Consider the following 57,671-nt stretch of genomic DNA (forward strand, 5'->3'; position numbering starts at 1 on the left):
CTGTGCCACCTGCGAGTTCGATCAGATGCAGGAAGACCGAGTGCTTACAGGCGAGATCGGAAGGCCGGCAGTTCGGAATGTGGCCGGTTTTTATCTGGCGGACCAGACCTATTATCACCGGCGCCACACATGGGCCCGGTTGGAGCACGGTGGGTTGGTGCGATTAGGTGTTGATGATTTCGCCATGCGCCTGCTAGGATACTTCAACCAGGTTCGTCTTCCCCGCCTGGGGGCCCATGTGGAGCAGAATCGACCGGCCTGGAGCTTGCGTCGGGAAGACAAGATCGCTCTTTTGGTTTCCCCCATGGACGGGGTGGTGGTGGCCCGAAACCACGAGGCCATGGAGGCGCCCGATCGGGCCAAGCGGGATCCTTACGGAAACGGCTGGCTGCTGGTCATTCAACCGACGCATCTCAAGCGCGACCTCCAAGAGCTCTATTCCGGCGACGCGGCGCAAAACTGGCTCCTCGCGGAAACCCATCGGCTGGAATCGCTCGTTGCCCCGGACACGGATCTGCCCCTGGCGGCCACCGGTGGTGAGATGATCGAGGATATCTATGGCAATGTGCCTCACCTTAGCTGGGATCGTCTGGTGGAGGAGTTCCTGCGGCCGTGATCATGGAGGCAATACCGGATACAAATGGGGTTTGTCGGGAGCAGGGCCACGGCCCGCTCTCGATTTTTTTGTTTGAAGGGAGGTACCCTATGGAGGACGGTTTGAACGAGGCTCGCCTTGGCGTGAATTATGACATGGCTCAAGAGGTTTTCGAAAAGAGCGGGATCCAACCTACCGTCTGTTACCAGTGTCGAAAGTGCACCAGCGGCTGCCCCCTGACCTTTGCCATGGATTATACTCCGGACCAGATCGTGCGGTTTCTCATTTTGGGCTTGGAAGAGCGAGTCCTTGCAAGCCGCACCATCTGGGTCTGTTCTTCGTGCGAAACGTGCACGACGCGCTGTCCCAATGACATCGACATCGCGGGCCTCATGGATCATCTCAAGGAGGAAGCACACGCCCGCGGGATCGTGCCCCCCGAGTGCAGGACGGTGCGCGCCTTCCATCAGGCCTTCCTGGACGATGTGGCCCGCCGGGGCCGGGTGTTCGAAGCGGGACTGCTCCAACGCTACATGCTCACAAGCGGAGCCTGGAAGGACCGTCTGGCCGATGGAACCCTGTGGAGCGACGTCCGTATGGGTTGGGCGCTTCTCCGAAGGGGCCGCCTGCCCCTAAAGCCCCAAGGGGTTCGGGCCCGTGAAGAGATCCGGCGGATTTTCCAAAACGCCGGCAAACCGCAGCCCGTCTCCCAACCCTCGGAGGCCCCATCTCCATCGAACCAGTCCGCTTCCGAGAATCCAGAGGCGCCCAACTGACCCCCGGGCCTTTCCCCCTTGGCGGCGGCCATGTGGGATTCGGCGCTTGAGATAGGGAGCACAAGGAGACACCATGGAGACTGTTGGCTACTACCCCGGCTGTTCCCTGGAAGGAACGGCACGCGATTACGCCGCCTCTATCCAGGGCGTGTGTGAAATGCTCCACGTGGAACTTCGCGAACTGGACGACTGGAACTGCTGCGGGGCCACGGCCGCCCACAGCCTCAACCGCCGGCTGGCCGTGGAGCTCCCGGGTCGCAACCTGGTCCTGGCCGAAAAGCAGGGCCTGTCGGAGCTGGTGGTTCCTTGCGCCCTGTGCTTCAACCGCTTGAAAACGGCGGAAAAGGCGCTCCTGGGACCCCAAGCCCACCGGTTTTCGCTCTCCTATGAGGGTTCCGTGCACGTGGTGGACCTGCTCGATTTTCTCGCCCGGCCCAAACGGATCCGATGGATGAAAACCCACCGGGTGCGTTCCTTGGAAGGACTCCGAGCCGTCTGCTACTACGGCTGCATGGTGAATCGACCTCCCAAGGTGACGAACGCTCCCTCCTGGGAAAACCCCACCAACATGGACGACCTCTTGTCCGCTCTGGGCGTCCAGGTATTGGACTGGCCCTTCAAAACGGACTGCTGCGGCGCCAGCCACTCGGTCGGCCGCCCGGACTTGGTAACCACCCTCACCGGAAGGCTCTTTTCCCGGGCCCTGGCCCAGGGCGCCAACTGCATCGTGGTCTCCTGCCAGATGTGTCAGGCCAATCTGGACATGTTCCAGGAACGGGTCGCGCGGGAACGGAAAGAGGCTTTCCACCTTCCCGTCTTCTACTTCACCGATTTGATGGCTTTGGCCCTGGGAGACCCCCGTGCCGCCGGCTGGGCGCGCCGGCACCTGGTGGACCCGATGCCGCTCCTGGAGGCCTTGGGCCTGGCCGTGTAGGCGGCCGTCACGAAGGCCCGCCACAACGAGGAATCAAAGCCGTGACGAACGATGCCCGCCGGGAGAAAAGGTCCCAGCGAAGGCCTGAGGCTGGGGGTGGCCCCCCAGAGGAGACCCGGATCCCGCCCCCACAGGGCCGAGGCCCAACACTCGTTTCGGATCACGCACGACGACTTTCACCTGACCAACCGACTGGAATGGAGACCTTTCACAACCACCGTGGAAGACGGAAAACGGAGGCATCATGAGTTCACACGATTCGGAACGTGGAAAAGTCATCGGATCCGTTATGGTGGTGAGCGGAGGCATCGCCGGCATGCAGGCGAGCCTGGATCTTGCCAACAGCGGATACCAAGTGGTCTTGGTGGAGAGGGACATCAGCATCGGCGGCAACATGGCCAAACTGGACAAGACCTTTCCCACCAACGACTGTTCCACGTGCATGATCTCTCCCAAGCTCATCGAAGTGGCCAGCCATCCCAACATCCACATCCTGACGCGCACCCGCGTGCTGGGCTTGGAAGGTGAACCAGGCCGTTTCCGGGTCACCGTTGAGCGGCAACCCCGCTACGTGCTGGAAGACCGCTGCACCGCCTGCGGCGAGTGCATGCGGGTCTGCCCGGTGGAGATCCCGGCGGACTTCAACCATGGACTCAACAAGCGCAAAGCCATCTACCGCCACTTTCCCCAGGCCATCCCATCCAGCTTCGCCATCGACAAGAAAGGAACGGCCCCGTGCAAAGCCGCCTGCCCCGCAGGCATCAGCGTCCAAGGTTACGTGGCCCTGATCTCCCAAGGCAAATACCGCGAAGCCTTGAAGCTCATCCGAAAAGACAATCCCCTTCCCGCCGTCTGCGGTCGGGTGTGCCATCACCCCTGCGAGACCGCCTGCAGCCGGGGCCAGGTGGACGAGCCGGTGGCCATCGACTTTCTCAAGCGCTTTGTCTGCGACTGGGAAGCGGCCCAGGGTATTGAGGAACGGCCGGAAAGAAAGGAGCCCACCGGCAAGAAGGTGGCCGTGATCGGCGCCGGCCCGGCGGGTCTCACCGCCGCCTACTACCTGGCGCTGAAAGGCCATGAAGTCACCGTCTTTGAGGCCATGCCCGAACCCGGCGGATGGCTGCGCTACGGCATTCCCGAGTACCGCTTGCCCCGACAGGTGCTCAAGGCCGAAATCGACTTCATCCGAGCCTGCGGGGTGCAGATTCGAACAAGCATGCGGCTGGGTCGGGACTTCCAACTGGAGGACCTTCGAAAGCAAGGCTACCAGGCCCTTTTCCTGGCGATCGGCACGCAGCGGGATCTCCGGCTCAACGTGCCCGGAGAAAATCTGCTCGAAGTCTACACGGGAACCGATTTCTTGAAGAAGCTCAACAGCGGAGAAAAGCCGCCCCTCGGCAAGCGGGTGGCGGTCATCGGAGGCGGTAACTGCGCCATGGATGTGGCCCGTTCGTGCCTCAGGCTGGGAGCCGATGAGGTGCACATCATCTACCGGCGCAGCCGTGACGAGATGCCGGCCAATCCCGAAGAAGTGGAAGAGGCGCTGGAAGAGGGGGTGCAGATCCATTTCCTGGCCGCTCCCATCGCCATCGAGGGAAGCGAGGACGGACATGTATCAGGGCTCCAGTGCATCCGCATGGAGCTGGGAGCCCCTGATGAAAGCGGCAGGCGACGCCCCATACCCGTGGAGGGATCGGAGTACCACATGGACGTGGACAGCGTCATCGCAGCCATCGGGCTCATGACCGACCTGGATGATCTGGAGGCCATGGACCCTTCCAGTCGGCCTCGGGTGAGCCGCTGGGGCACGCTGATGGTGGATCCGCTGACCTATGCAACGAACATCCCGGACGTCTTTGCCGGAGGCGACGTGGCCACGGGCCCCGCCACGGTGGTCCAGGCCATTGCGGCGGGAAAGGAAGTGGCTGTTTCCATCGATCGTTACCTGCGCGGCCAGGACCTGAAAGCCGGGCGCCGGCCCAACGTTCAGGCGGCCCCGGCGCCGGATCTTCGGGTTCCCAGAGTGCCACGGACGCCCATGCCCCGCCTGGATCCCGCCGAACGGGCCCGCACCTTCCAGGAGGTGCAATTGGGATTTGACGAGCAATCCGCCCGGCGTGAAGCCGAAAGGTGCCTCAACTGCGGGGTGTGCAGTGAATGCTACCAGTGCGTGGAGGTCTGCCTGGCCAAGGCGGTGGACCACACCATGGAACCGGTGGAGGAAACCCTGGAGGTGGGGGCAGTGGTGTATGCCTGCGGGTATGCCCCCTTCGACCCGCGGCGGAAGCCGGAATACGGCTATGGACGCTATCCCAACGTGATAACCGCTCTGGAGTACGAGAGGATCCTCGCGGCATCGGGCCCCACCAACGGCCATGTGAGACGCCCCAGCGACGGGGCCGTGCCCAAGAAAATGGCCTGGATCCAGTGCGTGGGGTCCCGGGACGTGACCGTGGGAAAGGATTACTGCTCCAGTGTCTGCTGTATGTACGCCACCAAGCAAGCCGTCGTCACCATGGATCATGAACCGGATGTGGAAACCACCATCTTCTACATCGATCTGCGGGCCATGGGGAAGGGCTTTGAACGCTATTGGGACCGGGCCGCAACCCGCCACGGCGTGCGCTACGTTCGCTGCCAGATCAGTCGCATCATCGAAACCCCGGAAGGAAACAATCTGGAAGTGACCTACGTGGAAGAGGATGGCCGCCTCCGCACGGAGGTCTTCGACATGGTGATTTTGTCGGTGGGTTTGAGCGTACCGGAAAGCGCCATGGAAACCGCCCAGGCCTTTGGGATGAAAACCGATCGATTCGGATTCGTGGAAACCGATCCGCTGGATCCCGTGGTGAGCCGCCCGGGAATCTACACCTGCGGGGTGAGCGGGGAGCCGAAAGACATTCCGGAAACGGTGGTCGAGGCCAGCGCCGCTGCGGCCTCGGTCCAGAGTCTTCTGTTGGAGGCGAGAAACACCCGGACCACCCCCCCGCTTCAGGTGGAAGAACGATCCCTTCCGGGAGACATCCCGCGCATCGGCGTTTTCGTCTGCCACTGCGGCATCAACATCGCCGGGGTGGTGGACGTGGAAGCGGTGGCCGCCTACGCCCGCGGCCTTCCCAATGTGGTCCATGCGGAAAATCTGCTCTTCACCTGCTCCACCGATTCCACCCAAAAGATCAAGGAGATCATCCGTCAAAAGAATCTGAACCGGGTGGTGGTGGCTTCGTGTTCGCCCCGCACCCATGAGCCCCTCTTCCAGGACTGTCTGAAGGAGGCGGGGATCAACAAGTATCTCTTTGAGATGGCCAATATCCGCGACCAGTGTTCCTGGGTGCACGGATCGGATCCCGCCAGGGCCACGGAGAAAGCCAAGGACTTGGTGCGCATGGCCGTTTCCAAATCGCTCTTTTTGGAACCTCTGGAGGAACTGCCCGTTCCCGTCACTCAGCACGCCCTGGTTTTGGGTGGCGGAGCGGCCGGCATGACGGCGGCCAAAAACCTTGCCGATCAAGGCTTTTTCACCTATCTGGTGGAAAAGGAAGACCGTTTGGGCGGTGAGGCGGCCAAGTGGATGCGCCGCCACCCCACGGGACTGGATGTGGCCGGCGCCCTAAGGCAGCTTGTAAACGAGGTGGAACACCACCCCAACATCCACGTCCTGCTGGAAAGCCGGGTGCTGTCCTTCGAAGGGCATACGGGTCATTTCATCAGCCGGGTGTCCACCCCCCAGGGTGCGAAAACGCTGGAATACGGCGCCCTGGTGGTGGCCACGGGCGGAGAAGAATACCGGCCGAAGGACTATGGCTACGGCACTGATCCCCGAATCCTCACCCAACGTGAATTCCACAAGAGGATCGCCGACGAAGACGCAGCGGCCGCCCAGGTCCGGCACGTGGTGATGATCCAGTGCGTGGGGTCCCGGGATGAAGAACGCCCTTATTGCAGTCGGGTCTGCTGCACGGCGGCCGTCTCCAATGCCTTGATGCTCAAGGAAGCCAATCCGGAAGCCCAGATCACCATTCTTTACCGGGACATCCGCACCTTTGGAAAACGGGAGTTGCTCTACCGCAAGGCGAGGGAAGCCGGCGTTCGGTTCTGCCGCTACAGTCCGGAAGCCAAGCCGGAGGTGGTTCCCACGGAGGAGGCCGTGCGGGTTCGGGTCCTGGATCAAGGGCTGGGAGAGGTCTTGGAGCTGGCAGCGGATTGGGTGGTGCTCAGCACCGCCATTGTGCCCCGCATGGACAACCAGGAAGTGGCCGCGCTGTTCAAGCTCAACACCGACCCAGACGGATTCTTCATGGAAGCCCACGCGAAGCTCCGCCCCCTGGATTTCGCCAACCCCGGCCTGTATCTGTGCGGCCTGGCGCACAGCCCCAAGTTCCTGGAAGAATCCGTGACCCAGGCCAAGGGAGCCGCCGCCCGGGCGGCCACCATCCTGAGCAAGGACCGACTGCTGGTGGGAGGCCGGGTGGCTGTGGTGGATCCGGCCCGATGCGCCGTGTGCCTGACCTGCGTGCGCACCTGCCCGTACGAGGTGCCCGTGGTGGCAACGGTCGCCCAGTGGGTGCGCCGGGCGGCCTACATCGACCCGGCCAAGTGCCAGGGCTGTGGGGCCTGCGCCGCCGAATGTCCGTCCAAGGCCATCCAGCTCCAGCACTTCACCGACGTGCAGCTGCTGGAAAAGACCCGAGCCGCCGTCTGTTGAAATGTCCAGGAATCTGGGCTCATGGGCATCGGCCCCTTTTCCACACGCTCCTGGAACCTGCCGGGCCGGGGCCTGGAAGAGGGGACCTGGAAATCCGGAATGAACCTTGACGTTGCTTCTTTTTTCACATACAAAGAGACTGTTTTGTGGATAATCTGCCCAAAGAGACCGGTATGCTAGACTAACCTGGCCAAAACATTTGGAGCCGGCTCGACGCCGAGATATGTGTCGAGACCGGGGTGTCGTGTTTTTTAGGTTGAGTTTTCACCCTTTTTCGGCTGCAAGGCCACAGAGAGTCGAGGGATCCTATGGCGGGTACAAATGAAAAGAAGTTCAAAGGCAATGTGCTTGTGGTGGGCGGTGGCGTTGCCGGCATGAACGCCGCGCTGGACCTGGTCGCCCAGGGCTACCACGTGGATCTGGTGGAAAAGGAAGCGGAACTGGGCGGTACGGTGGCCAAGCTGCACCGGCTCTACCCGCTGTGCAGCTGCTGCAAGGCAGCCAATCGGGCCACGGCGTGCGCCCAACATCCGGATATCAGGGTGTGGACGGAGTCCACTGTGAGCGCCGTGACGGGAAGTGTGGGCGACTTCAAGGTGACGGTTTCCGGTCCCAGCGGCGAAGAGACTCTGGATGCCGGTGCCGTGGTGCTGGCCCTGGGCGTGGAACCCTTCGATCCCTCGGTTTACGACACCTATGCCTACGCTCAGTTCGAAAACGTCATCACCAGCGTGGAATTGGAATGGCTCCAAAAGCCGGTGGGCCCGTTCCAAGGCATCCCCAAGCGGCCTTCCGACGGGGAAGTTCCCAAGAAGGTGGCCTGGCTCCAATGCGTAGGATCCCGTGAAATCAACAAATGCGACGCTCCCTACTGCTCGTCCGTGTGCTGCATGTACGCCCTGAAGGAAGCGGTGCAGCTCAAGGATGCCCTGCCGGAAGCCGAAACCACCATCTTCTACATGGACATGCGCACCCACGGTAAGGGCTACGAACGCTACTTCAACGAGGCCAAGGAAAAGGGTGTTCGGCTGGTGCGCAGCCGAATCCACAGCATCGAGAAGGCGGCGGGAACGGAGAACCTGACCCTGGAATACGTGGACGAAGAGGGCAAGAAACAGGAAGAGGTCTTCGACCTGGTGGTTCTTTCCGTGGGGCTTCGGCCTTCGGCGGAACTGGAAGAACTGGCCGGAAAGCTGGGGGTCCAGCTTTCCGAAGATCATTACGCGGCCACGGACACCTTCAAGCCGGCCGAAACCAACGTTCCCGGCGTCTTTGTGTGCGGCGGTACCACGGGACCCCGGGATGTGCATCAGAGCGTGGTGGAGGCGGCGGCGGCGGCCGCCAAGGCCGCAACGGCCATCAAGGGAACGTCCAGCAACGGAACGTCACCGGAATTTCGGGACGTGAGCGGTGAAGAGCCCGCCATCGGCGTGGTCATCAGCTTGTGCCCATCCAAGGGCCCCGACTTCTCCGGGCTGATGGACCCTCTGGTCTCCTTCGTCCAAGGGCTTTCCGGCGTTGCCTTCGTGGAACGTTTGGACCTGACCGACGGCGAGGCCTTTGCCCGTTTGGGACAGCTTCTTTCGGACAAGAAGGCCAACCGGCTCGTCTACGCCAGCTGCACCCCCATCATGCACCAGGAACTGGTGGAATGGGCCATGAAAGAGGCGGGACTCAACCCCAGCCTTTATGACTTCGTGGATCTGCGGGCTCTCGGCACGGCGCCCGCCGATCTGGAGCGTCTGAAAGATCTTTTCCGAACGGCGGTTCTTCGGGCTCGTCTCCTGGAGCCCATGACCTACACCCAGGTGCCCGTCCACAAGGCGGCGCTGGTGGTGGGCGGCGGCCTGGCCGGCATGGAAACCGCCCTGGCCTTGGCCGATATGGACGTTCCCGTGACACTCATCGAAAAGAAGGACACCCTGGGCGGTCATGCGGTCAAGGTACGCAGCACCTGGAAGGGGGAATCGGTCCAGGAATTTTTGAAGGATCGCATCCAGAAGGTGCAAGACCATCCCAAGATCACCGTGCTCACATCGGCCCAGGTGGTGGGAGCCCGGGGATTTGCCGGAAACTTCATTTCCACCGTGGCGCACAACGGAGATAAGAAAGAAATCGAACACGGCGTGGTGGTGCTGGCCACGGGCGCTCATTCCATCAAGCCCGACGAGTACGGATACGGAACACACCCCGGGATCTATCGGTGGTCCGACTTCACCAAGAAGATGATCGACGATCCGCAAGCCTTCAAGGATGCGCGCTCGGCCGTCTTCATCCAGTGCGTGGGAAGCCGGGAAGCCCAGCGGCCCTACTGCAGCCGCCTGTGCTGCACCTTCGCCGTGCGCTCGGCCATCGACCTCAAGGCCCAGAATCCCGACATGGACGTGTACGTGCTCTACCGGGAACTGCGCACCTTCGGGGAACGCGAGCGCATCTACAAGGAAGCCCGGGAAAAGGGTATTGTCTTCATCCGCTACGACCTGGATTCCAAGCCGCAGGTGAAGGTGGAAGGCGATCGGCTGAAGGTGACGGTGGTCGATCCCATTCTGGATCGCGAGCTGGTGCTCACCCCGGATGTGATCTCGCTTCAAACGGCCATCGTTCCGGCACAAGCGGCGGACCTGGCGGCCTTCTACAAGGTGTCGCTCAACGAGGACGGGTTTTACACGGAATCGCCCGCCAAGATGCGCCCGGTGGACGGCGAAACGGAAGGCGTCTTCTTCGCCGGTCTGGCCCTGGCGCCCAAGGCCGTGGAAGAAAGCCTGGCGGAGGCCTGGGCTGTGGCCGGACGGGCCAAGCGCATCCTGGATCAGGATGTGATGCTGGTGGGCGGTGCGGTGGCCGAGGTGGATCCCGACAAATGCGCCGTCTGTCTGACCTGCGTGCGCACTTGTCCCTTTGGCATTCCTTTCATCGACAGCCTCCAAGGCCACGCTTTCATCGACCCGGCGCTGTGCCAGGGCTGCGGCATGTGTGTGAGCGAATGCCCGGGTAAGGCCATTTCTTTTCGCAGGCTAAGCGACGACCAGATCCTTCAGATGACCCAAAGCCTCATGCAGGGATCATCGGCCCACTAGACAAGACTTCGGAAAGGAATGCATCGATCCACTGGCACAGGACGACAAGATAAGGAGTTGGTCTCATGAGCGACTTTGAACCCCAAATCGTTGCCTTTTGCTGTTCCAATTGCGCGTCCTCGGCGGCGCAGATTTCCGAAAAGATGGCCCTCAGCCTGCCGCCCAACGTGAAGGTAATCCAGTTGCCCTGCACGGGCCGCCTGGATAGCCTGCATCTGCTCAAGGCCTTGGAAGCCGGAGCGGACGGGGTCTATGTGGCCGGCTGCCAGCCGGACAGCTGCCAATACAAACACGGCGTGGAAAAGGCGGAAAAGAAGGTTCGCTACGTCCAGGGAGTCCTCACCGACCTGGGGCTGGAACCCGAGCGGGTGGCTCTCTATCACATGATGGCCGGAAAGGGCCAGCTGTTCGTGGAAGCGGCCGAACAGATGGTTGAAAAGATCAAGGAATTGGGGCCGAACCCGGCCAAGTAGCCTTTCGCTGGACCAAAAGGAGACAAAAAGGAAAGGGGCGTCCTTGGGACGCCCCTTTTTTCATCCATCGAACGAAGGCTGAGAGCCAAGCGGCCTCAGCCCGACAAAATACCTTATTCCTTGATGTTGTTGTGCACCTTACAGGCCCGCACCGTGTTCTTCATGAGCATGGTGATGGTCATGGGGCCCACACCACCGGGAACCGGCGTGATGGCGCTGGCCACTTCCTTGGCCTCATCGAAGGCCACATCGCCCTTCAGGATGCGTTTGCCATCTGCGGTGCGACCCACTTCGTTCACGCCCACGTCGATGACCACCGCACCCGGCTTGATCCAGTCGCCCTTGACGTATTCCGTCACACCGGCGGCCACGATCAGGATGTCCGCGCGCTTAGTGTGGAACTGAACGTCCTTGGTGCGGGTGTGGCAGACGGTCACCGTGGCGTTGGCGCCCGGGCCCTTTTGCATCATCATGACGGCAATGGGCTTGCCCACGATGTTGGATCGGCCGACCACCACCACCTCGGCTCCGGAGGTTTCCGTGCCGGAGCGGATGAGCAGCTCCTGGATGCCCGCCGGGGTGCAGGGCAGGTAGTCGGGCTGACCGATCATGAGCTTACCCACGTTGAAGGGATGAAAGGCATCCACGTCCTTGCCGGGATCGATGGCGTAGAGAACCTTGTTTTCATTGATGTGCTTGGGAAGCGGAAGCTGGATCAAGATGCCGTCGATCTTGGGATCCTTGTTGTACTTGTCGATGAGGGCAAGCAGGGCTTCTTCCGAGATATCGGCCGGTTGGTTGTCCTGCACCGAGTAGAAACCCAGGTCGTGGGCGGCCTTCTGCTTGGCCCGCACATAGCTCTGGGACGCCGGATTTTCCCCCACCAGGATCGTCACCAGGCCGGGTTCCACACCGTATTTTTCCTTGATTCGTTGGACCTCTTCTTTCAGTTCCGCCCGAATCTCCTTGGCCACCTCGGCCCCTTTGATGAGCTTCGCCGACATAATCTCCTCTCCTTTCCTGCAAAAGAAGCGGCGGGGAGGCATGTCCCCGCCGTCCATGTTTTGCCTCGGGCGCTTAGAAGAGCCCCATCACCTTGCCGGTCTTCACGTCCACATCGATGCGGCGGAAGGCTGGGTTGGAGGAGGTGCCGGGCATGAGGCTGATGGCGCCGGCGCAGGGACAGAGGAACTTGGCGCCGGAGTAGATCAACACGTCGCGGATGGGAAGCACCCAGCCCTTGGGCACGCCCTTGAGCGCCGGGTCATGGCTGAGGCTCAGGTGGGTCTTCACCATCATGGTGGCGAAGTCGTCGTACTTGGGATCGGACTCGAACATCTTGGCCTTGGCTTCCGCTTCCGGCGTCCAGGCCACCCCGTCGGCACCGTAGACTTCCTTGGCGATCATTTCCACACGATCACGCAGCTTCATCTCCAGCGGATAGAGGAACTTGAATTCGCTTTCCTCGTTGCAGGCATCCATGACCGCATCGGCCAACTCCAGGGCTCCTTCTCCGCCCTTGAGCCAGTGTTCGGACAAGGCGCAGCGGGCCCCGGCCGCCTCGGCCGCCTTGCGCACCACCTCGATCTCGTCCTTGGTGTCCGTGTGGAACGCGTTGATGCACACCACCGGATTGATACCGGACTTGCGGATCACATTGATCATGTGAACCATGTTGGGCAAGCCCTTTTCCACCAGCTTCACATTTTCCTTGGTGTATTCTTCGGGCAGCGGGAGGCCTGCCACCACCTTGGGGCCGCCGCCATGCATCTTGAGGGCGCGGATGGTGGTGGTGAGCACCGAGACGTGCGGCTTCAGACCGCTGAAGCGGCATTTGACGTTCCAGAACTTCTCGAATCCGATGTCTGCGGCAAAACCCGATTCGGTCACGTGGTAGTCGAAGAGCTTCAGGCCCACGCGGTCGCCGATGATGGACGACTGGCCCACGGCGATGTTGGCGAACGGACCCGCATGAACCATACAGGGTTGGTATTCGGCCGTGCTGCACAGAGTGGGGTTGATGGACTCCACCATGAAGGCCGTCATGGCGCCCGCCACTTCCAGATCGCCCGTGGTGACCGGGTTGCCGCGCTTGTCGAAGGCCACCGTGATGTTGGCCATGCGCTCGCGCAAATCGGCCAGATCCCGCACCACGGCGAGGATGGCCATGATCTCGGAACTTACGGCGATGCCGAACTTGGACTGCATGGTGTAGCCGTCGTAGCGGCCGCCGAGGCCGATCACGATGTTGCGAAGGGCCTGGGCACAGAAGTCGATGATCCAGCCCATCTCCACGCGGGTGGGATCGACGTCCAGGCGGCGCATCTTGGTCAAGCGATCCAACTGTTCATCGGTATAATTGCGTTCATGTTGCATACGCGCCGTCAGGGCCACCATGGCCAGGTTGTGGGCGTTCATGATGTTGTTGATGTCGCCCGTCAGGCCCATGGAGAACTCGGTCATGGGGATGAGCAGCGCGTTGCCGCCGCCGGCCGCCGTTCCCTTGATGTTCATGGTGGGTCCGCCCGAAGGCTGACGCAGGCAGCCGCCCACGCTCACGCCGCGCTTGCCCAAGCCTTCCATCAAGCCCAAAGAGGTGGTGGACTTGCCTTCGCCCAGCGGCGTGGGCGTGATGGCGGTCACCTCGATGTACTTTCCATCGGGCTTGTCTTTGCGGCGCTCCATGATGTTCATGAAGTTGAGCCGGCACAGACGCCCCACCGGAATCACTTCGTCCTTTTCCAGCCCCAAGCGCTCGCGCCACTCATCGGGCGTGGGCATGTTCTTTTCGGCTGCTTCCGAAATCTGCCAGTCGGCCATTTTAGTCGGATCGTAGGGCATGTTTTCCTCCTAACTCTGTGGCAGTTGATGGTTAAGGTTCGAGGAAAAGGCACCAGCGCGTCAAATGAGCGGCCCGGCCCTTTTCGGCTTACCCCCTGCACGGATCCATCCCGGGCCCTCTCGCGGCGGGATCGGTCCCGAATGGATTCGCTGAGCGCTTGAGCACAAAAAGACGCGAAGTCGGCTTCCGGAGCGGCCCAACGGAGGGCACACCCCGATCACGATATATTTTTCACATTCACCGGAAACCTACTTGAGCTTTTTCCCCTTGTCAAGCGGAAAAGGTCATTGGAAATTCATTGTTTAAGGTTAGTTGTGCTTTTTGCATACCTGTCACAACCTCTCGACGGGATGTGCAAAAGGCGGCTGGAGGTGTTCAAAAAGGGTCGATGCCAGTGGAAAGGTTGCTGGACCGGCGGACGAGGTGTCCATTCGGTCCAGGAAAAGAGCACAAGGTGTTCAGGAGTTTATCTTTTAATAGCAATAAGTTGGCAATCCTTTTGACATTTGAACAGCCCTTGACTACGATGACGAACCCTTATGCAAACAAAGAAAAGAAAAAAAAGGTCATCAGCCAGCCCATAACACAGGCGGGAGTGGAACCATGAAATGGGAGATCGACCGGGAAGCTCTCCTATCCGCCCTGACCAAGGTTGTCGGGATCACGGACAAAAAGAGCACCATGCAGGTCTTGAGCCACGTGCTCCTGGAAGCCACCGAAGAACAGCAGCTCTACCTTTCCGCCACGGACCTGGACATCAGCCTGAAGACCCAGGTGGAGGCCCAGGTGAGTCTAGCAGGAAGAACCACTGTTTCCGCCCGAAAGTTTTTGGAGTTGATCAAGGAGCTTCGCAATGAAACCGTTCGATGTGAACTGGGAGACAACGAGCGGTTGCGGGTGGCGGCGGGACGTACCCAATACAAGCTGGCCACCATCCCGGCGGCGGACTTTCCCCACTTTTCCATCGCGGTTTCCAACGAAACCTTTGAGGTGGAGGCAGGGGCCCTGCGCCGGGTACTCACGAGAACCGTTTACCCGGTGCCCATGGAAGAGGATTCCCTGAGCATTCCCGGACTTTATTGGCATCCCGTCGGTGAGGATCTACTGCGTATGGTGGGCTCGGATGGTCACCGATTGGCCTATGACCAGATCCCCTTCCCGGCCCTTCAGTTCATGGGGGACAACAAGGGGATTACGGTGCCCCGAAAGGGCATTCAGGAGATCCTGCGCCTGCTGGAAAAAACGGATCAGATCTCCTTGGGCCTTTACGAAAACCGCCTTTTTGCACAAACCCCCAACGCCCGTCTGTCCATTCAGCTCTTGGAGGAGGATTTTCCCCAGTACGATCTCATCATTCCCCAGGAGGCCTCGGGCTTTTTTGAGATGGACCGGCAGGCCTTGATCGGGGCCCTCAAGCGCATGGCGGTGGTTACGGACCAGACCTGGATTTCCGTGCGTATGACAATCCGCCCCGACCTGTTGATCCTGGAAGCGGGGAATCCAGAGCTGGGAACGGCCCAGGAAGAACTTCCCATCCACTACGACGGGGAAGAATTCACCGTGGCCTACAATATCCGCTACGTGATCGAGGCGCTCCAGAACATGCAGGCGGAAAAGGTTCGGGTCCAGTGGCTGGACGAGTACCACGGCGGATTGTTCTTGGAGCCGGACAATCCGGACCACTTGGCGCTGGTGATGCCCATGATGGTGTAAAAGACGCATTTAAGCTGCTAAAATAACAAATTAAAAACCGACCGCCCCGCCCACTTTTCCGTTGATCCTTTCGCTCAAATGGGATATATAAAACCGTTTGGCATGTGCGCTGTTTGCCTTGCCCAGCGCACATGCGTCGCCCGCTCGAACCGGTTGTTCGATGGCTGTGACGAAAACGAGGATTGAGGTCTTTTTATGGGAAAAACCGATCAGTTGGACATCCGGAAGGGTCCAGAAGAATACACCGCCGAACGGATCACCGTCTTGGAAGGACTGACGGCCGTTCGCAAGCGCCCGTCCATGTACATCGGCAATGTGGCCACCGAAGGCCTGCACCATCTGGTCTATGAGGTGGTGGACAACAGCATCGACGAGGCCTTGGCCGGCCACTGCGACCATATTCAAATCACGATCCACCTGGACGGTAGCGTCACCGTGCAGGACAACGGCCGCGGCATCCCGGTGGACATCCACGAAAAGGAAGGGATCCCGGCGGTCGAAGTGGTCATGACCCGCCTGCACGCAGGGGGCAAGTTCGACAATTCCACCTACAAGGTTTCCGGAGGTCTTCACGGGGTGGGGGTTTCGGTGGTCAACGCCCTCAGTGAGTTTCTGGAGGTGGAGATCCGCCGGGACGGGAAGGTCTATCGCCAGCGCTACGAGCGAGGGAAGACCCGCACGCCCTTGAAACAGACCGGGGAGACGCGGCGCCGGGGAACCAAGGTGACCTTCAAGCCCGATCCACTCATCTTTTCCGATCCCAACCTCAGTTTCGACATCCTGGCCCAGCGCATGCGCGAGTTGGCCTTCCTCAACAAAGGGGTGCGCATTGAGCTCAAGGACGAGCGAACGGCCAAGGAGAAGAGCTTTTACTACGAAGGCGGGCTGATCCAGTTTGTGGAGCACCTGAATCAGAACAAGGAGCCCCTGCACCCGGAGGTGATCTACATCGCCGGAGAGCGTCAGGACGTTTCCATCGAGGTGGCCCTGCAGTACAACCGGACCTACAAGGAGAAGATCTTCACCTTTGCCAACAACATCAACACCAAGGAGGGTGGATCCCATCTGGCCGGGTTCAAGGCGGGCCTCACGCGCAGTATCAAGCAGTATGCCGTCCAGAACAAGGTGGCCAAGGCGGATCTGGAGCGCATGAGTGGTGATGATGTGCGCGAGGGGCTGGCCGCGGTGGTCAGTGTCAAGATCCCTCAGCCGCAGTTCGAGGGCCAGACCAAGACCAAGCTGGGCAACAGCGAAGTCAAGGGACTGGTGGAGACTCTGGTCTATGAAAATCTGAGCACCTTCTTCGAGGAAAACCCCCGCGTCATTCGCGCCATTTTGGACAAGGTGGTGGAGGCCATGCGCGCCCGGGAAGCGGCGCGCAAGGCCCGGGAACTCACTCGTCGCAAGGGGGTTTTGAGCGATCACAGCCTTCCCGGCAAGCTGGCGGACTGTCAGGAGCGGGATCCGGCGAAGAGCGAGATCTTCATCGTCGAGGGCGATTCGGCCGGTGGTTCGGCCAAACAGGGACGGGACCGGCGTTTTCAGGCCGTGCTGCCCCTGCGGGGCAAGATCCTGAACGTGGAAAAGGCCCGGTTTGACAAGATGCTGGAAAACCAGGAGATCCGAACCATGATCTCCGCCCTGGGAACCGGCATCGGCCAGGAGGAATTCAACCCCGATAAACTGCGCTACCACAAGATCATCATCATGACCGACGCCGATGTGGACGGCGCCCACATCCGCACCCTGCTGCTCACCTTCTTCTTCCGCATGATGCCCGATCTCATCGAGCGCGGTCACCTCTACATCGCGCAACCGCCCCTTTACCGAGTGGCTGTGGGCAAGAGGGAGCGGTACCTGAAAGACGATGCCGACCTGGATGTGTTTCTCATCTCCCGGGCGGCAGAACATCACCAGGTCTTTCTGGGCGAAGGGGATCAGCCCATGGAACCCGAGGAATTGGTGCGGCTCATGAAAGCCTACCGGCGCTTCCAGGATTGGCTGGAGCGGTTGTCGCGCAAAGGCATCCGCGAGGAGCTGCTGGTCACGATCACCACCCTCATGCGATCGATGGACATCGCCCCCGAAGACCATCGCGCCATGGAACGGCTCAAGGAGGAGCTGGAAAAGAAAGGCTATGCGGTGGCAGAGATGGCCATGGAAGAGGAACGGCGCGGCTATGAGTTGGAGATCTGGCAGCCCACCAACGGCCAGGAGCGGTTCCGTCTCAGTTATGATTTTCTCATATCCGTGGAGCTTCAAAGGCTTGTGGAGCTTTCGCGGCAGCTGGTGGCCCTGGATGAGCGTCCCTATCGGGTGGTCAACGCGTCCGGAGAGTTTCCCGTGGACGATCCCGACGCCCTGTTCCAGTATCTGAAAAACGAGGCCTATAAGGGGATCACGGTCCAGCGCTACAAAGGTCTCGGCGAAATGAACCCGGAGCAGCTCTGGGAAACCACCATGAATCCAGAAAAACGCACCCTGCTGGAGGTTCGAATCGACGATGAATACCTGGCCGACGAGCTCTTCACGACCCTCATGGGGGATCGGGTGGAGCCGCGCCGGGATTTTATCCAGCACAATGCCTTGGATTTTCGGGAGCTGGACATCTAGCGTGGAAGGAACTGCCGAGGCAAGCAGGAGGCTCCTGGATCCAAGGCGCGGTTGGGGACGCCGGGTGTGCTGTGGCGTGGTGAGTGTTGCAGCACTTCACCTCTCACGACGAACGGATGATGGACGACAACGATGACGCAACCGACCATCAACATCGAAGACGAAATCAAGCTTTCTTACCTGGACTATGCCATGAGCGTGATCATCGGAAGAGCGCTTCCCGATGTCCGCGACGGCCTCAAGCCCGTGCACCGGCGTGTGCTTTATGCCATGCACGAGCTCAAAAACGACTACAACAAGCCCTACAAGAAATCCGCTCGTATCGTGGGTGATGTGATCGGTAAGTACCATCCCCACGGGGATTCCGCCGTCTATGACACCATCGTGCGCATGGCCCAGGACTTTTCCATGCGCTATCCCCTGGTGGACGGTCAGGGCAATTTCGGTTCCGTGGACGGGGACCCCCCGGCCGCCATGCGCTACACGGAGATCCGCATGGCGCGCCTGGCCCACGAATTCCTGAAGGACATCGAAAAGAAGACGGTTGAATTCGCGCCCAACTACGACAACTCCCTTCAGGAACCCACCGTGTTGCCCACGCGGGTACCCAATCTGCTGCTCAACGGTTCTTCGGGCATCGCCGTGGGCATGGCCACCAACATTCCGCCTCACAACATCACGGAGCTGTGTCGGGGGCTTCAGGCCCTGCTGAAGGATCCGGGGTTGACCAGTCGGGATCTCATGGAACATATCCCCGGACCCGACTTTCCCACCGGCGGGTTTATCGTGGGCAAGGAGGGCATCCGGGAGGCCTATGAAACCGGCCGCGGCCTGGTGCGTATGCGCGGGCGGGTGGAACTGGAGGAGGCGGGCAAGCGCCAGCAGTTGGTGGTGACGGAGCTTCCGTACCAGGTGAACAAGGCCAAGCTGCAGGAACGGATTGCGGAGCTGGTCAAGGAAAAGCGCATCACGGGCATCCAGGACATCCGTGACGAGTCCAGCCGAGAGGGCATGCGGATCGTTCTGGTGCTCAAAACCGGGGAAAACCCGCAGGTGGTGGAAAACCAGCTCTACAAGTTCACCGCCCTGGAGTCCACCTTCGGGGTGATCCTGCTGGCCGTGGTGGACAATCGTCCCCAACTGCTCAATCTCAAGGGGATGCTGTCCCATTTTCTCGATTTCCGCCGCCAGGTGGTGATCCGCAGAACCCGTTACGACTTGGAACAGGCCGAAAAGCGGGCCCACGTGCTGGAAGGACTCAAGATCGCCTTGGATCACCTGGATGCAATCATCCAACTGATCCGATCCGCGCCCAATCCGCCCACGGCCAAGGAACGGTTGATGGATCGATTCGGATTGAGCGCCGTGCAGGCCCAGGCCATCCTGGACATGCGCCTGCAGCGGCTGACCGGCCTGGAACGCGACAAGATCCTGAAAGAATACGAGCAGGTTCTGAAAGATATCGAGCGCTACCGCCAGATCCTCGCCTCCCCGGCCCTGGTGGACCAAATCATCCACGAGGAGCTGGAAGAGCTGGTGAACACCTACGGGGACGGACGCCGCACGGAAATCGTTCCCGATGCCCGGGATGTGAGCCTGGAGGATCTGATCGACGAGAAGGAAGTGGTGGTGACCATTTCCCATGCCGGCTATGTGAAGCGCACCCCTGTGGAGATCTACCGCAGCCAGCGCCGGGGCGGACGAGGCCGCATGGGCATGAGCACGCGCAAGGAAGATTTCGTGCGTTCCGTTTTCACGGCCTCCACCCACGACTACCTGCTGGTGTTCACCTCGCTGGGCCGCCTTTACTGGCTCAAGGTTTACAACATCCCCGAGGTGGGTCCGACGGCCAGCGGCAAAGCCATTGTGAACCTGCTGCCTTTGCTGGAGGGCGAGCGGGTGGCCACGGTCATGCCGGTGCGTGCCTTCGATGAAGGCTACCACGTGGTCATGGCCACCCGGAAGGGAATCGTCAAGAAGACGGCGCTGAGCGCCTTTGCCAACCCCCGTTCCGTGGGGATCCGGGCCATCCGGATCGACGAGGGCGACGAACTCATCTCGGTTTGCCTGACCGACGGAAAGCAGGATCTCTTTTTCATGAGCCGGGCGGGTAAGTGCATCCGTATCCATGAAACGACCGTTCGCGCCATGGGGCGCTCCACCCGCGGGGTGAAGGCCATGGAGCTGGCCGGCAGTGAATTGATCGGAATGGACACCATCATCGACGGTCATTCCATCCTGGTGGTCACCCAGAAGGGATTCGGCAAGAGAACCGCCTCTTCGGCCTACCGGGTGCAGGGCCGTGGCGGCCAGGGGGTGATCAACATCAAAATCACCCACAAGAACGGGCCGGTGGTGGCCTTTCGGCAAGTGAGCCGGGAAGACGAGATCCTGTTGATCACCAACACGGGCCGATTGATCCGCCTGGCCGTAGCCGATATCCGGGAGGTTGGACGTTCGACCCAGGGGGTCAAGCTGATGGATCTGAACGAGGGCGAAGAAATCGTGGATGCGGCCGTGGTGGCCGAATCCGAGGAGGAATAGGGCTCGTGGGAACAGGGGAACGGATCGCGGTGATCGGGGCCGGCAGCTGGGGAACGGCTCTGGCCCAGCTTCTGGCGGAAAAAGGCTATGGCGTGGATTTGTGGGTCTATGAGCCGGAACTGTGCGAAACCATCCGCCGTACCCGGGAAAACGACTACTATCTCAAAGGCTTTCGCCTGAGCGAACAGATCACTCCGTCCACCGACCTGGCTGGGATCGTTGCTTCCCATCGGGTGCTGGTCATGGTGGTCCCGTCCCATGTGTATCGCAGCGTGGCCTCGCGCATGGTGCCCCATCTGAAAAAGGGCTCCATTCTGGTGTCGGCCACCAAGGGCATCGAAAACGAGACGCTGCTCACCATGTCGGGCATCTGGAAGGAGTTGCTGGATCCGTCCTTGGAAGCCCACGTGGTGACCCTGGCAGGCCCTTCGTTTGCCCGGGAAGTCATGCAGAAGACCCCCACCGCCGTGACCGTGGCCGCCGATTCCCTGGCGGTGGCCGAAACGGTCCAGCGCATCTTCCACGCCCCGGCTTTTCGCGTGTACACGAGCCAGGACAAGGTGGGGGTGGAGCTGGCCGGGGCCCTGAAAAACGTGATCGCCCTGGCGGCGGGCACCTGTGACGGCCTGGGCTACGGCCATAACACTCGGGCGGCCCTCATCACCCGGGGGCTGGCGGAGATCACCCGGCTGGGGGTCCGCCTGGGAGCGCATCCCATGACCTTTGCGGGGTTGTCCGGCATCGGGGATCTGCTGCTCACGTGCACGGGGGATCTGAGCCGAAACCGGACGGTGGGATACCGGCTGGGTCGAGGCGAGAAGCTCTCGGATATCTTGGCGGACATGCGCATGGTGGCCGAAGGGGTGAAGACGAGCAAATCCGTTTATCATCTTGCCCGCAAGATGGAGGTGGACATGCCCATCAGTGAGCAGATCTACAAGGTGCTCTACGAGGACAAGGATCCCCGGCAGGCGGTGCGCGATCTCATGGAAAGGGATCTCAAATCGGAGATGGAATTTCCTTTGGGCATGCCGCAGGGAAGCTGACACGGGCGTCTTGACCGTTGTCTGAGGAGCGCACAGGAAGGTGGTGCCGTGTCCAAGGATACTCTGCAGGAAATAGAGCGGCGCGTTCGGGAAAAGAAGGCGGCCTATCAGCGCTACAATTTTGAAAGGCTCCAGGAGGAAGCCTTCGCCACGTTCTTCGACTTGGCGCAGGAATATACAAGTCTCGAGAATCTTTATCTCATCTGTGTGGCGGTTCCCAAGGAGTTCTTTGATCTGGACAGCCGCCTGTATGTCCACAATCGAAAGAGCGGTCGTTTGGAGCTGGTGGCCACGAGCAGGGACGGGCTGGTTACCAGTTCGGAGGACCGGATCGACTTTTCCCTTCCCATCCCCGACCGGATCCAGGAAACCCAGGATTCGGTCCTCTTTCCCATCCGGGGCAATCGAGCTCTCACCCAGTGGCTTCCCTTCAGCGCCCACGGGGATGTGCTGGGCCTCTTCCAGGTATTTCCCAAGGAGAAGGTGGATGAGAAAGGGCGTTTTTTCCTGGAAAAGCTGGCCAATCGCATCGGCTATAACCTGCACCAGAAGCTCCTGATCCAGCAAAACCTGGATCACATCAAGTTCATCAACCAGCTGGTGGCCGATATCGAACACAACGTCATCTCACCCAACCTTTACTACCGGCTTTTTATCCGCCGGCTCAATAGATCGCTCCAGGGCTACCAGGACGTCCGGGAGAGGCTGCGCGACCTCATCCTCTTTACCCAAACGCAGGACGAAGAGCTTTGCCGGGAGCTGTGCGAGATCTACCACATGCTGGCCACGGTCACTGAAAGCCTGGAGGAAGAATGCCGAGCCCTGCAGAAGCACTACGAGCACACCAGCCTCTTTCTGGAAACGCTGCTCAGGCGCGACCACTTCGAAAAGGGCACCTACGTACTTCGGAAACAACCGTGTAATTTCAAGACGGAGATCATCGAACCGCTGGTGGAACGCTACCGGCCCATCTTCGAAAAGAACGGAATCACGGTGGACAACCGCCTGGAAGAGATCCCCGACGAAGAAGTGATTCTTTTTGTGGACAAGGGATTGATTTCCCAGGTCTTTGACAATCTCTTCTCCAACGCGGTCAAATATGCCCGGCCCGTGCAAGACAGTCGGGGACAAAGCGTCAAACTCATTTCCTACAACCGCAAGATCTTGAAAAACCATTTCAGCGAGGGGATTCACGGCGTTCGGTTCAATATCTTCACCACCGGCGAGCCCCTGGATGCCGAGGATGCACAACGCCTTTTCCTGGAAGGCTACCGGGGCTCCAACGTGGGCCAGGAACGGGGAACCGGTCATGGGCTCCACTTCGTGAAGAATGTGGTGGAAATCCACGGCGGGCAGGTGGGTTGTGAGCCCAAGAAATATGGCAATGAATTCTATTTCATCCTGCCTCTCAAGGAAGAAACACCCCTGGAAGATCTTTCCTGATCCGCCCCTTTTCAGTTTGGGACCTTCATGGATTTGTCGTCGATGTAGGCAGCGATCATGAATTCGTATTCCTTTCCCACGTGGTGACGGAATCGGAAAAGCTCCTTTTTCAGATCCTGCCAGTAGGCGTCCAACGCCTCGGGATCATCCAAGGCATTGATGGTGACGGACACCCGAGTGAGGAATTCGTCCCGAACGCGGGACCGATGGAAATCGAAGAGTTCCTGGAGCAAAAAGACGTGGTCTTCGGACAGGGCGCTCTCCTGGATTGTCCGCTCCATGTCCGCTTGGATCCGGTCCAGCTCGGAAAATTCCTTCACGTCCGCCAATCGCCTTTGAAACCCTTCCAGGATCTTCTGGCTGATGGCCCGGAAGTGTTCCTGGTAGGCCTGTTTCAGGATCTCCAGCTGTTCCGCCGTATCGTAGGGAACCCTCTGAAGTTCCTTCACATGGAAGCGATATTTGGAGCGCAATTCCTCATGGGTGCGGGCGGAGCGCAAATCCCCAATGAGGGAGTCCACATGCAGGGTGTCGCGGAACCCGATGCGCACCCCTGGTCCGTAGGGGCTGGTTTCAAATAAAAGGCCGTCCAGCAGCCGCCTGTGGCTCCCCTCTGTCATGGGGGCCCTAAGAATGGCTTCCGGGGAAAAACCTTTGAGGATGTTTTTGAGGGCTTCTTGCTTGCGCTTGGCGCTCTGGCTGAGGGGGCGAAAGCTCACAAGCCCGCGGGCAGGCGTGTCCTCGATGAGCAAATGATAGCTATGGAGGCCCATGACGAGCAATTTGATGCTCTCTTCGACGCTCAGATAGCGCGTCAGCGGATGAAAATCGTAAACACGAAGGGCCTTCCCCAGGGGGTCCAGACAATGCAAAAGGTAACAGCAAACTTCCGGCTCCAGGGACCTGAGGATCTGCAGCGCGTTGGCCGCCCGTTCCAGGGCACGGGTAAAATGCGGCAAGCCGATGCTCTTGAGTCCTTTCTGATGGTAGATGAAAGGCACGGGAAGGTTCATGTGGAACATTTGCAGGTCCTTGAAATCCACCCATTGGATTTCCAAGAGCCGGAGCAGCCTTTCGAAGGCGGCGATCTGGCGGCCGCGCCACACCTCCTCGTCCCGGTCCTTTTCGTCCAGAAAGAGACAAGACGTGCCGTCCACGTTCAGCAGGAAGCAAATCTCAGGGGGAACGGCCTGGGGATCGTGGACCAAGGCCCGGCCCTTTTCCGCGAGAACGTCGTGTAGATGACCTTCCCAGGTACCTCCGGACTTGATGATGTGCAGGGCCTCGTGGCGATATTCCAGGAAGAGATCCAGGAGGTCTTCCGTCATGAGTCCTTCTTCCACGGCCGCCGCGGCCAGAACGCAATGGAGTACGTAGGCGTCCAGGAGACGGTCGTCCTTTTCAGCGCTCAGATGTTCCAGAGCCGAGGCAGGCTCGGCGCCTTGAATGACGTGCCCGATCGCCCCGTGATGGCGCACCAGCTCCAGAATCAGGTGCTGCAGGGGCTCGTCCAGGCCGTACTGATCCAGGATCGCCCGGTGTTCAAGGATGTGGGCGCTGCGCTGCGCGTGGGTCCAGATGTGTCGCAGAACCTCCTCCTCTTCCGCGTAGCTTTCCATCTTGCCCAGATCCTGAAAGAGCAAGGCCAGCGTAAAGGCCTGGTAGAGCAAGGGCCGTTGCTGGAGCCGCTCCACCAGATGTTCCAGCGTCTCCAGCTGATGATGTTTGACCCCGATGTCCTCCTCGGCCAGGGGTCCGAATTCCAGCTTGGCCAGCTGGTAGAAGGTGTTTTGATCCTGGAAGGAATCTCTGTCCTTGGTGATGAGGGCCTGGAACTTGTGCAGGCAGCGCATCACATAGGTCCCCACGGATTGTTTCTTACGGGTGGGCCAGTTTTCGATGAAGCGGCTGAGAGTGTGGAATTCGGGCAGAAGAAACTGGAGCAGGGTGGGGCAGTGGTCCACCAGCAATTCCACCGTGTCGTAGATCTCTTCCGGCACAAAGATTTGGGACAAAAAGACGTGGCGAATTCGTTCCTTGATGGATTCCAACCGCCGACTGATGGGCACCGCTCGGTCTGTTTCCCGGCTTTGCCCGTCCGGCTCCTCGCAGTATCCCTGGCACAGATAGACGTTGTAACTTTCCAGTTCGGCAAAGAGGCGTTCCAGTTCCTGCACGTCCTTTAGGGCGATGTCGTGTAGCCTCCGGTTTTCGAAGTGGACCAGCAATTCCTCCATGCGGACCATGTTTTCATGCACATCCACATAGGAGACATCGGTTGCCCGGGTGGTGGGGTTTTGGATGAGGCGGATGCCCGTGTGTTTGATGAAGGCCGGTCGGCCTTGGGCGAGGTGGGCCCGGATGCTTTCCAGATAGTCCGTATTCACCGATTCCGGGGGGAGCTGCAAAAGGGTCTTGCGAATCTTTTCCAGCCGCTCCGGCCTCTTATCCGGTTGGACCGAAGCGAAAATGGGATTAAAGTTCACAATCTTGTGCTGGCTCACGCTGACCGCCACCCACAGCAGACGAAACCCCGCTTCCGGGCCCAAGTTGGGAAAGAGATGACCCGTTCCGTGGAATTCGGTCTTGAGAAATTGCCGGAAGAAAAAGGTCTGCCTGGGGATGGGATCCTCACGGAAGCGGGCCCGGAATAGATTGGCCGTGTGGGCAAGAGTGAGGACCTTGTCCAGCTTCTTCAATCGCTCGGGATTGTAGTCACACAGGACTTCCTTTTCGTGAGGGCCCCTGTCCAGGAATTCCTGCCAATTGTTTAAGAATTCGAAGAGGTTGAAAAACTTGAGCATTTCCCGGAGGGCCTTGTTTTGAACTCCTCCCAGCTCACTGATCCGCACATCCTCCAGCATATCCCAATCCAGGCGGGGTTGGGTGGCCACCTGAACGGCATCGTTGTAGACGCGGAACACCTCTTGGGCCTGTTCGGCCGTGAAGTGCTCGCCCAAGGCCGCGGCAATTTCCGCCACGGTCATGAGCCGGCACACCCGCAGGGTCTCCAGGGCTTCCAAGGGGTCTTGAGTCGCCGCCATGTCGGTGAGCGGCTTCAGGCTCCGGGCCGGCATCTTGCCGAAGACGACACGGCTCATGGAACTGTGGCCCACCACGGTAGAAACCAATTCCTTCAGCTGGGTCTTGTTAAAGCCGTGCAGGGAGAGCTTTTCGATGTTTTCCAGGACCGGGGTGCTGTCTCCTTCGATTTGATCGGGATTCAGGTAGTCTTCGATCTGCTTCAACCGTTTGATCTGGCGGAGCAGACGGAGCACCGCCTGAAGATCCCGACTGCCGGTGCGCTTTCGACGGAAGGGATTGATGAGACGGTCCCTTTCCACCTCGCGGATTTTTACAAAATCTCCCTCCCGAATCTGGTGCAGTGTCTGGAACACGTTGTAAATGAAGTGAAAGGAGTTCCTGTAGGCCGCCACCAGGGGCAGTTGGCATCCCAGGAGGCCCTGTCGGCGAATCTCCTCTTCCAACTCTGAGAGAGTGGCGGAAGGCTGCTTGGGTTTTCCCAGGTAAAGGGCCAGGTTGTGGGGAAGGGGGCGATCCGTCCGGACTTTCTGTTTCCAGTGGGATTCCTGGGATTCGGTGGACTTGCTGTGGACCAGCTGGGTTTCGAAGTAGGCGGAAAAGACCTTCTCCCAAGCCGGCTCCGATAGGTTCCGGTAGCGATGGGGCAAAGGCCGGTCCAGGCGGGGCAGCCGGTCGATCTCCTCCAGGGAAATGTCCTGGAGGGGTTTTCCGCCCGTGAGCTCTTTCAGGTGGGAGCTGTTCAGATCCTGCTGATGGAGGAAGAAGTGGAGGTCCAGGGGATGGACATCAAGGGTGCCGTTGGAGCTTTCATAGCGCCTGTGTGTCTTGTATAGATGCGAGAAGAGAAGGAATTTCTTGCGTTCCTCCACGGTTTCGAATTCCACCCGGTAGTCCTGAGGGTCTTCGTTGCAGAAGACGCAATTACCCACCACCAAGAGAATTCCGTCCCGTTCCATGAGGTCGTGGATCTTTCCTGCCAGGTAGGCGGCGTAATTGAGCATCCTTTGCTGGCGGGGCAGGCGTTTGACGGGCTTGGGCAGAGGTTGGTCCAGCAGGTATTCGAAGGGATCCCGGGGAAAGATGACCACGTCCAGGCCGATGCGCCAGGATCTCACCTTGTCCAGGGAATCGATGATGAAGAGGCGGTGGTTGGACAGTCGGGCCGCCAGTTCATGGGAGATCAGATCGCTGGGCAAGGTCATGAGGCCGATATCGAGGCGTTCCGTGCCCGTCTCCTTGACATGCTCCAGAATGATCCGCTCGATCTCGTCCGCTTTCGTCTTGATGTCCTGAATGGATTGGGCCACCAGATTGATGGGGATGAGGAAATAGCGCGATCCTTCCCTGGAGAAGCGGATCAGAAGACCCAGTTTCTTGTAGATCGCGTTAATGCGCTCTGCATGGCGCGCGATCTCTTGCGGGTCGGTCAGATCCAGGCTTTGCAGAAAATCAAAATCGGCCTTGGAGAGCTTGGTCTGTTCGACCAGGCCGAACCCGTAGGCGTTCCCGCCGTGGCGGCTGATGAGAAAAGACGGGTGATCCTGAGCCGCGTAGGTTCCGAAGGGCACGTCTTTGGGGTCGATGCCGTAACGGGCGTAGTCGGCTGGGTCGATGACTCGGAAGGCGATGCGTGGATCCTCGGAGACAGAGGGCGCGCCCGTTTGGTTCGTTCGGCCCATGGGACCTCCTTCTTCAAAGCCCACTGGGGTATGAAAGTACTTGTTGCGCCACAAGATGTCATGATACCGGTAGGAGGTTCCAAGAACCAGGAAAATTGGCGGAAGCGGATCTTTTCCGCCCACGGGCAAAGATCTACAGCGCTCGCCCGAGTGGCCCTGACGGGGTGGGCAATGGTCGATCGAGGTGGGTTCTGGGAAGTGGAGTGGGACGGGGACGCAAGGCCGGCAGCCCAGCCCTTTCGGGCTGGGAAAGAGCCTGCGGACGTGGTATGGGCCATCGGGCAGCACCTGCCGTAAAGATTTGCGGCGGCCTGGCGCCCCTGGTGTGGACGAGGTGCTCTGAGGGCCAATGGAACGGATGAAGGATCGCGTTGACGGACTGGAAGCGATGGCCTTGAGTCTGGCGCGGCTGGGCGTTCTCGGCCGATCCCCGGCGGCCCCAGGGACGGTGGCCACCCTGGCGGCGGGGATTCCGTCGGCCTGGGTCGTGGCGCAACTTCCTTATGGGTGGGCCTGTCTCATCCTTGTACTTCTCTTTCCCGCGGCCTGCTGGGCGTGTGATCGGGCACAGCAAATCTTGGTAAAAGCGGATCCGGGCGAGGTGGTCGTGGACGAACTCATGGGGTTTCTTGTGACCATGATCGGTCTGCCGGCCACCGGGCTTTCCCTGCTGCTGGGCGCACTCTTTTTCCGCCTTTTTGACATCTGGAAGCCCTGGCCGGTGAATGTCTTGGACGGGGAGCTTCACGGCGGGCTGGGCATCATGGCCGACGATGTGGCCGCCGGGCTCTACGCCCATGCGGCGGTGGCCTTCCTGTTGCCCTTGCTGGAAAGGCTTTGACGGCGGCAGCGGCGGAAATGGTGAAGGATCAGGCAGGCGGATCGGTGCCACCCGTGCTGGTTCGCCCTCCGGCTTGGCGCCAACCGGGTGAGAACCTTCTCAGCAGGATCACCAGGAAGGCGCCGGCGGCCAGGCCCGCCAGATCCCAGGTGAAGTCGCCCAGGCTGGGACAGCGGCCGGGCACCCAGCTTTGGTGCCATTCGTCCAGGAGGGTGTAGGGTCCCCCGGTGAGGATCACGGTGGCCAAGAGCCTGCCGGGCGCTTCCGCTGGCACGACGCCCGACCAGCCCCATCCCAGGAAGATGGCCAGGGAGGCGTATTCCAGAGGATGGAAAAAATCTCCAGGCACGGGAAGCTCCACGCCTTGCAGGCTCTGGCCGGACAAACAATAGATGAAGAGGCCGTAGAAAAAGGCCGGAACGAAGCGGGGCCATCTCCGGCCCGTCCAACGCGCGCTCCCGCGGACCATGGCCCAAGAGAAGAGGGCACCACCGCCCAGGGCGCTCACGGTCAGGTGTACGTCCAGGTTTCCTGCCTGGTTCTTGGCCTCTTTGAAGGCCAGGAGCGCAAGCGCCTGGGCAACGAAAAGCAGGAAAAGGTGAACCCAGGGACTCCAGGTGAGCCAGGATTTGAGCGTTCCCAAGCGCGCTTTCCAGGATTGGGTGTGTGAGGGGCTGTGGATTTGCCGACCTGGTGGGTTTTTGATACGCTGCGAAGTCATGGTACGTCCTGGCCGCGGAGCGTGTTGATGAGCAGTGTTCCAAAGGTTCCGGAGAATTTGCGAGATGTCTTCATGAGCCTTCTTCCAGCGCACCAAGCCTTGTTTCGGAACGTCCTGGTGGGGCTGTTCTTTTCGGTCGCTCTCCTTCCTTCCACGGCATCGAGCCTGCTGCGGGAGGAATTGAATACCATCGCCGTCTATGAAAAGGTATCCTCTTCGGTGGTCAACGTGGTCACCACCACGGTTCTCTATGATTTCTTCTATCGACCCGTCCCGCAAGAGGGTGCGGGCTCGGGCGTGATTCTAAGCGCGGACGGAACGATTGTCACCAACTACCATGTGGTTCGGGGTGCCAAGGCCATCGAAGTGCGCTTGGCGGACGGAAGCCGATGGCCGGCCGAAGTGGTGGGGACGGCACCTGAAGACGATCTGGCCGTCATCCGCATCCAGGCCGAAGGCCGCGATCTGGTTCCGATCTCCCTGGGCGATTCGGACGCGCTGGAGGTGGGCCAAAAGATCTATGCACTGGGAAATCCTTTTGGATTGGGGCAGACTCTGACCGCCGGCCACGTGAGTCAGCTCAAGAGAAGCATTCGCGATCAAGGGCGTGTGCTCGAGGACCTGATCCAGGTGGATGCGGCCATCAACCCCGGCAATTCCGGCGGCGCGCTGGTGGACAGCCAAGGCCGGCTGGTGGGTATCAATACGGCCATTTTGAGTCCCACGGGAACGAATGTGGGGATCGGTTTTGCCATTCCGGTCAACCGGGTGAAAGCGGCGGTGCCGGGTATGACGAGCTGGTGGAACAAGTACCTGGGCTACATCCTGGCGGGCCTGCTGGCCTATTGGATCTGGAAACGGATTGCCCGTCTACGCTGAGGAGGAATGGGAAATGAATCGTTGGCGGAAAAGATGGTGGATGGGGGTTGTGACGGCGGCCTGCCTGCTGGCGCTGGCCTGTCCCCAAGCCCGAGCTTTGACGGAAGACGAGAAGAACAATATCGAGCTCTACCGCCAATTGTCCCCGGGCGTGGTCAACATTACGAGCACCGTCTTGGAGCGGGACTTCTTCTTCAACATCGTTCCCCGACAAGGCGCTGGATCCGGATCCATCATCAGTGAGGAAGGCTACATCCTGACCAATCACCACGTGATCGAGGACGCCCGCAAACTGGAAGTGACCCTGGCCAATGGCAAGAAATACGCCGCCAAGTTCATCGGATCAGACCCCAACACGGACATCGCGGTCATCAAGATCGATGCGCCCAAAAAGGACCTGGTGGTCATCCCCATGGGGAGTTCCAGGGACCTCAAGGTGGGCCAGAAGGTTCTCGCCATCGGAAACCCCTTCGGCCTGGGCCAGACCCTCACCACGGGGATCATCAGCTCGGTGGGTCGCACGCTGCGCTCGCCGGGTGGTGCTCTGGTGGAAGACGTGATCCAAACCGATGCGTCCATCAACCCCGGCAATTCCGGCGGTCCGCTCATCGATTCGTCCGGGAAGATGATCGGTGTGAACACCGCCATCTTCAGTCCCACGGGCGCCAATGTGGGCATCGGGTTTGCCATCCCCGTGGACACGGTCAAACAGGTGGTCCGGGAACTGATCGAAAAGGGCTACTACGGGTATCCGTGGCTGGGCGCCACCCTCATGACTCTCTTTCCCGATTTTGCGGAAGCCTTGCAGTTGAGCGTGAACCGCGGGGCTATGATCGTGGAGGTGGTTCCAGGGGGACCGGCGGACAAGGCCGGTCTTCGCGGCGGCCATGCCCGGGCCCAGGTGGGCAATTACGTGCTCATCGTGGGCGGGGATGTGATTGTGGGAATCGACGGCGAGCCGGTGGACAGTGCGGATGATCTCATGCGGGCGCTTCGACGCTACCGGCCGGGCAACCGTGTCCGGCTGGACGTGGTCCACTGGGAAGGAGATCGGGATCGGGTCACGGTGATCCTGGGGGAAAGGCCCCGCAGGTACCGATATAGGTAGATGAAGGGCGCAAAAAGAGGAGGGATCCATGGCATACCAGACCATTCTCATGGAGATCGGCGAAGATTTTGTGGGCTCCATCACCCTCAACCGACCCGACCAACTCAACACCTTCACCAGTCAACTGGCGGAGGAGCTGGACGAAGCCCTGAAGGCCCTGGATCGGGATCCCAAGGTCCGGGTGATTCTTCTCAAGGGCGCGGGCAAGCACTTCTGTGCGGGCATCGAGGTGACCGAGCTGGAAGGTAAGAGCCCCATGGAACTGCGCCAATGGATCGCTCACATGGAGCGGCCGTTGGTGAGCATCAGTGGTCTCAAAAAACCCGTCATCGCCCAGGTTCAGGGAACCGCCGCCGCCAACGGGGCCGGCTTGGTGGCCGCCTGCGACCTGGCCATCGCATCGGAAAAGGCCCGCATCGGCCTGACCGCCATCAATGTGGGACTCAATTGCGTGGGCCCCGTGATCCCCGTTTCCAAGTGCGTGGGGCGCAAGGTGGCCTTGGAGATGCTCCTGTTTGGGGAGTTGTTGTCGGCGCAGGAGGCTCTGGCCAAGGGACTGTTCAACAAGGTGGTGCCGGCCCAGGATCTGGAAGAGGCCGCCCGGCAATGGGCCGCCACCCTGGCCCAAAAGAGTCCCATTGCAGTGCAGATCGCCAAGAGCGGGTTTTATACCGCCGCCGACATGGAATATCATCGGGCCTTCGAATACATGAACGAGGTCTTCGCCCGGCTCTGTACCACCGAGGACGCCAAAGAAGGGGTGAAGGCCTTCAAGGAAAAACGCAAACCGGTGTGGAAGGAACGCTGAAAAACCATGAAATGGGAAAAGCTGCTGAAAGACGGGCTGACAGGCCCGCTCACGCTGGTCATCATGGACGGCATCGGTTTTTCGGAAAGGCGGGAAGGCAACGCCGTCGCAGATGCCCATACGCCCCACCTGGATTGGCTTCTGGCCCACTGCCCCCACGGCCTGCTCAAGGCCCACGGCACGGCGGTGGGCCTGCCTTCCGATAAGGACATGGGCAATTCCGAGGTGGGCCACAACGCCATGGGAGCCGGACGAATCTATGCCCAGGGGGCCCGCCTGGTCAACGAAGCCATCGAAACGGGACGCCTTTTCCAGGGAAAGACGTGGCGGCACCTGATGGACTATTGCCGGGAAAACAACGGCACACTCCATTTCATCGGCCTCTTTTCCGACGGCAATGTGCACAGCCATCTGGATCACTTAAGGGCCATGCTGGAAAGGGCCGCTCTGGTGGAAAAGATCCCTCGAGGCCGTATCCACATCCTGTTGGACGGTCGCGATGTGGGGGAAACCTCGGCCCTGGAATATGTGGATCCCTTCGAAGCCTATCTCCAGGACCTGAACAGCCGGGCGGGCGTGGACTATCGCATCGCCAGCGGCGGTGGACGCATGGCCGTCACCATGGATCGCTACGAGGCCGACTGGTCCATGGTGGCCCGCGGGTGGGAAACCCATGTGGCGGGGCGGGGGCGGACCTTCCGAAGCGCACGGGAAGCCATTGAAACCTACCGCCGGGAAATCCCCGGCATCATCGACCAGGACCTGCCGCCTTTCGTCATCGCCGACGATCAGGGCCCTGTGGGCCCCATCCGGGACGGAGACTCGGTGATCTTTTTCAATTTCCGGGGCGACCGGGCGATCGAGATCAGCCGGGCCTTTGAAGAAGAGAATTTCGACAAGTTCCAACGGGATCCCTATCCCAAGGTGGCCTACGCGGGCATGATGGAATACGATGGGGACTTGCACATTCCCAGGAGCTATCTGGTGGAACCGCCCCATATCGAAAAGACCGTCAGCGAACTGCTGTGCGCCCAGGGGATCCGGCAGTTGGCCATCAGCGAAACCCAGAAATTCGGCCATGTGACCTATTTTTGGAATGGCAATCGGTCGGGAAAATTCGATCCCGAGCTGGAAGAATACGTGGAGGTCCCGTCGGATCAGGTGCCCTTCGAAGAAAGGCCGTGGATGAAGGCGGCGGAGATCACCGACCGCGTGGTGGAAGAAATCCGGGGTGGCCGCTTCGACTTCATGCGTCTCAACTTCGCCAACGGGGACATGGTGGGCCACACCGGCATCTACCAGGCGGCCCACATCGCCGTGGAAGCGGTGGATCTGTGCCTGGGGCGGATCATGAGGGCGGTCCGGGAGGCCGGCGGGATGTTGCTGGTGACAGCCGATCACGGTAACGCCGAGGAGATGTACGAACTGGACAAGAAGACGGGAGAGGTGAAGCGTCACGCGGACGGAACACCCAAGGCCAAGACCTCCCATTCCCTCAATCCGGTCTGGTTCCTTGTCTACGAACCTTCCGGCAAGCTGCAGGTTCGCTTCGACCCGGAAGTGCCGGATCCGGGTCTGACGAACATTGCGGCCACCTGCATGCAGATTCTGGGGGTGAAGCCGCCGGACTTTTACGATCCCCCGCTTCTGCTCTTTGCCGCATCCTAAATGGTTTCGGGCTCGGGCGTGCCGGGGCGGCGGGGACGGCACCAAAGGGTGGGACGGGAGCTGGTCCGGGGTTTTCCGTCCTTGACAAGCTCAGGTCCCCTTGACTATAAGCAAAAATTCGCTTTTCGGGGTCTTTGACGGGCCGCCGGAAGCGGATTTTTGTTGGCTTGAAAAAGCCCATCGAGGCCCGGTGCCTGACCATATCGACCAACGAAGGGGAGAAGAAGATGAAGCGAACCTATCAGCCGAGCAATATCAAGAGGAAGCGAACCCACGGATTCCTGGTCCGCATGTCCACCAAGGCCGGGCGCCAGGTCATCAAGCGGCGCCGCGCCAAAGGACGGAAGCGCCTGGCCGTCTGATGACGGAGACCCGATCGGGGCTTCCCATGGGCCCAAACAAGCGGGATGATCATCGCTTCCGCCCGCACGAACGGCTTCGTAAACGTTCGGAATACCTTCGCGTCAAAGGGGAAGGCCGGCGCCTTCCCTGCCAACGTTTTGTGGTCAATGTGGCTCCCAACGGATTGGACCACCACCGGTTGGGCCTCATTGTCCAGAAAAGGTTCTGGAATGCGGTGCAACGCAACCGCATCAAGCGGTGCCTTCGTGAATGGTTCCGGCTCCACAAGCACCGCCTTCCGGGGCCAGGAAAGGATATCGTGGTGATCGCCCGGCCCGGTGTCGAGCGGCTCAAAATGCCGGAAATGGCCGAGCAACTCAACCGGTGCCTTGGGATGCATCCCAAACGACGGTCATGATCAAACACCTACTGCTTGCTTTAGTGCGCTTTTATCAGCTTGCTGTTTCTCCCGTGCTGGGAGCCAACTGCCGCTTTTACCCCTCCTGTTCCGCCTACACCTTTCAAGCCATCGAACGATATGGACCTTGGCACGGCACGCTGATGGGACTGAAGCGGCTATTGAAGTGCCACCCGTTTCATCCGGGCGGCTACGATCCCGTACCGGAAAGACCGGATCATCGAATGGAGTGTTGCTAGATGGAAAAAAGAGCACTGCTCGCCTTTGTATTGTCCCTGGGAGTGGTCCTGCTCTGGGAAGTCTTCGTGGCTCCCCGGATCACTCCGCAGGCGCCCGTGCAGCAGACGGCCCAACAGGAGCCTGCCTCCCAGAGCCCGAAGACGACGGCCGTCAAGGACGGGAAGGCCCCGTTCGTAAAGACAGAGGGGGATTCGAAGACCTCCCTGGAGGCCATTCCCCAGGCCCACGCCCAGGCTCAACCCGTGCCGATCAAGGTGTGGGAAGTGGACACGCCCCTCTATACGGCCCGGGTGGCCTCCGCCGGTGCGCGGCTCCAGAGCTTCCAGCTCAAAAAGCACCGCCAGGCCGTGGATCCCCATTCCCCCCCCATGGATCTCATCCCGGCCCACGGCGCCGGATACTATCCCCTGGCCGTGGATTTCTTGAAACACCCGCAATGGTCCTTGGCCACGAGGAACTTCGAAAGCCAAGCGCCGCAGCGGATTGCCATCCAACCCAACGACAAGGAAGCGTTGCTGACCTTGACGGCCGAAGAGCCGGGCAAGGTGCGCGTCACCAAGGTCTTTCGGTTCGCAGCGGACACCTACACCGTCCAGGTGGACGTGATTGTGGAGAACCTGGGAGCGCAAGGGTTTACCGACCGGGTGGGAATCAGTTCGTATGCTGTGCCGTTCGAGGCCAAACAGAGCCGATACAACCAGATGCGGGTGAGCGTTCTTCAGAACGGCAAGTTGGAAAACTTGAACGAGAAAAAGCTCGGCAAGGAAACGCCTGTGTTCAAGCCACCCGTACAATGGATGGGCTACCAGGACAATTACTTCCTCCAGGCCATCGTTCCCCTGAAGCAAGACCACTACCAGTTGGTCCCCCGTCTGGTGGATCAGAAGCTCGGGCTGGTGCAGATGGTGCTCTTGACGGACCCGTTTGAGCTGGCCCCCGGCTCCAAGGCGGTCATTCCGGCCCAGTACTACTTCGGGCCCAAGGAAATGGCCCATCTCAAGCTGGCTGACCACAACCTGGACCGGGCCTTGGATTTCGGCTGGTTCACGGTCATCGCCAAGCCCCTGCTGGTCTTTCTCAAATGGCTCAACAACTACACGCAAAACTACGGCATTGCCATCATCATCCTGACGATCATCATCAAGATCCTCTTCTGGCCCCTGACGCACAAAAGCTACAAGTCCATGCAGGTCATGAAGAAGATCCAGCCCAAGATGGCCCAGATCCGGGAAAAGTACAAAGACGACCGGGAAAAGCTCAACCAGGAGCTCATGATGCTCTACCGCACCTACAAGGTGAACCCCCTGGGGGGCTGCCTGCCCATGGTGCTGCAGATTCCGGTCTTTTTCGCCCTCTACCGCATGCTCTACGGGGCCATCGAACTGCGCCACCAGCCCTTCTGGCTCTGGATCAACGACCTGACCGCACCGGATCGGCTGGACGTGGGCTTCAACATTCCCTATCTGGGACATGGGTTGCCCGTGCTCACCCTGCTGATGGGGGTTTCCATGTTCGTACAGCAGAAGATGACCCCCTCGTCGGGAGATCCCCGCCAGGAAAAGATGATGCTTTTGATGCCCGTGATCTTTACGGTTTTCTTCATCAACTTTCCCTCGGGACTCGTGTTATACTGGCTGGTAAACAACGTCTTGTCCATCGTGCAGCAGTACTGGATCAATCGTACCGTCTAACCAGGCGCCCTCCGCACTCGGCTGGTCGACACGACCCATGCGCTGCGCAAGACAAACGGAGGAGAGTATGCCAACGCAGGAATTCGAAGGTAAATCACTGGACGAGGCGATTCAAAACGCCTGTGACGCCTTCAATCTGCCTCGGGAACAATTGGACATCGAAATCCTTTCCAAGGGGTCTTCGGGCATCTTCGGCATCGTGGGCGCTCGGAAGGCCCGGATCCGCGTCACCCCCAAGGAGACACCGCTGGATGCCGCCTCCCAGCGGGCCAAGGAAGTCCTGGCGGAGATCCTCAAGTACGTGGATCTGCCGACCGTCGTGGAGGCGGACGTGCGCGATGAATGCATCTACCTGAACATCGTCAGCAACGGCTCGGGGCTTCTCATCGGCAAGCGGGGAAAAACCCTGAACGCCCTGCAATACCTGGTGAACAAGATCGTGAGCCGCGAAATGGGAAAGAACATCCCCATCGTGGTGGACACGGAAAACTACCGTTCCAAGCGGGAAGGAAGCCTGACCGAATTGGCGCGGCAGTTGAGCGAAAAGGTGAAGAAATCGAAACGGCCTCTCACCACCGGACCCATGAACGCCCAAGATCGGCGCATCATTCATCTGGCCCTCAAGGAAGACCAGGGCGTTCGGACCAAGAGCAAAGGGGAAGGCACCCTGCGTCGGGTGGTCATCTACCCCGTGAAGAAGAACAAGGGCCAGACGAATTCCGTGGCGGAAGCCGAGACCAACGCCTGATCAACGGAGGCTGCATCAACGCACGATGGACATTGCCTGCCGTCGGGACACAATCTGCGCCATCGCCACACCCATCGGCATCGGGGGCATCGGGATCCTGAAGATTTCAGGGGCCGATGCCCTCCGCATTTTGCGCACCCTTTTCGTGACACGCACCGGAAAGCCCCGTTCCTCCTTTCCCTCCCACCGGCTTTGCCATGGGTGGATCCGGGACCCGAAGACCTTGGAACCGGTGGACGAGGTGCTGGCGAGCTACATGGCCGCTCCGCGCACCTACACGGGCGAGGACGTGGTGGAGATCAACTGCCACAGCGGCTACGCGGTGCTCAACCGCATGCTGGAGATCGTGGTCAGCCAGGGGGCCCGTGTGGCGGAGCCGGGCGAGTTCACTCAGCGGGCCTTCCTTTCGGGGCGACTGGACCTTTCCCAGGCCGAGGCGGTGGCGGACATCATCCACTCCCGCTCCCAAGAGGCGCTGAAACAAGCCGGCCGTCACCTTCGAGGGGACTTCGGTCGGGAGGTGAGCCGGTGGCGGGAGCATTTGATGGAGCTGGAGGCCCAGGTGGAGGCTCACCTGGACTTTGCAGAGGACCTTTCCGAAGAGGGCGATCCCGCCTTGGCAGGACTCTTGAGCCGGGTGGAAACCCAGGTGATCCCGGCCCTGGAACGGATCGTCTCCCACTACGAAGAGGGCCGGGTGCTGCGCGAAGGGCTTTCCATGGTGCTGGTGGGCAAGCCCAACGTGGGCAAATCGTCCCTGTTGAACGCCCTGGTGGGCCGGGACCGGGCCATCGTCACGGCGATGGAGGGAACCACCCGGGACGTGGTGGAAGACAGCTTCTGGGTGGCGGGGGTGGAAGTGCGGGTGCTGGACACGGCGGGCATCCGACAAAAGCCAGACGCCATCGAATCCATGGGAATCGAACGCACCCTGCGCAGCGTGGACGAAGCGGACCTGGTCCTGTGGATCCTGGACCACAGCCGGCCGCTCACCGAAGACGACGACCGGATTCACGAAAGGATCTCCGGAAAACGGGTTCTGGTGGTCTTGAACAAGATGGACCGCTGTGGGCCCACCACGGCCCAAGCCGCCCGGACCCGCTACGGGCTGGAAGGCGACGTGGTGGAATTGTGCGCGTTGCGCCCCGAAGATGCCCAGCGCCTGAAAAAGATCCTTCAAGACCGGGTGCTCAAGGAAGCGCTTCTTTCGGCGGAGTCCACCTTCGCCGTCAACCGTCGGCAGCGGGATTGCTTGGCCCGTGCCCTGGAAGCCCTCCAAAGGGCCTGCGCCCTGCCCGATCCGGAGGCGTGGCCCGAACTGGTGAGCGAGGAACTGCGTGCGGCCCGAAAAGAACTGGATGCCATCCTGGGCCTGGAAGCCGATGAGGAGCTGCTGGATCGGATCTTTTCGCGGTTTTGTATCGGAAAGTAGATCGGGGGGGCCGTGGTCAAGGCATGTGAGGAGACGCTCAACGACCTGGTGGGACGGCTGGGGCTTTCCGTGGGGACGCGCCAGGTGACGCTTTGCTGCCTCCATTTGGAGCTGGTCTTCCGCTGGAACCGGCGCGTCAACCTCACACGAATACGCCAAGAGGAGGCCCTTTCCAAACACCTTTTGGACAGCCTCATTCCCCTTTCCGTGCTGCCGGAGGGCGGTTGGGTCCTGGATGTGGGAAGCGGAGCGGGGTTTCCGGGCATTCCCCTGGCCGTGTGCCGGCCCGGGAGCCGGGTGATGCTTCTGGACGCGTCCCGCAAGAAGACGAGCTTTCTGAAGGTGGCGGCGGCGGACCTGGGGCTTTCCAATGTGCGGGTCATCCACGGTCGGCTCGAAGACTTTGCCGAATCGCACCGGCAAGAAGGCCCCGCCAAAGGCTTTGATCTCATCACCTTTCGAGCCGTGAGCCCGGATCCGGAGCGGATGGCCTTGCTGGCACGGCTTGCCAGGGCGGGGAGCGGGTGCATCGCCTACTGGGCCGGTGCCAAAGCGGACCCGGCCCAGGCGGCCGGCTGGAACCGGCAGCAACTGGAGCGGCTGGACGACTTTTGCTACGAGCTTCCCAACGGGCTGGGAAGGCGACGTCTCATCCGATGGCGGGTCCGTGCCTCGCGAACCACGTGACCCATGACGGATCACGGACTCCCCACTTCGTCTCGCCTGCGATCGCGCGTCACCCGATCCTGGAGGTCCTGGAGGGCCCGGCTCACCCGAACGGGATAGTGTTGGGTGGGTCGCAGGGCCTTATAGGGTTCGGGAAGGCGGTTCCAGTCTCGATCAAAGCGGCGGCGGATGGTTTCCAGGGATTCTTCGGATCGGATCCGCTCTCCTTGGCGGAAGACCTCCACAAGCAGGGGTTTGGTGCCGGGCATGGGCTCTTCGGCCAGGCCCAGCACGTCTTCGTGCAGGGTCCCCGTGGGGGTGAAGGATCGGAAGACCTGTTTTCGTCCCACCCAGGTGGTTTTTGCAGGGCTCAGTTTCAGGATGGGCCGCCCCTCGTATTCCACCAGCTTGTAGGCCATGTCCAGATACGGAGCGTCGGCGGAGACCCCCAGACGGGTGCCGATTCCGGCGGCGTCGATGCAGGCTCCCTGGGAGAGAAGTTCTTCCAGGCGGTATTCGTCCAGGTTGCCGCTGGCCATGACGGCCACATGGTCCAGGCCGTGGCTGCGGAAGAGGTCTTTGACCTTTTGGCTGAGGTGGAGCAGATCGCCGCTGTCCAGGCGCACCCCCCGGAGGGCCTTGCCCTGTTGGCGCAATTCCTTGGCCAGGGCCACGGCCTTTTCGGCGGCCTTCAGGGTGTCGTAGGTGTCCAGCAAGAGCACGGTGTTGTCCGGAAAGACGCGGGCGTAGGCTTGGAAGGCATCCGCTTCGTGGGGAAAGCTGGTGATGTAAGAATGGGCCATGGTGCCGTAGACGGGGATTCCGTAGAGCTGGCCCGCCAGAACGTTGCTGGTCCCCAGAAAGCCTGCGATGTAGCTGGACCGGGCCGTCTTGAGTCCCGCGTCCACGCCCTGGGTGCGGCGCAGGGAAAAGTCCACCAGGGGGCGGCCCCGGGCGGCGGCCACACAGCGGGCCGCCTTGCTGGCGATGAGGGTTTCCTGGTGCAGGGTGTTGAGGGCCAGGGTTTCCAGGATTTGCCCCTGGATGATGGGAGCGCTCACCTCCAGCAAGGGCTCTTGGGCGAAGAAGATCCGGCCTTCGGGAAGGGCCCGCACGGAGCCGGTGAACCGGAAGCGGGCCAGGTAGTCCAGGAAGCCTTCGGGGAATTTACCGAGAGATTGCAAATAGTTCAGGGAATCGGGATGGAAGCGGAACTCCTGGATGGCCGCCGCCAGGCTTTCCAAGCCCGCCGCCACGAAGTAGGCCCGCTGGGGCGGATAGTCCCGGATGAAAAGGCTGAAGGTGGCCTGCCCCTCCATGCCTTCCTGCCAGTAACTGGCGGCCATGGTGAACTGGTAGTAGTCGGTGACCATTTCGGGGCGGTAGCCGTTCCAAAGGTGCATGTGAAGTCTCCTTGAGGGGCCGTTGGCGGCCGTTGCCAGCGGGATGGGGAACCTGTGAACCTGGACCCGTCACGTGAGGACGTCGAGCCGAAAGCCGTCTGGAGAGGATTCCGGTGCGGGTCACGGATGGAGTCGCGCGCCGTAGACCCGTTCCATGCGCTCAAGGGCGAAGCGGTGGAACTGGGGATCGAAGTCGGCCACGGCCCGCACGGGAACCACCACGGGGTAGTCGCGGTTTCTCAGATCGCCCACCGTGTCCATGACGCAAATGGAGGTGCACACGCCGCACACCCAGACTTCCTTGGGCGAGATCTCTTGTAGAATCTGATCCAGGGGGGTGTTGAAAAAGGCGCTGTAGCGGGTCTTTTCCACAATGCGGGCCCGGGGGGGCGGTTGGAGCGCGTCGATGATCTGGGCGCCCCAGGTGCCGCGCACGGCGTGGGGGGGAAACATTTGGAATTCCGGGTCATCGGGGCGATGGGCGTCTTTCACGTAGATGAGCCCCTGGTCATCCGCCGCAAACCGCTCCACCAGCTCCCGGATGGGCTCCACGATCTCCTGGGCCGGCGGGCCGCAGGTGAGCGCCCCCTGGGGATGGACGAAGTCGTTGAGCATATCGATGACCAGCAGTGCCTTTTCCGCCATGACGCATTCCTCCCGGCTCTCTTTTTCCTATTCATCTTAAAAATAATTGTATGGGGGGCGCCTGAAAAGTATAATCGCGTCCGGCGGCCCCCCGAGGGGCTGCGGGGAGGAAGCGGTGCGCTTCGAGCGGATTCAGGTTGAGACCCGCGATGACTACCGCGGCGCCCAGGAACCCATCGCCTTCGTGTGGAGAGACGAGACCCACAGGGTGGAACGGGTGGAGGACCGCTGGTACGAGGGCTACCTGGACGCGCGGCGGGTGCCCATGCGCTACTACCGGGTGCGAACCCTTTCGGGGCGGCGCTTCATCCTGCGCTACCACGAGCTCTTTGACGCGTGGAGCCTTCGGGTGCCCCCGAAGGAGACTTCCGGACCGTGACCTTCCGGAAGGTGTGTTCCACGTGAAACACCGGGAAGGACTTCCAAAGGAGACGTTTTCCAACCGTTATGGCCCACATCCTTGCCATCGCCAATCAGAAGGGGGGCGTGGGGAAGACCACCACCGCCATCAACTTGGCCTGCGCCCTGGCCCAGACCGGGCGCCGCGTGCTGCTGGTGGACTGCGATCCCCAGGGCAACGCCTCCAGCGGCCTGGGGCTGCGCATCTCCGAGCCCGACAAAACCCTCCATCGGGTTCTTTTGGAAGAAAACGGGGCCCCGCCGCTCCACCGGCCCCTGGACGAGCTGAGCCTATGGATGATCCCGGCCAATCCCAGCCTGGCCGCCACCGAATGGAAACTGACCGCCACGCCCGGCTCCGAAACGGTCCTGGCCTCGCGCCTCAAGCCCTTGGACGAGCGCTTTCACTTCATGATCCTGGACTGCCCCCCGTCCCTGGGCCTTCTCACCGTCAATACCCTGTGCGCCGCCCATTCGGTGCTCATCCCCCTCCAGTGCGAATACTTTGCCATGGAAGGCCTGAGCCTCCTTCTGGACACGATCCGCAAAATCAAGCTCCGCTGGAACCCGTCCCTGGCCATTCGGGGCATCCTGCTCACCATGTTCGACCGACGCAACAACCTGTCCCACCAGGTGGCCACCGAAATCCGAAAGCACCTGGGGGCCCGGGTGTTTGAGACCCTGATTCCCAGGAACGTGCGCCTGAGCGAAAGCCCGAGCCACGGGCTGCCCGTGATGCTCTACGATCGCCACTGTGCGGGCAGCCGTGCCTACGCCGCGCTGGCCCACGAAATCCTCCAAAAGGGGGCGGACCGTGCATGACAAGAAAAAGGGGCTGGGCCGCGGCCTGGACGATCTGCTCCCGTCCACCGACTGGCTCCAAAACGAAGCCGTGGAAGTCTTCTACTGCGCCGTGGACCGCCTTGAGCCCAATCCCTTCCAGCCGCGCCACACCATTGCTCGAGACGACCACTTCCAGGAACTGGTGGCCTCCATCCGCCAAAGCGGGGTGCTCCAGCCCATCCTGGTCACCCGCCCTGCTGACGGGGGTCCGTACCAGATCGTGGCCGGCGAGCGGCGCTGGCAGGCGGCCAAGGCCGCCGGTCTCAGCGAAGTGCCGGTGATCGTGCGGGAAACCACCCAGCGCGACGCCTTGGAGCTGGCCCTGGTGGAAAACATCCAGCGCCGGGACCTGAACTGCATCGAGGAAGCCCAGGCCTACCACCGCCTGAAGACCCAATTCGGGCTCACCCAGGAAGAGATCGCCCAGCGGGTGGGAAAGAAGCGGGCCACCGTGGCTAACCTGCTGCGCCTGGTCCACCTGCCCCGGGCCATCCAGGAAGACGTGCTCAACGAACGGCTCACCATGGGCCATGCCCGGGCGCTCCTGGCCCTTCCCAGCGAAGAGGCCCAGTTGCGCGCCCGCGATCAGGTTCTGCAAAGGAACCTGTCCGTTCGCCAAACGGAAGCGTTGGTGCAGCGCATGCTGGCCGCCCCGACCCGATCCCGGCGCCCCGCCCGGCCCTTCCGCTCCCTGGAAAGCGCCCTTAGCCGACGCTTTCAGACCAAGGTGTCCGTCAAACGCCGGGGGGACAAGGGGACCATCGCCATCACCTTCACCGGCCAGGAGGATCTCCAGCGCCTGCTGGCCCTGCTGGGGATCGAACCGGACGGGGAGCCGTCCGAGGAGGGCGGATCATGAGCGCACCGCTCACCCCGCACCTGGTGCTGGGCGGCGCTCGAAGCGGGAAGAGCACCTTCGCGGAATCCCTTGTGGCCGCCTTCCCACCTCCCCACGTCTATGTGGCCACGGCCCAGGTGCTGGATGCCGAGATGGAAGCCCGGGTGGCCGCCCACCGGGCCCGGCGCGGATCGCACTGGCGCACCGTGGAATGCCCGCTGGATCTACCGCAAACCCTGAGCGAACTGGACCGGGAGGGATCCCCGATCCTGGTGGACTGCATCACGTTGTGGCTGTCCAACCTGCTGGCGGACCGCGGGGATGCGGGGGCCAAGGACGCGGTGGAGCGGCTCTGCCGGGTTCTGGAGGCCACGGCATCGCCCGTGGTGCTCGTATCCAACGAGGTGGGCTGCGGGATCGTGCCCGCCAATGCCATGGCCCGCACGTACCGGGATCTGGCGGGCTGGGCCAATCAGCGTCTGGCCGCTGCGTGCCGGGCGGTGACCCTGGTGGCAGCGGGACTTCCATGGACCTTGAAACCCCAAAAGCCTTAGCCCCACATGCCAAGCACCCTCGAAGCGCCCCGCCCAGGCCGCTGCCCAGGCGAGAGACGGCGTCAAACGGGGTGCCCGTCCCGGCGAGGCGCAGGAGCGACCTTACGCACATGATCCAAGGATTTCGCACCGCACTGGCCTTTCTCTCGCGACTCCGTCTTCCGGGGGGCGGGACGGCCGTCCTGGAGCCCCGGGATCTTGCCCGCTCCTTTGCCTTCTTTCCCGCGGTGGGCCTCGTTTTGGGGTGCCTTCAGGCGGCGGCCGCCGTGGGCTTGGCCGCCTTACCCCCCGCCCTTTCGGCAATATGGGTACTGGCGCTGACCACATGGCTGACCCGGGGGCTTCATCTGGACGGTCTGGCCGATGTGGCCGATGGAGTGGGGGGCGGGTTCGACCCCCAAAGGCGGCTGGCCATCATGAAAGACAGCCGGGTGGGCGCCTTCGGGGTCATGGCCCTGGTGTTGGGCCTGCTGGTCAAGGCGGCGGCCTTGGCGCAGCTCCTCCAAGGTCCCCATCTGGGCCCCTTGGTGGTCGTTCCCATGATCAGCCGCGGCGCCATGGTCTGGTGCGCCTACAAAATCCCCTATGCGCGCTCGGAGGGCGGATTGGGAAAGCCCTTCGTGGATCATGTGGGCCGGCGGGAAATCGTCTGGAGCACCGCCACGGCGGCGGGGGTCGTGGCCCTGGGGCCGTGGACCTTGTGGCTCCTGGCGGCGGCGGCCCTCACGGTCTGGGCCGTTCGACGCCAATCCAAGAGATGGCTGGGAGGTATCACGGGAGATGTACTGGGCGCCGCCAATGAGGTGGTGGAGATGGTGGGCTACACCCTGGCGGCGTTATTGGCGGCGACCTGATCCCGTGTCTTCTGAAAGCGTTCGCCGGTGCCGAGCATGGGGAATCCGGCGGGAGGCGAACCAGCAAACCAGAAAGGGGGATGCCGCGTGGCAGGTACCGAACCGACCCACCGGCCGATTCTGAGAGCTCTCAGCGAGGCCCACGGCGAACCGATCACGGGTGAGGCCCTGGGCCGGAAGCTGGGGATCAGCCGGACCGCCGTGTGGAAACAGGTGCAAAAGCTCCGCTCCATGGGCTACCCCATCGAAAGCCTGGGCAAGAAAGGCTATCGGCTGGCGGGTCCCGTGGATCTTCTGAGCCGCCAAGAGCTGGCCCCTCGACTCACGACCCGGTGGTTGGGACACCACTTGGAACATCACCAAAGCGTGGGTTCCACCAACGAGCGCGCCATGGAACTGGCTCGCGCGGGAGCGCCGAACGGCACGGTGGTGGGGGCGGAAGCACAAACCCAGGGCCGCGGCCGACTGCAAAGGTCGTGGAGCTCGCCCATGGGAAAGGGCATCTATGTGTCCCTCGTCCTGAGGCCGGAGCTGCCGCCGCGCCGAGGCCCCGAAATGACGCTGTTGGCGGCCCTGGCCCTGGCGGAATCGATCCGGGACGCGTGGAACCTGGACGCCCGCATCAAATGGCCCAATGACCTGCTCCTTTCCGACCGGAAGGCGGCGGGGATCTTGACGGAAATGCAGTCGGAATCCGAACGGATTCAGTTCCTGGTGGTGGGCACGGGGATCAACGTGTTCCAGACGCGGGAGGACTTGGGAGGGGACCTCCTGTACCCGGCCACCTCGCTGGCGCTGGAGCTGGATGCAGCAATGTCCGGCGCCTATGCACGACCTCCCCATCTGACCCGGGCGAAGGTGCTGGCCGGCTATCTCAACCGTCTGGAAACCCTATACGAGGGATGGGTTCAGGAAGGTCTGGCACCGTACCTAAAACGACTGAAGGAACGTTCCGCCGTCTTGGGCCGATACGTCCGTGTGCAGACAGGGGAAACGACCGTCGTGGGCCGAGTGACGGACATTGCGCCCGACGGGGCGCTGGTCCTGGAAGAGAATCGGGGCGGGCAACGGGCCCTCTACGTGGGCGATATCCTGCGGGTGCGGCCGGCTGAGCAGGCCGCCGGTCCAGAAGGCCCCTAGGCCTCCCGAACCTTTTCCATGGCTTCCTGGCGCCGCTTGCACTCGATGCACAAGGTGGTGACGGGCCGAGCCTTGAGACGGTCGATGCCGATATCGTCTCCGCACTCTTCGCAGATTCCGAAAGAGCCGTCTTCGATCCGCTGCAGGGCTTCCCGGATCTTCAAGATCAGCTTCCTCTCCCGATCCCGAATCCTCAGCATAAAGTTCCGGTCCGACTCGAGAGACGCACGGTCGGTGGGATCGGGGAACGTCACGACCTCATCGGTCATCCCCGTAACGGTCTTTTCCGCCTCAGCGTAGAGCTCTTGGAGTCTTTGTTCCAGGATCTCTTTGAAATAGGCCAGTGTCTCTTTGTCCATGGGGAACCTCCACGCGGTGGATTGAAGGAAATAGTCGCTAGCACAGGCCATGCCGGTTTGTAAAGCGCAAAGTCATGATCACGCCTCGTCGGAGACGGCAAAGGTGCCGCTTCGCCCCCCGCTCTTGTAGACCAGCCGGATACCTTCCAAACACATGGTCCGATCCAGGGCCTTGCACATGTCGTAGATGGTGAGTGCCGCATGGGCCACGGCGGTCAGGGCCTCCATCTCCACCCCGGTTCGATCGCAGGTCTTGGTGCGCGACTGGAGGCGGATGCCGGGAAGATCCTCGTCGGGCTCAAACGAGACCTCCACGGCCGTGAGCGGAATGGGATGGCACAGGGGGATGAGTTCCCACGTCCGCTTGGCCGCCATGATGCCCGCCAGGCGGGCGGCTTCCAGCACGTTTCCTTTGGCCACCTCCCCCTCCAGGATCCGCTTCAGCGTCTCGGGAGCCATGCGGACCCGGCCCACGGCCCTGGCTTCCCGCCAGGTGGGGGCCTTGTCGCTCACATCCACCATCTTCAACCGGCCCTTCTCATCCAGATGTGTCCACGATGGAGCGTTTGAAGGCACGGCGTCTCCTTTCCTCATTAGTGCCCATTGTCACAGTCATTCCACAAAGTCCCAACGATTCCGTCACACAAAGGTGGTCTCATGCACCCCGTGATCCAATGGATCGTTGGTCAAAAAATGGACTGTAAAGAAGATAAGGAACCTACCATGAGCGAGCACGGCCATGAAGTGAAATTCACCTTCCGGGATGCCGGCGCGGACGACCTGATGGATGTGCTGGCCCTGCTGCTGCACCTGGGCTATCCCTGTCCGTCCCATGAGCTGGCACCCGTTTACCGAGCTCTTCTCGATGACAGCCATTACCGTTGCATCTTGGCCCTGGTGCCAGGCGACGATGTGGTGGCCGGGATGGTCACCTTTCGCACTCTGCCCACTCTTCGACTGGCCGGAGTGCAGACGACCATCGAAGAACTGGTGGTCTTGCCGCCGTGGCGCGGCCTGGGGTTGGGAAGTGCCCTGGTGGGTCTGGCCATGGCCGTGGCGGAGAGCCAGGGGGCGTCGCGCCTGGAGGTGATCACCAGCGAGCAGAGGGAAAGTACGCGCCGCCGGTTTTACGAAAAGGTCGGCCTGCAAAGGGCCATGTCTCGAGTCTATCGGCTGGACTTGTCCCAGAAGAAGGCCGTTTCTCCCCAGGCGGATCTTGAGAGCGAAAAAGTGAACGTGCTGTGGGGAGAGTGAGCATGAAGACCCTTCTCTACGGTGGCCCGCTTTTCGACGGCCGAAACCTGTACTCCCAGGGATCCATCCTCTTTGATGAAGAGGGCATTCTTGCCCTGAACAACTCGGTGGATGCCCCTGACCCTTCCCGTCAGAGTCTCCATGTGGACAGCGCCCTGATCGTGCCGGCACTGGTGGATCTGCACTGCGATGCACTGGAAAAGTGCATCGAGATGCGCCCGGGGGTCCACTTCGACCCCGAATTCGCCCTGCAGGCTTTGGATCGAAGGTTGGCGGCGGCGGGGATCGGCACCTTTTGTCATGCAGTGAGTTTCGCGGACAACGACCTGGGTTTGCGATCCCCGGATCGGGCGGCTGAGCTGGTTGGCACCATTCGGCACTTTGCGCGCTCCAAAGCCGCGACGGTTCGTCATTTGGTTCATGCGCGCTACGAAGTGGGATCTCGCCGTGCCGCAGGGGTGCTCATGGAATTGCTGGACGATGGTGTGGTGGATGTGGCGTCCATCATGGACCACACGCCCGGCCAAGGCCAGTTCCGATCCTTTGAAGCCTACGAACGGTACTACTCGGGAACATACAGCCTCAGCCGCGAAGAAGTGTTGGCCATGGCCAGGGAAAAACAGGATCTGCGCTCCGAAGGCTGGCGTCAAGTCAGACGAGTGACCCAGCGGATCCTCGACCACGGGATCCCGCTCCTGAGCCATGACGACGATACGGCCGAGAAGGTGCGATTGGTGGCGGGCCTGGGGGCCGGAGGGTGCGAATTTCCCGTCACTCTGGAGGCGGCCCGCGAGGCCAAAGCGCGCTCCATGGGGGTTCTTGTAGGAGCGCCCAACGTGGTTCGTGGCGTTTCTTCCAACGGGCATCTGAGCGCACGTTCCGCGGTGGCCGCAGGCGTCGTGGATGCCTTGGTCAGCGACTACTACCCCGAGTGCCTTCTTCAGGCGCCCTTTGTGTTGGCCGCTGGTGCGGGCGGAAGTCTCCGGGATCATCTGGCCAAGACAACGGAAGGGCCGTCCAAGATCCTGGGGCCCGGCCACGTGTGCGGCAGCCTGAAGCCGGGCCGGCCTGCCGATGTGGCGGTTATCCAAACGAACGGACCCTGGGTTTGGGTGAGTCATCTGTGGATCGGCGGGCGCAAGGTTTACGAAAGCCATGTTCCAAGCGGAAAAGGCGCGGACGAGGCCCTTCGGCCGCCTCTCCCCGTGGAACGAAGAGTGTCGACTATAGGGAGGAATGAACATGAGTGTCCATAGTGCGGTGCCAATGGAAGCGAACCAGGTTCCCTTGGTGGAGGTTCGTGATCTGGTCAAACGCTATCCATCGGGAACCACGGCGCTCAAAGGAGTGAGTTTTCAGGTGAGCGTGGAAGACTTCATCGTGATCATCGGCTGTTCCGGTGCCGGCAAATCCACCCTGCTTCGCTGCCTCAATCGGCTTCTCAAGCCGACTTCCGGTCAGGTTCTGCTTCTCGGTGAGGACATCTCGACCGTCTCGAGCGCCAAGCTCCAGAGGGTTCGTCGGCGGGTGGGCATGATCTTCCAGCAATTTCATCTGGTGCCCCGCCTGACCGTGCTGGAGAACGTCCTGGCGGGGCGGCTGCGTTTCCAAAGCGCACCCGTTCCCCACACCCTCTCCTTGGCTCGGATTTTCCCTAAACGGGACAAGGAACTGGCGTTCCGTTGTCTCCAGGAAGTGGGGATCGAGCACCTGGCCTTGCAGCGGGCCGACACCTTGTCCGGAGGGCAGCAGCAGCGCGTGGCCATCGCACGGGTTCTGGCCCAGGAACCGGAGGTGATTCTGGCCGACGAACCCATTGCCAGCCTGGATCCGCGAAGCGCCTCGACGGTGATGAATCTGCTGCGGCAAATCCACGAAAGAAAGGGCATCCCGGTCCTGGTGAACTTGCACCACCTGGATTTCGTCAGGCGATACGCCGGGAGAATCCTCGGGATGCAGAACGGACGGCTGGTCTATGACGGACCTCCATCTCTGCTGGAAGCGGAGCTGGTGGAACGGATCTATCAGGGTAGTTGCGATGTGGCGTGGGAGGAGCTTCCCGCCTGCGCCTAATTTTGAACCCATCAAGGAGGTAGGAAATCATGGACGGTGTTAAGAAGATGTATGTCATTGCAGCAATCTTTGCTTTTGCCCTGTGTGCCGCCTTTTCTTCCGGAGCCTGGGCCGATCCGGGGCAATGGCCCAAGACCGTTCGGTTGGGGCTCATCCCCACGGAAGGAGGGGCGGACATTGTCAAGCGGTTCCAGCCTCTCATCGAGCATCTGGAAAAGACATTGGGAGTGAAGGTGGAGGCCAAAAGTGCTTCGGACTATGCAGGTGTGATCACGGCCATGGCCCACAAGCACATCGATTTCGCCTATCTGGGGCCCAAGAGCTACACGGAGGCATCAGAGAAGGCCAATGCGCAGGCGGTGGCCTGCGAGAAAAACAAAAAGGGTGAACCGGGCTACTACGGGATCATCATCGGCCGGACGGGCTCCGGCATCAAGACATTGGAAGATGCCCGGGGCCATGTGTTCGCCTTTACAGACCCCAACTCCACATCCGGTTATCTGGTTCCCAACGTGCTCTTCTACCGGGATCTGAAGGTGGATCCGCGCCAATACTTCAAGGAAGTCAAATTTTCCGGATCCCATGGAGCCAGCATCCTGGCCGTGAAAAACGGATCCATTGAGGTGGCCGCCACCAACAACATCGATTTGGACCGCATGGCGGAAAAGGGCCAGGCTTCCTGGGACGATTTCAACATCTTATGGAAATCCGATCTCATTCCAGGCTCGCCCATGTGCGTGCGGAGCGATCTTCCGGAGAGTCTGAAGGCCGCCTTCGCCGGAGCCCTCATGATGTTCAACAGCAACCAGCAGGGGCTTGAGAAGCTTCAGATCGGGGGCTATCAGCCCGCAGACGACACCACCTACGATGTGATCCGATATCTGAAACAGCTCAAAAAGCAGCTGGCCCAAGCTTCCTGAGGGGAACGCCTGCCTCTGGTCCGGTCCGTGCAGGCGAAAACGGCCCGCTCGGCAGGGCCCCCATCCGCGGTACGCGGCATGCCGCTCATGCGGATGGGGGGCGGGCCCTCACGCAAGGCAGGGTAAGCCCTTTTGAGAATCCTTCGCTGTGTGTTTTCAAAAGGGCCCTCAGTGAACCTTCTGAAAAGGATTCCCCGGACGATGGAATCCTATGGAAATGAGGATATGAGTCTGACCGATACGCAGACTGCCGTGTCCCAGCCCACCTGGTGGCCCTCCTGGAGTTCCCTGAAAAAGGCCCTGATCACGACGGCGGTTTTCGCCGTGCTGGCCGTCACTTATGTGTGGACGGGAATCAATCCCGTGAAGCTCTATCAAAAGAGAGAAAACGCCTGGACCTACCTCTTCGGGCGTCGTCTGACCCAGGAGGAACTCCAGAATGCCCGACGGCAAGCGGAGCGCATGCCGCTTATCGTTCTCACCCAGGAGATCCTTCAGGAATTGAAGCAGGATGCCCGGCAGCGGGGCCTTGGGAAAGACCCAACAGCCTTGTATCGGCTGGCCCAGGAACAAGCCCGGAAGCGGCTGGAAACCATGCCGGTGGAGCGTCGGGAAGCGCTGGTTCGTAAGGAATTGGCGCGCATCGTGGATGAAAAGCGCGGCGGGTTCTTTCCGCCGGAGATGCGGGCAGGGCCTTTGCGCACCTACACAAAGGCGCTTCTGGAAACGGTGGCCATGGCCGTTTGGGGTAGTCTGCTGGCCATCGTGTGGGCCCTGCCCGTTTCCTTCCTGGCGGCGCGAAACAGCCTGGAGGTGCTCCTGCCTGGCGACAGACCCATTTTTCGTTGGGCCCGCACCACGTGTCAGTTCTTGGTGCGCCGAGTGCTTGACTTCTGCCGGGGTTTCAACGAATTCGTCATGGCCCTGGTCTTTGTGGCCGTCATCGGGTTGGGGCCCTTCGCCGGTGTAATGGCCTTGGCTATCCACACCTTTGGCATTCTGGGGAAGGTTTTCAGCGAGGCTATCGAAGCGGTGGAGTCCGGACAGGTGGAAGCGGTGGCCGCCAGCGGAGCCGCTCCTCTTCAGGTCCTTTCCTTTGCGGTGCTGCCCCAGGTGATGCCCTTGGTGGTCAGCTACAGCTTGTTGCGTTTCGAGTCCAATGTGCGCAGTGCGACCATCCTGGGATTCTGTGGAGCGGGGGGCATCGGTTTTCTCGTGTTCGACAAGCTCAACGGATACCAGTACCGGGAAGTGGCCACCATGATGCTGCTTGTGATCGTCAGCGTGACAATCATTGACTATTGGTGCGGCGCTTTGCGCCGGCGTTTCATTTGAGGAGACATGTCGTGATCATTGGTTCCAAAATCGACGAGGTTCGTGTGGATGGGAATCTGAGCCGATTCGCCGACGACCTCAAGCGGCTTCGCCAGGCGGGCATGCAAGCGGTGGAGGTGCCTCCGCACGGGCTGGACGCCATTCGGGCCGGCCGGCTGGATGTGAAAAGAGCCGAGGAAGCGGCCCGCATTCTCCATGACAGTGGTATGGATCCGGCTGCGGGGGTCGCGTTGAGCCTCCATGCGCCCAACCCCATCAATCTCATGGATCCCGCGGATTCCATGCTCCATGCGGATGTTTTGAGGGCCACTCTGGAGTTGGCCGCCCGTCTGGAGGCCTCCTGTGTGGTGGTGCACGCGGGCCGATACATCCCCGAAGAAGCCTTCGCCGTCGGTTATGAACGTCCGTCCCGGGCGGCGTGCTGCCGCATGCTGGAACAGGAAAGGGAATGGCTCCTGGACGTGGCCTTGGAATTTCCCGACCAGGTTCTGTGCGTGGAGAACGTCCGTCCTTACCGTCATCACAGCCCCTATTGCTATGCCGAAGACCTGGAGTCCCTGGGTGTTCAGGTTCGGTCGTTGGGTCTTTCCAACGTTCGCGTGACTTTGGATGTGGGGCATGCGCACATGGCGGCGCACTACTATGGTACGGACCTTTTGAAGGGGGTCCGCTCGGTGCGCGACCTGATCGCCCACGTGCATGTTCACGACAACTTCGGTGGTGTGGTGGGCCACCACGAAAAGCAGCAGACCCATCAGATTCCCTTCGGGCGGGGGGACAGTCACATGCCGGTGGGCTGGGGGAGCGTTCCGCTGGAAGCCGTGCTGCGGGAACTGCTCCCCGGCTATGGCGGGCTGTTCATCATGGAGTTGCGAAGTCGCTATTGGCAGCACCTGGAAGAATCCGCCCGCAATCTGGAGGACCTCATTGGGCGGGTTGAGGGCGCCCTTGGACGCTGCCGGGAGGAGAACGAATGGACCGATCAGCCCCATTCCATGAAGAACGTCGTTGGTGGATGAACGTCCTGGCCGAATCGGAGCCTTCCGACCTGGAGACACTGTGGGATCGATACGGGGAAAAGCCGGACTATCAAGTGGTTCAGGGTCCGGAAAGCGGTCTGATCAAAGTTCAGGCAAGAATCGGCGGCAAAGGACGGCGATTCCATGTGGGTGAGATCACCGTCACCCGCTGTAAGGTTCTGATTCCCGGAAGTGCCGTGGGGACGGCCATGGTCCTGGGCTGCCGGCCGCGCCACGCGGAGATCGCCGCCGTTCTGGATGCCGCCCTGCAGGACAAACGTCGGAGATCCCATCTCCTGGAATCGGTCGTAAGACCGCTGGAGCGCCGCCTGAGGGAAGCCCGGCGCCGGGAAGCCGCCAGGGTGGCGGCTACCCAAGTCAACTTTTCCACCCTGGTTCGAGGAGAATAGATCATGGTGTTTCATCAGGCGGTGGCGTTCGGACCACCGATGGGTTTTGGGGATCCTGTACTGGACAGTCAGAGGGTTTTTCGGGTCCTTTTGACCGTGATGTCCTATCCGGGACGAATCCTAAAGGTTACCCCTCTTCCGCAGGTTCCCGACGGTTTGTGCGAGGCTTCCTGGAGCGTGTTGCTGACACTGGCCGACGATGCCGTCAGCCTGTGGACGGATCTGCCGGAAAGGTCAGCCGCGCGGGAAAGCATTCACGGTCTCTGTGGAAGCCCCGTGGCGGAACGGCCGGGAAAAGCGGATCTGGTCCTGCTTACGCGACCCACGGAGCTCGAGCCTCCCTATGATTTCCGCCTGGGCACCGAAAGACGGCCTGAGCTCGGTGCAACCATAGTGATTCAGGCGGCGACGCTGAGCGTGGGCGAGGGCTTTGCCCTTTCGGGGCCGGGGATCTGCGACGAATCCTTTCTGAAGGTGACCGGAGTCCCGGAATCCTTTTGGGCGTGGCGGCGCAGCCTTGAAAAAGAATACCCACTGGGAGTGGATCTGATCCTCACGTGCGGGGCATCCCTTGCGGCGATCCCGCGGACCACTCGAATGGGAGAGTGATCATGTACGTTGCGGCCAAAGGTGGTGAAAAGGCGATTGCCAACGCCCATCGGTTCCTGGCGGAGAAGCGTCGGGGGAACCCCCAGTTGCCGGAAATGAGCGTGGAGCAGATTCGGGAACAGCTCGGCCTGGCCGTGGACCGGGTCATGGCGGAGGGGTCCCTGTACGATCGGAATTTGGCGGCCCTGGCCGTGAAGCAGGCCCAGGGAGATCTGGTGGAGGCGGCCTTTCTATTGCGGGCCTACCGGACCACGCTTCCCCGGTTCAGCCCGTCTCCGGTTGTGGATACGGGAAGCATGCGTGTTCTTCGGCGCATATCGGCCGCCTACAAAGACCTGCCCGGCGGCCAAGTCCTGGGCCCCACCTACGACTATTCCCATCGCTTACTGGACTTTTCATTGATGGAGCCGGAAGCCTTTGCCGCCAACGTGGTCTACCTGGTGGACAAGATGATCGCGCTTCCATCGCGAATACCCCGGCTGACGGAAATCGTGGGTTCCGACGACCTGGTGGAGACTCCGCAGGAGGAGCCGGACCAGGACCCACCGGTTCCAGACATCACCGAAGAGCCCTTGGAGTTTCCCGCATCCCGCAGCGCCCGTTTGCAAGCCTTGGCGCGGGGCGATGAGGGGTTTCTGTTGGGATTGGCCTATTCGGCCCAGCGGGGGTTCGGATTCCAGGGGCATCCCTTTGTGGGGGAGATTCGCATGGGATACGTGCCGGTGGAAGTGGAGCTGCCCGGAGAAGACGTGAAAGTGCGGATCGGGTCGATCCTGGTGACCGAATGCACCATGTTGAGCCGTGCGGAGGAGACGGGGGGCTGCCCGTTCGGTTTCGTGCAGGGCTATGGATTGGTCTTCGGTGCCAATGAGCGAAAGGCCATGGCCATGGCTCTGGTGGATCGGGCCCTGCGGTCCCGGGAGTTGGGCGAAGAGGTGCGTTATCCGGCTCAGGACGAGGAATATGTGTTGCGCCATTGCGACAATGTGGAATCGTCCGGATTCGTTCAGCACCTGAAACTGCCGCACTACGTGGATTTTCAGGCGGAACTTGTGCACGTGCGCCGACGCGACGTGAAGAAATCTCAAGGCGCGGACGACCAGGGTCCATCTTCCGTCGGATCCGCTGGGGAGGGATGACATGAGCAGAACACCCGGTTTGACTGTGCCCAATCGATCCACGGAAGGCGGATACGCCCGTGGGGGGGCGTTGAAAGGGCTTCCGGGGTACAACTTCGCCTTTCTGGACGAAGTGACCAAGCGCATGATCCGCCGAACCCTCCTCAAGGCGGTGGCCATTCCCGGACACCAGATCCCCTTTGCAAGCCGCGAGATGCCCCTTCCCTACGGATGGGGCACAGGTGGCATCCAGATCACCGCATCCATTATCGGGCCGGACGACGTGCTCAAGGTGATCGACCAGGGAGCGGACGATACCACCAATGCGGTGAGCATCCGGAGTTTCTTTCGCAAGACGGCGGGTGTGGCCACCACCACCCGGACCGGCGAGGCCACCGTCATTCAGACGCGGCACCGGATTCCTGAACAGCCTTTGCGGGAAGACCAGATTCTGGTCTATCAGGTGCCCATTCCCGAGCCGCTTCGGTTCATCGAACCCCGGGAGGAGGAATGCGGCAAGGTACATGCCTGGGCGGATTACGGGATCATGTACGTGAAGCTCTACGAGGACGTGGCCCGCACAGGTCGCATCGCCACCACATTCGACTATCCGGTTGTGGTCAACGGCCGCTACGTCATGAGCCCTTCGCCCATTCCCAAGTTCGACACCCCCAAGATGCATCGGATGCCGGCCCTGCAACTTTTCGGGGCCGGGAGGGAAAAGAGGATCTACGCGGTTCCGCCCTATACCGACGTGAAGCCTCTGGATTTCGAGGATGTGCCGTTTGAGATCGAAAGGTGGTCGCGGTGTTGTGCTTTGTGTGGAGCCACCGAGCACTACCTGGATGAAATCGTGACGGACGATGTGGGCGGACGCCGGTTCGTCTGTTCCGATAGTGACGCGTGCGCGCAAAGAAGAGCGAAAGCGGCACGGGATTTGTCCGGGAATTCATGAACCTTGCATCATGAACCAAAAGAGCCGGTCTTGAGGGGGATTCCATGGCGTTTTCGTCCGAAAGTTCCAACCAAGCGGAATGGGCAGCGAAGGAGCCTGTGCTGCGTGCGGTGCGCCTGAGCCACTTTTACGGCCAACGGGTCGGTTGCGCCGGTGTGAGCCTGGATCTTTGGCCCGGCGAGGTGTTGGGAATCGTGGGGGAATCGGGTTCGGGTAAGAGCACTCTGTTGAGGTGCCTTTCCGGCTGGCAGGAACCGTCTCAAGGGCGGGTACAGATCCGGCGGGAGGGGGAGGTCCTGGATCTGTACGCCCTGGAGGAGTCCGTTCGCCGAAGGCTCCTGCGGACCCAAATCGGTGTGGTCTTCCAGCGGGCGGAGGAAGGCGTTCGCATGCGGGTCAGCGCGGGGGGAAACATCGGCGAACGGCTCATGGCCGAAGGCATGCGCCATTACGGACGTCTTCGAGAATCCGCCCGCCGATGGATGGAACGGGTGGAACTGGACCCGGCCCGTCTGGACGATCTCCCTTGCACCTACTCGGGAGGAATGCTGCAGCGTCTGCAGATTGCCAAAAACCTGGTCACGGAACCCCGCCTTCTCTTCCTGGACGAGCCCACCACGGGTTTGGATGTTTCGGTACAGGCCCGGCTTCTGGACCTGTTGCGGCGTTTGGTGCGCGAAATGAACCTTTCCGTGGTCATGGTGACCCACGATCTGGCGGTGGCCCGCGTGCTGGCCCACCGGCTCTTGGTCATGATGGGAGGACAAGTGGTGGAAGAAGGCCTCATGGACCGTGTCCTGGACGATCCCCAACATCCTTACACCCAACTGCTGGTCTCTTCGCGCCTGGTGGCCTGAACCCCGGCCCAGCGCGTCCAAGGCGGGTGGCAAAAGTCAAAACAAGTGGGGCTCAGGCAAAAAAGGAACCAAAAGATGAATGATAACGGTTGGATGCTGCGGCTGGAATCGGTGTCCAAATCTTTCACCCTGCATACCCAGGGCGGCGCCAGGCTTTGCGTGTTGCGCAATTTGTCCCTTGCAGTGCGCCAAGGAGAAAGCGTGGCGCTCACCGGCCCTTCGGGGATCGGCAAGAGCTCCATCTTGCGGATGATCTATGGAAACTACGCCGTGGACCGGGGCCGTATTCTGGTTCGAAATCGTGGGGTCGTGGTGGATGTGACCACGGCCTCTGCGGCGTGTGTTCTTTGGCTGCGGCGCTGGACGTTGGGCTATGTCAGCCAATTTCTGCGGGTGATTCCCAGAGTGCCCACGCGCCAGATTGTGATGGAGCCGCTTCTGGAGCGGGGAGTGGATCCGGGCCGGGCCCGGGAGCGGGCGGAGGCCGTGTTAATCCGTCTCCAGATTCCGAAACGGTTGTGGGACCTGTCGCCCACCACCTTTTCCGGAGGGGAACAGCAGCGGGTCAACATCGCGCGGGTATTGGTCGGGGAGTACCCCGTTCTTCTTCTGGATGAACCCACGGCTTCCCTGGATCCGGCCAACCGCGAGATCGTCGTGGAAATGATCGGCCGGGCTCGTGAGCGCGGCACCGCCCTTTTGGGAGTGTACCATGACCCCGAACTGCGATGCCGGGTGGCTGAGAGAACGGTGGATGTGGGTGCTTTCGCAACATCGGCAAACAGCGAAGACGAAGGAGTAACGGATGGATCCTTTCACACGGAAGCGCTTTCGGACAAGGCTCTTGACCCTGGAGACGGCTCTCGCTCGGTCGCTGGCGGCAGTGCAGGAAACGCTCGCCTCTTGTGAAGGACAGCCTGGGCCCATGGATCCGGCGGACGAGGCGGAAGCGGAACATCAACGCGAGAGGCTCTGGCATCTTGCAAGCCGGTATCGACAACTGCGGCGGGAGGTACACATGGCCTTGGATCGCTTGGAA

The 57,671-nt window shown here is 61.1% G+C and carries 50 protein-coding genes (2 of these 50 cut by a window edge); 42 read left to right on the top strand and 8 right to left on the bottom strand.

The window, feature by feature from the left end:
- The 6 genes from B9A12_RS08655 to B9A12_RS08680 all read left to right on the top strand — a co-directional run.
- A protein-coding gene (locus B9A12_RS08655; protein ID WP_084057489.1) for a glycine cleavage system protein H crosses the window boundary here: on the top strand, positions 1-616 show its 3' portion. The gene continues 290 nt to the left of window position 1, outside the view; only the last 616 of its 906 coding nucleotides appear in the window; its start codon lies off the left edge, out of view; it ends in the stop codon at positions 614-616.
- 89 nt (positions 617-705) lie between these two features.
- Entirely contained in the window at positions 706-1,371 is a 666-nt protein-coding gene (locus B9A12_RS08660; protein WP_245802395.1) for a 4Fe-4S dicluster domain-containing protein, read from the top strand.
- A gap of 73 nt (positions 1,372-1,444) precedes the next feature.
- Positions 1,445-2,305, top strand: a complete 861-nt coding sequence (locus B9A12_RS08665; RefSeq protein WP_084057490.1) for a CoB--CoM heterodisulfide reductase iron-sulfur subunit B family protein — start codon at positions 1,445-1,447, stop codon at positions 2,303-2,305.
- A gap of 244 nt (positions 2,306-2,549) precedes the next feature.
- Positions 2,550-7,010 carry an NAD(P)-binding protein gene (locus B9A12_RS17800; protein WP_084057491.1) on the top strand — a complete coding sequence of 1,487 codons (4,461 nt, stop codon included), beginning with the start codon at positions 2,550-2,552 and terminating at the stop codon, positions 7,008-7,010.
- 308 nt (positions 7,011-7,318) lie between these two features.
- Positions 7,319-10,087: an FAD-dependent oxidoreductase gene (locus B9A12_RS08675; RefSeq protein ID WP_084057492.1), complete on the top strand. Its 2,769-nt coding sequence runs from the start codon at positions 7,319-7,321 to the stop codon at positions 10,085-10,087.
- A 65-nt stretch (positions 10,088-10,152) separates the two neighbouring features.
- Positions 10,153-10,560, top strand: a complete 408-nt coding sequence (locus B9A12_RS08680) for a hydrogenase iron-sulfur subunit (RefSeq protein ID WP_084057493.1) — start codon at positions 10,153-10,155, stop codon at positions 10,558-10,560.
- 113 nt (positions 10,561-10,673) lie between these two features.
- Here B9A12_RS08680 and B9A12_RS08685 read toward each other — a convergent pair whose 3' ends face one another.
- Entirely contained in the window at positions 10,674-11,564 is an 891-nt protein-coding gene (locus tag B9A12_RS08685; protein ID WP_084057494.1) for a bifunctional 5,10-methylenetetrahydrofolate dehydrogenase/5,10-methenyltetrahydrofolate cyclohydrolase, read from the bottom strand.
- 73 nt (positions 11,565-11,637) lie between these two features.
- On the bottom strand, positions 11,638-13,401 hold the full coding sequence (locus B9A12_RS08690) for a formate--tetrahydrofolate ligase (RefSeq protein ID WP_084057495.1): 1,764 nt from the start codon (positions 13,399-13,401) through the stop codon (positions 11,638-11,640).
- Positions 13,402-14,005: 604 nt separating this feature from the next.
- Here B9A12_RS08690 and dnaN point away from each other — a divergent pair.
- The 5 genes from dnaN to B9A12_RS08715 all read left to right on the top strand — a co-directional run bounded on the left by dnaN (position 14,006) and on the right by B9A12_RS08715 (position 22,761).
- Entirely contained in the window at positions 14,006-15,115 is a 1,110-nt protein-coding gene (dnaN, locus tag B9A12_RS08695; protein WP_084057496.1) for a DNA polymerase III subunit beta, read from the top strand.
- 195 nt (positions 15,116-15,310) lie between these two features.
- On the top strand, positions 15,311-17,728 hold the full coding sequence (gene gyrB / locus B9A12_RS08700) for a DNA topoisomerase (ATP-hydrolyzing) subunit B (RefSeq protein WP_084057497.1): 2,418 nt from the start codon (positions 15,311-15,313) through the stop codon (positions 17,726-17,728).
- A 132-nt stretch (positions 17,729-17,860) separates the two neighbouring features.
- Positions 17,861-20,272 carry a DNA gyrase subunit A gene (gene gyrA, locus B9A12_RS08705; protein ID WP_084057498.1) on the top strand — a complete coding sequence of 804 codons (2,412 nt, stop codon included), beginning with the start codon at positions 17,861-17,863 and terminating at the stop codon, positions 20,270-20,272.
- A gap of 5 nt (positions 20,273-20,277) precedes the next feature.
- Positions 20,278-21,318 (top strand): NAD(P)H-dependent glycerol-3-phosphate dehydrogenase, encoded by a 1,041-nt coding sequence (locus B9A12_RS08710; protein ID WP_084057499.1) that lies wholly within the window; start codon positions 20,278-20,280, stop codon positions 21,316-21,318.
- A 48-nt stretch (positions 21,319-21,366) separates the two neighbouring features.
- On the top strand, positions 21,367-22,761 hold the full coding sequence (locus tag B9A12_RS08715) for a sensor histidine kinase (protein WP_084057500.1): 1,395 nt from the start codon (positions 21,367-21,369) through the stop codon (positions 22,759-22,761).
- Positions 22,762-22,772: 11 nt separating this feature from the next.
- Here B9A12_RS08715 and B9A12_RS08720 read toward each other — a convergent pair whose 3' ends face one another.
- Positions 22,773-27,485, bottom strand: a complete 4,713-nt coding sequence (locus B9A12_RS08720; RefSeq protein ID WP_084057501.1) for a hypothetical protein — start codon at positions 27,483-27,485, stop codon at positions 22,773-22,775.
- Between the two features lie 358 nt (positions 27,486-27,843).
- Here B9A12_RS08720 and B9A12_RS08730 point away from each other — a divergent pair, with 358 nt between their 5' ends.
- Complete coding sequence (locus B9A12_RS08730) at positions 27,844-28,326, top strand: phosphatidylglycerophosphatase A family protein (protein ID WP_170920474.1); 483 nt, start codon at positions 27,844-27,846, stop codon at positions 28,324-28,326.
- A 28-nt stretch (positions 28,327-28,354) separates the two neighbouring features.
- Here the strand turns inward: B9A12_RS08730 and B9A12_RS08735 are convergent, their stop codons facing one another.
- Positions 28,355-28,969: a VanZ family protein gene (locus tag B9A12_RS08735; RefSeq protein ID WP_084057504.1), complete on the bottom strand. Its 615-nt coding sequence runs from the start codon at positions 28,967-28,969 to the stop codon at positions 28,355-28,357.
- A gap of 150 nt (positions 28,970-29,119) precedes the next feature.
- Here B9A12_RS08735 and B9A12_RS08740 point away from each other — a divergent pair, with 150 nt between their 5' ends.
- The 11 genes from B9A12_RS08740 to rsmG all read left to right on the top strand — a co-directional run bounded on the left by B9A12_RS08740 (position 29,120) and on the right by rsmG (position 39,068).
- Entirely contained in the window at positions 29,120-29,926 is an 807-nt protein-coding gene (locus B9A12_RS08740; protein ID WP_170920475.1) for a S1C family serine protease, read from the top strand.
- Between the two features lie 13 nt (positions 29,927-29,939).
- The gene (locus tag B9A12_RS08745; protein ID WP_084057506.1) at positions 29,940-31,034 is read left to right on the top strand and encodes a S1C family serine protease; all 1,095 of its coding nucleotides are present in this window, start codon (positions 29,940-29,942) and stop codon (positions 31,032-31,034) included.
- A 28-nt stretch (positions 31,035-31,062) separates the two neighbouring features.
- The gene (locus tag B9A12_RS08750; RefSeq protein ID WP_084057507.1) at positions 31,063-31,842 is read left to right on the top strand and encodes an enoyl-CoA hydratase/isomerase family protein; all 780 of its coding nucleotides are present in this window, start codon (positions 31,063-31,065) and stop codon (positions 31,840-31,842) included.
- A gap of 6 nt (positions 31,843-31,848) precedes the next feature.
- On the top strand, positions 31,849-33,510 hold the full coding sequence (gene gpmI / locus B9A12_RS08755; RefSeq protein WP_084057508.1) for a 2,3-bisphosphoglycerate-independent phosphoglycerate mutase: 1,662 nt from the start codon (positions 31,849-31,851) through the stop codon (positions 33,508-33,510).
- A 227-nt stretch (positions 33,511-33,737) separates the two neighbouring features.
- Complete coding sequence (gene rpmH, locus B9A12_RS08760) at positions 33,738-33,872, top strand: 50S ribosomal protein L34 (RefSeq protein ID WP_084057589.1); 135 nt, start codon at positions 33,738-33,740, stop codon at positions 33,870-33,872.
- On the top strand, positions 33,872-34,270 hold the full coding sequence (gene rnpA, locus B9A12_RS08765; protein WP_084057509.1) for a ribonuclease P protein component: 399 nt from the start codon (positions 33,872-33,874) through the stop codon (positions 34,268-34,270). Before rpmH ends, rnpA begins: the two co-directional genes overlap by 1 nt.
- Complete coding sequence (gene yidD / locus B9A12_RS08770) at positions 34,270-34,509, top strand: membrane protein insertion efficiency factor YidD (RefSeq protein ID WP_342752489.1); 240 nt, start codon at positions 34,270-34,272, stop codon at positions 34,507-34,509. The genes rnpA and yidD overlap by 1 nt, the downstream gene beginning before the upstream one ends.
- Positions 34,510-36,201, top strand: coding sequence for a membrane protein insertase YidC (gene yidC / locus B9A12_RS08775; RefSeq protein WP_084057511.1), 1,692 nt, complete (start codon positions 34,510-34,512; stop codon positions 36,199-36,201).
- A 67-nt stretch (positions 36,202-36,268) separates the two neighbouring features.
- The gene (gene jag, locus B9A12_RS08780; RefSeq protein ID WP_170920476.1) at positions 36,269-36,949 is read left to right on the top strand and encodes an RNA-binding cell elongation regulator Jag/EloR; all 681 of its coding nucleotides are present in this window, start codon (positions 36,269-36,271) and stop codon (positions 36,947-36,949) included.
- A 25-nt stretch (positions 36,950-36,974) separates the two neighbouring features.
- Entirely contained in the window at positions 36,975-38,381 is a 1,407-nt protein-coding gene (gene mnmE, locus B9A12_RS08785; RefSeq protein ID WP_084057513.1) for a tRNA uridine-5-carboxymethylaminomethyl(34) synthesis GTPase MnmE, read from the top strand.
- A gap of 12 nt (positions 38,382-38,393) precedes the next feature.
- Positions 38,394-39,068, top strand: coding sequence for a 16S rRNA (guanine(527)-N(7))-methyltransferase RsmG (gene rsmG / locus B9A12_RS08790; protein WP_170920477.1), 675 nt, complete (start codon positions 38,394-38,396; stop codon positions 39,066-39,068).
- Between the two features lie 11 nt (positions 39,069-39,079).
- Here the strand turns inward: rsmG and B9A12_RS08795 are convergent, their stop codons facing one another.
- Positions 39,080-40,450, bottom strand: a complete 1,371-nt coding sequence (locus tag B9A12_RS08795; RefSeq protein WP_084057515.1) for a nicotinate phosphoribosyltransferase — start codon at positions 40,448-40,450, stop codon at positions 39,080-39,082.
- Positions 40,451-40,570: 120 nt separating this feature from the next.
- A complete protein-coding gene (locus B9A12_RS08800) occupies positions 40,571-41,095 on the bottom strand; it encodes a cysteine hydrolase family protein (protein WP_084057516.1) in 525 nt (174 codons plus the stop codon).
- Positions 41,096-41,210: 115 nt separating this feature from the next.
- Between B9A12_RS08800 and B9A12_RS08805 the strand changes: the two genes are divergently transcribed.
- The 6 genes from B9A12_RS08805 to B9A12_RS08830 all read left to right on the top strand — a co-directional run bounded on the left by B9A12_RS08805 (position 41,211) and on the right by B9A12_RS08830 (position 45,723).
- Positions 41,211-41,474 carry a hypothetical protein gene (locus B9A12_RS08805; protein WP_084057517.1) on the top strand — a complete coding sequence of 88 codons (264 nt, stop codon included), beginning with the start codon at positions 41,211-41,213 and terminating at the stop codon, positions 41,472-41,474.
- A 68-nt stretch (positions 41,475-41,542) separates the two neighbouring features.
- Positions 41,543-42,316 (top strand): ParA family protein, encoded by a 774-nt coding sequence (locus tag B9A12_RS08810; protein ID WP_084057518.1) that lies wholly within the window; start codon positions 41,543-41,545, stop codon positions 42,314-42,316.
- Positions 42,309-43,196: a ParB/RepB/Spo0J family partition protein gene (locus B9A12_RS08815; RefSeq protein WP_170920480.1), complete on the top strand. Its 888-nt coding sequence runs from the start codon at positions 42,309-42,311 to the stop codon at positions 43,194-43,196. Before B9A12_RS08810 ends, B9A12_RS08815 begins: the two co-directional genes overlap by 8 nt.
- Entirely contained in the window at positions 43,193-43,729 is a 537-nt protein-coding gene (gene cobU, locus B9A12_RS08820) for a bifunctional adenosylcobinamide kinase/adenosylcobinamide-phosphate guanylyltransferase (protein ID WP_084057520.1), read from the top strand. The genes B9A12_RS08815 and cobU overlap by 4 nt, the downstream gene beginning before the upstream one ends.
- Before the next feature lie 110 nt (positions 43,730-43,839).
- Complete coding sequence (gene cobS, locus B9A12_RS08825) at positions 43,840-44,583, top strand: adenosylcobinamide-GDP ribazoletransferase (protein ID WP_170920481.1); 744 nt, start codon at positions 43,840-43,842, stop codon at positions 44,581-44,583.
- Between the two features lie 87 nt (positions 44,584-44,670).
- Positions 44,671-45,723, top strand: a complete 1,053-nt coding sequence (locus B9A12_RS08830) for a biotin--[acetyl-CoA-carboxylase] ligase (RefSeq protein ID WP_170920482.1) — start codon at positions 44,671-44,673, stop codon at positions 45,721-45,723.
- On the opposite strand, the gene dksA is transcribed toward B9A12_RS08830, so the two are convergent.
- Positions 45,720-46,082 (bottom strand): RNA polymerase-binding protein DksA, encoded by a 363-nt coding sequence (dksA, locus tag B9A12_RS08835; RefSeq protein ID WP_084057523.1) that lies wholly within the window; start codon positions 46,080-46,082, stop codon positions 45,720-45,722. The two genes, B9A12_RS08830 and dksA, sit on opposite strands and share 4 nt — an antisense overlap.
- A gap of 78 nt (positions 46,083-46,160) precedes the next feature.
- Positions 46,161-46,676: a cyclic pyranopterin monophosphate synthase MoaC gene (moaC, locus tag B9A12_RS08840; protein WP_084057524.1), complete on the bottom strand. Its 516-nt coding sequence runs from the start codon at positions 46,674-46,676 to the stop codon at positions 46,161-46,163.
- A gap of 129 nt (positions 46,677-46,805) precedes the next feature.
- On the opposite strand from moaC, the gene B9A12_RS08845 reads away from it, so the two are divergent.
- From B9A12_RS08845 to B9A12_RS08905, 13 genes are all read left to right on the top strand, one after another.
- Positions 46,806-47,336: a GNAT family N-acetyltransferase gene (locus B9A12_RS08845; protein WP_170920483.1), complete on the top strand. Its 531-nt coding sequence runs from the start codon at positions 46,806-46,808 to the stop codon at positions 47,334-47,336.
- A 2-nt stretch (positions 47,337-47,338) separates the two neighbouring features.
- Positions 47,339-48,592, top strand: coding sequence for an alpha-D-ribose 1-methylphosphonate 5-triphosphate diphosphatase (locus B9A12_RS08850; protein ID WP_084057526.1), 1,254 nt, complete (start codon positions 47,339-47,341; stop codon positions 48,590-48,592).
- A complete protein-coding gene (gene phnC / locus B9A12_RS08855; RefSeq protein WP_212636878.1) occupies positions 48,579-49,409 on the top strand; it encodes a phosphonate ABC transporter ATP-binding protein in 831 nt (276 codons plus the stop codon). The genes B9A12_RS08850 and phnC overlap by 14 nt, the downstream gene beginning before the upstream one ends.
- Before the next feature lie 29 nt (positions 49,410-49,438).
- Entirely contained in the window at positions 49,439-50,329 is an 891-nt protein-coding gene (phnD, locus tag B9A12_RS08860; RefSeq protein ID WP_084057528.1) for a phosphonate ABC transporter substrate-binding protein, read from the top strand.
- 225 nt (positions 50,330-50,554) lie between these two features.
- Positions 50,555-51,664 carry a phosphonate ABC transporter, permease protein PhnE gene (phnE, locus tag B9A12_RS08865; RefSeq protein ID WP_084057590.1) on the top strand — a complete coding sequence of 370 codons (1,110 nt, stop codon included), beginning with the start codon at positions 50,555-50,557 and terminating at the stop codon, positions 51,662-51,664.
- Between the two features lie 11 nt (positions 51,665-51,675).
- Positions 51,676-52,683 carry a sugar phosphate isomerase/epimerase family protein gene (locus tag B9A12_RS08870; RefSeq protein ID WP_139796560.1) on the top strand — a complete coding sequence of 336 codons (1,008 nt, stop codon included), beginning with the start codon at positions 51,676-51,678 and terminating at the stop codon, positions 52,681-52,683.
- A complete protein-coding gene (gene phnG, locus B9A12_RS08875; protein ID WP_084057592.1) occupies positions 52,638-53,093 on the top strand; it encodes a phosphonate C-P lyase system protein PhnG in 456 nt (151 codons plus the stop codon). The genes B9A12_RS08870 and phnG overlap by 46 nt, the downstream gene beginning before the upstream one ends.
- Before the next feature lie 3 nt (positions 53,094-53,096).
- Positions 53,097-53,702 carry a phosphonate C-P lyase system protein PhnH gene (gene phnH / locus B9A12_RS08880; protein WP_084057529.1) on the top strand — a complete coding sequence of 202 codons (606 nt, stop codon included), beginning with the start codon at positions 53,097-53,099 and terminating at the stop codon, positions 53,700-53,702.
- 2 nt (positions 53,703-53,704) lie between these two features.
- The gene (locus tag B9A12_RS08885; RefSeq protein WP_084057530.1) at positions 53,705-54,841 is read left to right on the top strand and encodes a carbon-phosphorus lyase complex subunit; all 1,137 of its coding nucleotides are present in this window, start codon (positions 53,705-53,707) and stop codon (positions 54,839-54,841) included.
- Between the two features lies 1 nt (position 54,842).
- On the top strand, positions 54,843-55,775 hold the full coding sequence (locus B9A12_RS08890; RefSeq protein WP_084057531.1) for an alpha-D-ribose 1-methylphosphonate 5-phosphate C-P-lyase PhnJ: 933 nt from the start codon (positions 54,843-54,845) through the stop codon (positions 55,773-55,775).
- Between the two features lie 44 nt (positions 55,776-55,819).
- Positions 55,820-56,632 carry a phosphonate C-P lyase system protein PhnK gene (gene phnK, locus B9A12_RS08895; protein ID WP_084057532.1) on the top strand — a complete coding sequence of 271 codons (813 nt, stop codon included), beginning with the start codon at positions 55,820-55,822 and terminating at the stop codon, positions 56,630-56,632.
- 75 nt (positions 56,633-56,707) lie between these two features.
- Positions 56,708-57,541 carry a phosphonate C-P lyase system protein PhnL gene (phnL, locus tag B9A12_RS08900; protein WP_212636879.1) on the top strand — a complete coding sequence of 278 codons (834 nt, stop codon included), beginning with the start codon at positions 56,708-56,710 and terminating at the stop codon, positions 57,539-57,541.
- Positions 57,542-57,557: 16 nt separating this feature from the next.
- Positions 57,558-57,671: the 5' portion of a TraR/DksA family transcriptional regulator gene (locus B9A12_RS08905; protein ID WP_170920485.1), read on the top strand. 219 nt of this gene lie beyond the right edge of the window; only the first 114 of its 333 coding nucleotides appear in the window; its start codon is at positions 57,558-57,560; its stop codon lies off the right edge, out of view.

The sequence above is a fragment of the Desulfacinum hydrothermale DSM 13146 genome (genome assembly GCF_900176285.1).
Classification (GTDB): Bacteria; Desulfobacterota; Syntrophobacteria; order Syntrophobacterales; family DSM-9756; genus Desulfacinum; species Desulfacinum hydrothermale.

Bases quoted from the DNA above. Each gene is read 5' to 3' on its own strand.
- B9A12_RS08660 (WP_245802395.1), top strand. From the start codon at position 706: ATGGAGGACGGTTTGAACGAGGCTCGCCTTGGCGTGAATTATGACATG.
- B9A12_RS08665 (WP_084057490.1), top strand. From the start codon at position 1,445: ATGGAGACTGTTGGCTACTACCCCGGCTGTTCCCTGGAAGGAACGGCA.
- B9A12_RS17800 (WP_084057491.1), top strand. From the start codon at position 2,550: ATGAGTTCACACGATTCGGAACGTGGAAAAGTCATCGGATCCGTTATG.
- B9A12_RS08675 (WP_084057492.1), top strand. From the start codon at position 7,319: ATGGCGGGTACAAATGAAAAGAAGTTCAAAGGCAATGTGCTTGTGGTG.
- B9A12_RS08680 (WP_084057493.1), top strand. From the start codon at position 10,153: ATGAGCGACTTTGAACCCCAAATCGTTGCCTTTTGCTGTTCCAATTGC.
- B9A12_RS08685 (WP_084057494.1), bottom strand. From the start codon at position 11,564: ATGTCGGCGAAGCTCATCAAAGGGGCCGAGGTGGCCAAGGAGATTCGG.
- B9A12_RS08690 (WP_084057495.1), bottom strand. From the start codon at position 13,401: ATGCCCTACGATCCGACTAAAATGGCCGACTGGCAGATTTCGGAAGCA.
- dnaN (WP_084057496.1), top strand. From the start codon at position 14,006: ATGAAATGGGAGATCGACCGGGAAGCTCTCCTATCCGCCCTGACCAAG.
- gyrB (WP_084057497.1), top strand. From the start codon at position 15,311: ATGGGAAAAACCGATCAGTTGGACATCCGGAAGGGTCCAGAAGAATAC.
- gyrA (WP_084057498.1), top strand. From the start codon at position 17,861: ATGACGCAACCGACCATCAACATCGAAGACGAAATCAAGCTTTCTTAC.
- B9A12_RS08720 (WP_084057501.1), bottom strand. From the start codon at position 27,485: ATGGGCCGAACGAACCAAACGGGCGCGCCCTCTGTCTCCGAGGATCCA.
- B9A12_RS08730 (WP_170920474.1), top strand. From the start codon at position 27,844: ATGAAGGATCGCGTTGACGGACTGGAAGCGATGGCCTTGAGTCTGGCG.
- B9A12_RS08740 (WP_170920475.1), top strand. From the start codon at position 29,120: ATGAGCCTTCTTCCAGCGCACCAAGCCTTGTTTCGGAACGTCCTGGTG.
- B9A12_RS08745 (WP_084057506.1), top strand. From the start codon at position 29,940: ATGAATCGTTGGCGGAAAAGATGGTGGATGGGGGTTGTGACGGCGGCC.
- B9A12_RS08750 (WP_084057507.1), top strand. From the start codon at position 31,063: ATGGCATACCAGACCATTCTCATGGAGATCGGCGAAGATTTTGTGGGC.
- gpmI (WP_084057508.1), top strand. From the start codon at position 31,849: ATGAAATGGGAAAAGCTGCTGAAAGACGGGCTGACAGGCCCGCTCACG.
- rpmH (WP_084057589.1), top strand. From the start codon at position 33,738: ATGAAGCGAACCTATCAGCCGAGCAATATCAAGAGGAAGCGAACCCAC.
- rnpA (WP_084057509.1), top strand. From the start codon at position 33,872: ATGACGGAGACCCGATCGGGGCTTCCCATGGGCCCAAACAAGCGGGAT.
- yidC (WP_084057511.1), top strand. From the start codon at position 34,510: ATGGAAAAAAGAGCACTGCTCGCCTTTGTATTGTCCCTGGGAGTGGTC.
- jag (WP_170920476.1), top strand. From the start codon at position 36,269: ATGCCAACGCAGGAATTCGAAGGTAAATCACTGGACGAGGCGATTCAA.
- mnmE (WP_084057513.1), top strand. From the start codon at position 36,975: ATGGACATTGCCTGCCGTCGGGACACAATCTGCGCCATCGCCACACCC.
- B9A12_RS08795 (WP_084057515.1), bottom strand. From the start codon at position 40,450: ATGCACCTTTGGAACGGCTACCGCCCCGAAATGGTCACCGACTACTAC.
- B9A12_RS08800 (WP_084057516.1), bottom strand. From the start codon at position 41,095: ATGGCGGAAAAGGCACTGCTGGTCATCGATATGCTCAACGACTTCGTC.
- B9A12_RS08810 (WP_084057518.1), top strand. From the start codon at position 41,543: ATGGCCCACATCCTTGCCATCGCCAATCAGAAGGGGGGCGTGGGGAAG.
- cobU (WP_084057520.1), top strand. From the start codon at position 43,193: ATGAGCGCACCGCTCACCCCGCACCTGGTGCTGGGCGGCGCTCGAAGC.
- cobS (WP_170920481.1), top strand. From the start codon at position 43,840: ATGATCCAAGGATTTCGCACCGCACTGGCCTTTCTCTCGCGACTCCGT.
- dksA (WP_084057523.1), bottom strand. From the start codon at position 46,082: ATGGACAAAGAGACACTGGCCTATTTCAAAGAGATCCTGGAACAAAGA.
- moaC (WP_084057524.1), bottom strand. From the start codon at position 46,676: ATGAGGAAAGGAGACGCCGTGCCTTCAAACGCTCCATCGTGGACACAT.
- B9A12_RS08845 (WP_170920483.1), top strand. From the start codon at position 46,806: ATGAGCGAGCACGGCCATGAAGTGAAATTCACCTTCCGGGATGCCGGC.
- B9A12_RS08850 (WP_084057526.1), top strand. From the start codon at position 47,339: ATGAAGACCCTTCTCTACGGTGGCCCGCTTTTCGACGGCCGAAACCTG.
- phnC (WP_212636878.1), top strand. From the start codon at position 48,579: ATGAGTGTCCATAGTGCGGTGCCAATGGAAGCGAACCAGGTTCCCTTG.
- phnD (WP_084057528.1), top strand. From the start codon at position 49,439: ATGGACGGTGTTAAGAAGATGTATGTCATTGCAGCAATCTTTGCTTTT.
- phnE (WP_084057590.1), top strand. From the start codon at position 50,555: ATGAGTCTGACCGATACGCAGACTGCCGTGTCCCAGCCCACCTGGTGG.
- phnG (WP_084057592.1), top strand. From the start codon at position 52,638: ATGGACCGATCAGCCCCATTCCATGAAGAACGTCGTTGGTGGATGAAC.
- phnH (WP_084057529.1), top strand. From the start codon at position 53,097: ATGGTGTTTCATCAGGCGGTGGCGTTCGGACCACCGATGGGTTTTGGG.
- B9A12_RS08885 (WP_084057530.1), top strand. From the start codon at position 53,705: ATGTACGTTGCGGCCAAAGGTGGTGAAAAGGCGATTGCCAACGCCCAT.
- B9A12_RS08890 (WP_084057531.1), top strand. From the start codon at position 54,843: ATGAGCAGAACACCCGGTTTGACTGTGCCCAATCGATCCACGGAAGGC.
- phnK (WP_084057532.1), top strand. From the start codon at position 55,820: ATGGCGTTTTCGTCCGAAAGTTCCAACCAAGCGGAATGGGCAGCGAAG.
- phnL (WP_212636879.1), top strand. From the start codon at position 56,708: ATGAATGATAACGGTTGGATGCTGCGGCTGGAATCGGTGTCCAAATCT.